The organism is Pseudoalteromonas sp. SWYJZ12 (assembly GCF_015864395.1).
Classification (GTDB): domain Bacteria; phylum Pseudomonadota; class Gammaproteobacteria; order Enterobacterales; family Alteromonadaceae; genus Pseudoalteromonas; species Pseudoalteromonas arctica.
In genome coordinates, this window is record NZ_JADYXH010000004.1 from 173014 (window position 1) to 230684 (window position 57671).

Consider the following 57671-nt stretch of genomic DNA (forward strand, 5'->3'; position numbering starts at 1 on the left):
AGATGGTAAAGTTCAGTTTGAACAAAAAGGTCCTTTAAACCGTAAATACGTAACTATCGTAACTGAGTAATCAGTAAGGTAGTTAAAAACCCCGCCTTTGCGGGGTTTTTTGTTTTGTAGTCAGTCAAAATATATACCCAAGCCTGCATTTGTGTTGGCTTGGGTATATAATAGAGTTATTAAACAAGCCAATCCCTAAAGTGAGTAATCATGAAGTTTGTAGATGAAGTAGAAATTCGCGCAGAAGCTGGAGACGGTGGCAGCGGCATCGTGTCTTTCCGTCGTGAAAAATATGTTCCAGATGGTGGACCAGACGGCGGTGACGGTGGAGACGGTGGTAGTGTTTATCTACAAGCTGATGAAAACTTAAATACCCTAATTGATTATCAGTTTGAGCGCTTTCATAGAGCTGAACGTGGTACTAACGGTCGTAGCCGTAACTGTACAGGCCGAAAAGCCGATGACTTATTTGTTATGGTGCCTGTAGGCACGCGCATCATGGATGTTGATACCCAAGAGGGACTTGGCGACTTAACTCAAGATGGTCAACGAATTTTGGTTGCAAAAGGTGGTTTCCACGGCTTGGGGAATGCACGTTTTAAATCAAGTACTAACCGAGCACCTCGTCAAAAAACATTGGGCACACCCGGTGAAGTACGTAACTTAAAGTTAGAGTTACTATTATTGGCTGATGTAGGCTTACTAGGATTACCAAATGCAGGTAAATCTACGTTTATCCGCAGTGTATCTGCAGCAAGACCAAAAGTAGCTGATTACCCATTCACGACGCTTATTCCTAATTTAGGTGTGGTACGTCCTGAAGCAAATAAATCATTTGTTATAGCCGATATTCCGGGTCTAATTGAAGGTGCATCTGATGGTGCAGGCCTAGGTATTCGCTTCTTGAAGCATTTAGAGCGTTGTCGTGTGTTATTGCACATTATTGATGTAATGCCGGTAGATGGTTCAAACCCTGTTGATAATGCATTCTCGATTATTAACGAGCTACACCAATACAGTCCTAAATTAGCTGAAAAACCACGCTGGTTAGTGTTTAATAAAATAGATTTATTACCAGCAGATGAAGCAAAAGCGCTATGCGAAGCGATTGCAGAAGAGCTGGGCGAAACTGAAAATATTTATCACATTTCAGCAATTAATAAACTTAATACTCAACCTTTAATCCACAACATAATGACACTACTTGATAGCATGCCTAAAGAGAAGTTTGTACAAGTTGAAGATGAAGAAGTTGAATTCAAGTGGGATACCTATCATGAAAAAGCCACTAAAGGTAAAGGCAATGATGATGATTGGGACGACTGGGATGAAGATGATTACGACGTAGAAGTTGTCTACGAGCGTTAATTAAATAGAATTTATTAAAAAGGAGCTTATGCTCCTTTTTCTTTGTTTAAGAATAAAGTACTAGGTGTTTATTATGATAATTTCAATGATTGCAGCAATGGCAAATAACCGTGTAATTGGCCTAGATAATAAAATGCCATGGCATTTACCTGCGGATCTTCAGCATTTTAAAAAAATAACTACGGGTAAACCTGTGATCATGGGTCGTAAAACTTTTGAGTCAATAGGCCGTCCTTTACCTGGGCGTCGTAATATTATTATTACTCGAAACAGCGAATATACTGCACAGGGTATTGAAGTGGTAACTACACCAGAGGCCGCACTAGCACTAGTTTGTGCTGTTGAAGAAGTAATGATTATTGGTGGCGGTAATATTTATGAGCGATTTTTACCAAAAGCAGAACGCCTGTATTTAACTTTTATTGATTTAGATGTTAAAGGCGATACACAGTTTCCTGATTATAATAAAGTTGCTAATTGGGACGTGAAAGAAGAGCAAGAAAACCTTCCTGATGAAAAGAACAAATCTAGTTATAAATTCGTAACCTTATATAAAGCACGTTAACATTATTGCGTAATTTTTAGTAGGTTGGTATAATATTAAACAGTCTATATAAGAATAAAGTACCATTAAGGGTTTGTCATGTTTAAAGTATCAAAGCTAGTTGTACTTACTGCTATTATCGCTGTAAGTTCGTTTTCGTACACAGCACCTGCAAGTGCTGAAGATCAATTAGCGGTATCTATTTGTGAGTATATTGCTGCAGACGATAAAAACCGATTACGCAGCAAGCTTAAAAGCTCTCGTGTAAAAATTCGTAATATTTATGATGCAGTACAATGTAATGGTAATAATTTATTACGCCATGCTGTTGCTAGCAATGCAGTGGATACTGGTGAGTATATAGTTAAAAACTTATCAAAAAGTGCGTTAACAGATGGTGCTGATATTGCTTGGGCTGAAGGCAATTTTGCCAGCTCACCACTTATTGCAGTAATTAAAGAGCGTGCTGGTCTTTAATTATAAAAGGTTTATACCTCTACCTTTAGTTAGAAATTTATTGGTCTGGGTTTGTTATTTATAGCAAACCCAGGTTTGTTTCATTTAGCTAATTTAATCTCACCCCCCAACAAAATCATTAATAAGTTCACTATTTACCTATCTATTTTATATTCCCAAAGTGTAGAGTCTTCACTTTAAAAGCAGCTTCAAATTTACTTCTTCAAAAGAGGTAACTTTATTCAGCTGGTATCTATTTTGTATCTGCTAGTTTATTTACAAACTTAATCACTAAGGATAGATATGAAAGCTGTAATTCCAGTAGCAGGCTTAGGGACGAGAATGCTCCCTATGACAAAAGCTATTCCAAAAGAAATGCTCCCAATAGTCGATAAACCACTTATTCAATATATTGTCAGTGAATGTGTGTCTGCTGGTATTAAAGATATTGTATTAGTTACACACAGCTCTAAAAATGCAATCGAAAACCATTTTGATACAAGTTACGAGCTAGAAGCCACGCTTGAAAAACGTGTTAAACGTGCTTTATTAGATGAGATTCGCTCTATTTGTCCGCCTGATGTAACTATTATGAGTGTACGCCAAGGTGAAGCTAAAGGGCTTGGACATGCTATTTTATGCGCTAAGCCGATAGTCGGCGATAATGATTTTGTCGTACTCCTGCCAGATGTGATACTTGATGCCTATACTGCGGATCAAGAGACTGAAAACTTAGCGGCCATGATTAAACGCTTTAAAGAAACTCAAGCAAGCCAAATAATGCTTGAGCCGGTAGCTAAAGAAGACGTGAGTAAATATGGTATTGCTGATATAAACGGTGTTGAGTTAATGCCAGGTAAAAGTGCTGCAATTAAAGCAATGGTTGAAAAACCTGATGCTGATTTAGCACCTTCAAATCTTGCTGTTGTAGGGCGATATGTACTGAGTAAGAATATTTGGCCTCTACTCGCAAAAACGTCTGTAGGTGCTGGCGGTGAAATACAACTTACAGATTCTATTGACGCGTTAATGGCACAAGAAACCGTTGAAGCATTCCATATGAGTGGTCGCTCTCACGATTGCGGAGATAAGTTAGGCTATTTAAAAGCAATTGTAGAGTACAGCATGCGGGATAAAAAGTTAGGTAATGACTTTTCTCGCTTTATAAATGATTTGAATTTACCTTAACTACAGAGCAATAAATTTTATGAAAACTATAGAAGCTAAAATAGTTTTCATAAAATGTAGTGAACGCGGTCTACAAACCTTTACTAGACTACTCTGAGTTACTAAGTTAGTTACACTTTACCTACACTGTAATAGGTTACGTAGTATGATTGTTACTTATTCTGTATTGATCTTTTAAAGGAACCACCATGATTGAGCAAGGCCAAGAATTACCATCGGTTACGTTAACGCAATTAACTGACGACGGTATGCAATCTCTTACAAATAAAGAGTTGTTTGAAGGTAAAAAAGTCGTGTTATTTGCAGTGCCAGGTGCATTTACACCAACGTGTTCAAATGCACATTTACCTGAATTTATTACTCTTGCTGATAAAATTAAAGCAAAAGGTGTTGATGCTATTTACTGTGTATCTGTTAATGACGCATTTGTTATGAAAGCATGGGGCGACTCGCAAAACGCGCAAGAAATTACCATGCTTGCTGATGGCGATGGAAGTTTCACTAAATCGTTAGGGCTTGATAAAGATACCGCTAGTTTTGGTGGTTTACGCTCAACGCGTTACGCTATGATTATTGAAAATGAAGTAGTAACTGGTTTATTTGTAGAGCAAGACAAAGAGTTTGTTGTAAGCCGTGCAGAATCAGTACTAGAGAAGCTATAACAGTAATAAAGTGTAGGTTTTAGCTTTAATTAATCAGCTACTTACTATTTAAAAACCGATGTTGGAAACAACATCGGTTTTTTATTTACGGCTCAAATTTTAAATTACGGTTGATATTGTCCGCTAAGTGTTAAACCAGAGAAAGTGCTATAGGCGTTAACACTTAAGTGCCAAGTACCTGCTTGTGGATTGGTAAATGTACATGTTTCTGCGTTGCCATTTTTATAAGGGCGACAATCGTACGTAGTAGTTGTTGGTTGGCTGCCATATTTTACAAATAAGTCTGCATCGCCACTTCCACCCGATATTGTTACTGTAAACGTACTCATTCCTGCAGGTACATCTAACGTGTAATGTTTCCACTGACCGGTATTGGCTGTCACATCACTTATAGTGCCGCCGCCAGCTTGTGGAGTGCCTGTACCGCCACCAGACGATGAACCACCAGTAATATTACCTACCAAGCTCACAGCTGAATACGCAGAGTAGCCGTTAAGCATTACGTGGTAAGTGCCTGCTGTAGGGTTATCAATAGAACACTCTTCGCTATTACCGCCTTTATAAGGGCGACAGTCATAGGTAGTAGTTGTAGGTTTACTGCCCGCACGTACGTATAAATCAGCATCACCAGTACCACCACTCATAGTGAATGTTACGTTAGTTGCACCGCTTGGTACGGTCATAGTGTAAAACGCTTGTGCATTTGCAGCCCCACTTAAACCTGTTTTAGCTTCACCATTAATAAGCTCGCTATCACCGCCTGTAGGCGGAGTAGTGTCGCCACTTGCTGCTGCAACAGCTGCGGCTGCATCAACAATACCCGTACCACAGCTAGTACATGTAGCAGGGAATGAACGGGTTGTTGATTTTAAAATACTTTCTATTTCGTCAGGCGTTGCATCTGGTTTTGCTTGCTTAATAAGTGCCGCAACACCTGCTACGTGAGGCGCAGCCATTGATGTACCTTGCGAATAACTGTAGCTGTCGCTTGAAGGTGTAGACGAACCTGAATTGTAAGTTGATAGAACACCTTCAGAGTCGTTTGCAAAACTTTGCGCGCCACCCGGTGCTGCAACATCAATATTGCTACCGTAGTTTGAGTAATAAGCTCGACCGCCATTACGACCTACTGATGCTACGTTTACTACACCATTACAGTTACCTGGGTTGTAGTTTGCTGAGTTATCGTTATCGTTACCTGCAGCAATAACTACCACAGTGCCGTTACTACGTGCTGTGTTAATTGCATTTTGAGTTGTAGAGCTACATGAACCGCTGCCGCCTAAACTCATGTTTATTACATCTGCAGGGTTTGAGTTGGCAGGAATGCCTGAAACACTTCCGCCAGATGCCCAAATAATACCATCTGCAATATCAGAGGTTAAACCACCACACTTACCAAGTACACGAACAGGCACTACTTTTGCGTTATAAGCTACGCCTGCAACACCTTCACCGTTATTGGTTACCGCAGCAACTGTGCCGGCTACGTGCGTGCCGTGCCAGCTAGAGTTTTGTGCACCGTTAGTGCCACATTCATTCGCAGCAACTGCATCACCAGGATCACGTGCATCGCTATCGCGACCACCGCCATCGTTAGCTACCGATAGGTTAGAGATCATATCGTAACCCGGTAAAATGTTAGCATTTAAATCGGCATGTGGGCGGTAACCCGTATCTAGTACTGCTACAACTACACCGCTACCCGTTGCGGTATCCCATGCAGTAGGTAAGTTTAAACCACCGGCTTGCTCGTAGTAGTGCCATTGGTCATCAAAGCGTGGATCGTTAGGAGTTGAAAACGGCTTTAACATTTGATCCACTTCAATGTATTCAACATTGCCTGAATCAACCATTTCTTGCATAAACTCTTGCGCTTCTGCTGTACTTAATTTTTTATCAGCACGCATTACGTGATGGTTATTAAGTGCCATTGCACGAATGTATTTTGCTTTTACTTTGCCTTTTTTAGAAGCGAAGTTTTTAACAAAGCTTTGTGCGCGCTTTTTCATGCTAGACGGGCTTGCGTCAGCAGTTGAAAAGCTCGCCATTTCGTTATTATTTTTATATTTAATAATGAACTGAGTTTCGAAACTGCCTTGGCTTTGTAGTTTAGCCGATGTTTCAGCCATTGAACTTGAAACTGATTGAGCCATGCCAGATGTTGCTGCAAAAAGCGTACTAACTGTAATTGCAATTGCGCATCTTTTAAAAGTTTTACTAGTTGTCATAATTATCCCTAGATTTTTATTTATTATTTCGTGATATAAGATCACGATGCGGGAACAAAAGTAAACGATCTGTTAACTAGGTTAAAATATCAATTTATTATGTACCTCTTTCATTTAGTTATAACCCAGGTTTTTAGCGGTTTACTCGTTGTTTAGTATTTGTCATATAAATTAAAAATAAGCATAAAGGGTTGTTTTATTGTGAGGGTAATTATTCCCTACTTATTACTGATGCGTTTTTGTTGTGTTATTACTAATAATTCAAATGCTGCGTTGTTAGCTATTAAACTTTGCTATAATCGAGCAAATTTTTTAATGAGATAAATAAATGACCCAAGTAGATGTAATTGTAATAGGTGCGGGAGCAGCAGGATTAATGTGTGCAGCGCAAGCTGGATACCGTGGCCGAAGCGTTACAGTACTTGATATGGGAAAAAAACCAGGTCGTAAAATTTTAATAAGTGGTGGTGGGCGTTGCAATTTTACAAATGAAAATGCAACCCCGGATAACTACTTATGCACAAACTCTCATTTTGTTAAATCATGCTTAAGTCGTTATACACAGCATGACTTTATTGAGCTGGTGGACAGACATGGCTTGGCGTATCACCATAAAACACTAGGCCAGCTTTTTTGCGATAACAATGCACAAGACATTGTTGATATTTTACTAACCGAATGTGAGTGGGCCGGAGTAAATATAAAGCTACGCAGTGAAGTGATCAGTGTATCAAAAACCGAAACCGGCTATAGCGTTACCACAGAGCAAGAAACATTAAGCTGTGAGTCGTTAGTTATTGCATCGGGTGGCTTAACCATGCCAAAACTAGGGGCTACACCAATAGGTTATAAAATTGCAGAGCAGTTTGGCTTAAGCGTGTTACCAACTATGGCTGCACTTGTGCCGTTTACTCTGCATCAGCATGATAAAGAGCGTTTTGAAGGGCTTTCGGGAATTAGTATTCCATGTGAAGTTTCAAGCGAAGACGGCACCGTATTTAAAGAAAATATCCTCTTTACTCACCGAGGGTTATCGGGCCCTGCAATATTGCAAATAAGCTCATTTTGGCGAGCAGGGCAGGTTGTCACTATAAACCTGCTACCTGAAATTGATTTAAGGCAACAACTTGCTGATTGGCGTGAAACACAAGCCCAAAAGTCGTTAAAAAACAGCCTTTCGACTATTTTACCTAAACGCTTTATAGAAATACTGCACGAAAGCAAAGCGATACCAGATTGTAATATTAATCAGCTTACACATGCCCAAATAGATGAGTTAGTAAATTACATTCATGCGTGGCAAATTAAACCCAATGGCACAGAAGGTTATAGAACAGCAGAAGTAACATTGGGCGGTGTAGATACCGACGAGTTGAGCTCAAAAACCTTTGAAGCTAAAAAAGCTAAAGGCCTATACTTTATAGGCGAAGTAACTGACGTAACGGGTTGGTTAGGGGGCTACAATTTTCAGTATGCTTGGAGCTGTGGATTTGCTTGTGGGCAGTATGCATAGGCGTTATGTGTAGAGACAATAAAGTTAAGGGGTGAAGCGTTCACCCCAAGGTTACAAACTTTATTATCGCTACAACAGACTAAATTACGGCCATTATTTTTAGCTTCGTATAGTGCTTTATCAGCCCGTTCTAATATATTTAGTACAGTATCACCCGTTTGAATAGGGGCTAAACCTATACTGATAGTAAGAGATATATTTGCAATTGGATGAGTGCCCACATACTCTTTTAGCTCATTGGCTTGTGCCATCGCATCGGTTATGGAGGTGCCTGATAAAATAACAGTAAACTCTACACCTCCCCATCGTGCAATTAGAGAGCTATTTGGCATTTAATTTTTTAGTATATTGGTAAATTCACTTAAAACGCTATTACCTACTAAACGACCATAGATATCGTTAATATTTTTAAAGTTATCTATATCGTAAATAAGTAAGTAGTTAGAGATTTTTGGAATTGTATTTTTAAAAATAGGCTAACACTTAAGAAAAAAACCGCCAAACTGGCGGTTAAAAGGTCTACACAATACTGTAAAAGTTATAACTACATAGTTACTTTAATAGTTCGAGCACATCAAAACAGGCACCCATTGTATGGTAATCAGTTTTACCTATTGGGCTTTTCATCGTGTCTATTTTTTTATTGTCAGCGGTTAAAATTCTAAACCAGGCTCCGTATTTATGATCAACTAAATGCTGCCACGAATACTGCCAAATTTTGTCATACCATTGCTGATATTTTTCATCCCCTGTTGCTTGATAAAGATACGCGGCACAACACAGAGTTTCGGCTTGAACCCAAAAGTATTTATCGTCATCGCAAATAGTTTTATCAGGGGCAAAGCCGTAGCAAATACCGCCGTGTTTTTTATCCCACGCTACATTTATTGAGTTATCAAATAAGGCTTGAGCGCGTTCAATAAGCCATTTTTGTGGCTTATGCTTATTTAAAAACATAAGCAGTTTTGACCACTCTGTTTGATGGCCAGGTTGAAAGCCCCACGGACGAAATAAATTTTTAGGATCGTCTTTGTTGTACTCTAAATCGACCTGCCAATTTATATCGTAATGCTCCCAGATTAATCCGCCCATTAAACTAGCTTGGCGGTTAACCATGTTGTCGGCAAGTGTGAGCGCACGGTTTAAAAACATTTCGTCTTTTGTGGCTTCATAAGCGGCAATAAGTGCTTCACAAGTATGCATATTGGCATTTTGGCCGCGGTATGAATCACATTTTGTGAAGTCGCTGTTATGCTGATCTTTATATAAACCGGCTTTTGCATCCCAAAAATGTGTTTCCATTGTTTGAAATGTATCGTTTAGGTATTCGCGCGCCTCTGTAACACCTGCGCGATATGCCCAGCTGTACGCTAAAATAACAAATGCAAAGCCATAGCAATGATTGGTGTTATCAAGCACGGTAGCTTGACCGTTTTCAACTTTTAATAACCAGTTGTAGCCACCAGTTTGCTCAACAAGGTGATGCTTACGAATAAACTCAATCCCCGATTTAACACGGTTTAGGTACTTTTCGTCATTAAAGGTTTGGTACGCACGCGCATAGTTAAATACAAAACGAGTAGAGCTTACTAAGTGGCGCGTGTGTTTATCAAATACCTCACCGTTATCAGAAAAGTTTTGGTAAAAACCACCGTGTTCATCGTCAATATTTGGCTCATAAAACGCTAACGTGTCGCTAATGTGCTGCGTTAAAAATTCACGGCTTTTAAAGTTGTCAGGTGTGCTTTTCATCGTTCGCTCCTAAAATCGTATAGAGACTTTTGGTTAGGTAGGGAGTTAAATGCCCCTTTGTAAGATGCGGCATGGGCACCACATAACGAAGCAAATTCAAAAATAGTATTTAGCTTTGCATTATTTTCACAAAGGGTACTAAAGCTCGCTGGTGTTAATGCGTGTAAACCAAGCTGGTATAGTAAACCACCAACAAACGCATCTCCTGCAGCAGTGGCATCAACCATAGTAACCTTTTTAGGGTGAAGCGTTTGCTTGGCATTTTTTGTATACCAATGCATAGGGTTGCATGCATCGGTAACTACAAATAGCTCGCAACCGTTATTAAGTGTTTGTGCAATAAACTCATCGCTCGATTGCTCACCCGCTAAGTATTCAAGCTCTTCTTTTGAGGCTTTAATAATTGAGCAGTCTTTTAATAACGGTAAAATATACTCGCGAGGGTTGGCATCGCTTGGCCATAAATTGAGGCGCAAGTTAATATCAAAGCTCACAATTGAGTTATTTTGTTTTGCAAATTTAACACCGTAAGCGGTGGTGTTTCTGATGTTTTTGTCGGTTAATGTGTTTGAGCAAATATGAAAAATATCGCATTGCTCAAACCATTCGCTACTAAAGTCATCGTTACTAAAGTGCAAATCGGCGGTGTTATCACGGTAAAACTCAAACGTGCGATCGCCATCGTTATCGAGTGATACAAACGCGAGGGCGGTTTTGGCTTGGTTGGTAAAACGCATAAAGTCGGTTTTTACACCTTGCTCTTTTAATGCATTATGTAAAAAGTCGCCAAAGCTATCAGTGCTTAGCATTCCTGCAAAGTAGGCATTACCGCCTAGCTTTGCAATGGCAACGCTTACGTTTGCAGGCGCACCGCCTGCAAACTTTGTAAACGCTTCGTGTTCGTTGCTGTTTTGGCTCAATTTATTTGAAAGTAAATCAACCAGTACTTCACCAAAGCATATTGTGTGTTTCATGATCTTGCCTTAGTTGTTAGTCAAGTAGCCAATGTAATGCTATTGCAGCTGTCCACGAGAAATCTTTACCACCACAGCCTGCACCTGTTTCTGGGTTAAAATATTCGTAGTAGCCTGACTTAACAACTAGGTTGCGCGTATCATCTTGAATTTTTTCGGCGGTTGTTACAAAGCCGGCTTCTTTAAGGCCTATGGCTATCATCCAGTTGATGTGTAACCAAATCGGGCCACGCCAGTAGCGTTGTGGCTCGTATTTTTCTTCTTTAGGGTGAGTAGAAGCCACACTAAATTGGCTCGACTCAATAAAGTCTTCGGTGGCTGTATTAATTATTTTAGTTTGCTCATCGCTTGTTAAACCTGCATATACAGTTAATAGCGCGGCTGATGTTTTAACTTTAGCCAAGCTGTTAGTTAAAACATCTCTGCAATAAAAGTACTGGCTTTGTTCACACCATAAAGTATTTATGGCTTGCTCTGTTATTTGTAAACGCTGTGCTAAGTAATCAGTGCGAGCATCGATTAAGCCAAGTTGTTCACCCATTTTGAGTAAATCTTTGGTTGCACGATGCAAAATAGCAATAATACCTAGGTCATTCATTTTGTACGGACAGGTTTCGTAAATTACTTTGCTGTCAAAGTTGTTACGTTTGAAAAAGTCTACAAGGTATAAAAAGCGGTCGTACTCACTTTTATGTGGACGCTGAGAAGAATCTACATGACTTGTATCACGGCGCGTATATTCCCAATCTACACATGGCACAGCATGAAGAGCATCATCCCACGATGGACTGTTATCCATGCCCGATTCCCACGGGTGGTAGGTTACTACTAAGCCTGTTTTTTCAGGATCTCGGTCGTTGTACCACCATAAATGATAATCAACTACTTGTGAAAATAACGCTTTAACTTTTTGTTCTGCAAGTGCTTTATCTTTAGCGCTGGCAAGCATTTCTTTCATTACGGTGGCGACTACTGGCGGCTGTGAAATAGACGTACTTTTAATTTTTTTATCCGAACCCCATACGTCAGGACCAGGAAAATAAGTATCAGAATCTTTATGAAACAAGATGTGCGGCACCATGCCATCATCCCATTGGCCTGAAAATAACACATCAATTTCTTGCCATGCGCGGCTTTCGTCTGATTTCATCCAGCCTAGTGCTGTAATGGCTGAATCCCAGTTCCACTGAAACGGGTATAGGCCATGTGTTGGTACTGTATAGCCACCTAAGTCATTTGCTATAAGTGTTTTAGTAGCAAGGTCTGCAAGCGATGAAGCCGTTGCTGAGTCAATTTTACCGCTGTTTATAGTAGTCATATTGGGTGCTCTTTGTGTGTTATTTCCGATTTGGATAATATTAAAGCACTCATTATGGGTTGTAAATGTTTTTTTTCTGTGCTTAAATCCTGTTCGAAGTAACAAAAAACTAACATGTTTACTTGATTATTTCGGCTTTGCTTAGCCACACTCTAAGTAAATACACACAGACAACTAGCACAATTGGAGAATACCCGTGAATAAAACAACGATCGCCTCTATTGTATCTTTATGCCTTGCACAGGGCGCTTATGCAGCAGAAGAAGCTGCACCAGATACAGCAAAAAAAGCTAACAACGTTGAGCGTATTATCGTCTCTGGTACCAGTAAAGGGCGTGTTATTTCAGACACTCCACAATCAGTAACATCTATTAGCGAAGACGAGCTGGTAAAGCTGTCTTCAAGTAGCCAAGCGGATGTGCTTCGCTATATTCCGGGTATTAAAGTAGAAGGCGGTGGCGGTGAAGTCGCTACTAACCTACAAGTAAGAGGCTTACCTTCATCGGGTCAGTTTCAATTTACGCCGCTATCTTATGATGGTTCACCTACGCTGAGTGTTTTTGGTTTAAACTCATCGGCGTTTGATGTGTATTACCGTAATGATTTGGGTATTGAGCGCGTAGAGTTTGTGCGTGGTGGTGTATCTAATTTATTTGGCCAAGGTTCTGTGGCCGGCATTATTAACTATATTTCTAAAACGGGCAGTGATGATCCGCAAAGTACCGTACAAATGGAGCTTTCTGACCAAGGGCGTACTCGCTTAGATTTTGCAACGAGCGGTCCACTTAACGAAGACGGCTTATATTATGCGCTTTCTGGTTTTTACCGTTACGACGAGGGCCCTTTAGATACAGGCCTTGAGACTAAAGGTACACAGTTGCGTGGTAATATTCGTAAAGAATTTGATGATGGCTCTGGCTCATTTACTGTTTACGGACAGTACATTGACGATCAAGCTCAGTTTTACTTACCTATTCCACTTGATGGCGACAGCCGCGAGCGCTTAATTGGTAACGATGGTCGTGAAGTCGAATCACTGCAAACGGCGCAAGTATCTAACTTAACGTACGATACAGCAAATGGTCGTTATGAATCGCCAATCAGCGATGGTGTAGTTACTAAAGGTGGTTCTATTTCAGTGGTGTTCGAAAAAGAACTCGCTAACGATTTTGCCATTAATATGCGCAGTAAATACGCTAAATACCAACACGAATTTAATTTATTTTTAGACGGCGACGGTATTATTAATGTACCTGAAAGCCAAGACGACTTTTTAGCTAACAGAGGGCTAGGTGATGCAAGCGGTGCTGAGTTTTCTTATGTTAATTCAGGTGTCGCACTTGCAAGTGATGACTTACTATTTGCTAACCGTATTTTAGACCGCGACCGCCCAGCTGAAGATTTTTCTGCAGAGTTTAATATCATCAAAAGTATTTTTGTAGGTGATTTTAGCCATGATATTACAGTCGGTACATTTTTCTCTCACAGTGAAGCCGACGACGACAACGTTATTACAACTTACTTAGGTGAGTTTAATAACAATCCTCGCTTAATCGACTTAACGTATACAGATGTTAATGGCGACGAGGTTCAGTACACTCAAAATGGTATTAGTGGCCCAGGTATTTCTTATACTAACCAAACCATTAGCGCTACCCGCCGAGCATTGTACGTAGCGGATCAAATGGAAAGTGACGACTGGATTTTTGACTTTGGTGTTCGCTACGAAGAAATTGAAGGAAAAATTAGTCGCGAAGGCAGCCAAGTAGTTCAGATTTCAGATGATCCAACGCTTGCACCTAACTTACAAGTTAACACTACGGGCAGTGGTGTAATGACTTACGGCGAAGTCGACACGTCTGAATTTGCTGTATCAGGGGCGGCGTTATATCGCTTAACTGATAATTTAAATGTATATGCCAATGCATCTCGCGGGTTTTTCTTCCCAGAAATTAGAGGTATTCAGTTTAATGATTTAGGCGAGCCTGCCAGCTACGAAGCCGAAATTGTTGAGCAAGGCGAGCTGGGTGTTAAGTTTTTTGATAACGACTTTAGCGGTAGCATTGCGTTATTTAGAACTGACTTAAAAGACAGACGCAGCGTAGACTTTGTAAATGATGGTAATGGGGGGGTATTAGAGCTGCCAGTTATGCAATCAACTAAAGCAACGGGTGTTGAGCTTACCGGTCGTTACGATATTACCGATGAGTGGGCTGTTGATGCCAATATGACCTATACCGATCACGAATTTACTGAATTTGACTCAGACCCTTCTATTATTGGTAACGAATTACGTCGCAAACCAAAAATATTATTTAACTCATCTATTAGCTACACCGCAGATAACTGGGATGCTTCTATTTATCATAACTTTACAGGTAAAAACTTTGCTAACGATGCAAACTCTGTAGAACTTGATTCATTCCACTTATTTAGATTTGATGCAGGCTATAACTGGCAAGTTGCACCAGAGCAAACAGTACGCTTAAGCGTTGGGGTATTTAACCTGTTTGATTCTGACGGTGTTACTGAAGGTTCACCTCGTCTAGGTAATAGCCAAACGGCAGATAACCCATACTTTGTCGGTCGCCCAATTCTCCCACGACGCGTTACTTTAAGAGTTAAATACGACTTTTAAATAAATGCTTTATGCCTATTAACTCACTTTGGGGTTAATAGGTTTTTTGCATTGTGATGCATTTTTCAGCTAAGTTAGCTACAGGTTTATCTTTTTGACTAGGCTCGTTTATTAAAAAGATAAGGGCAGGTAGCCATTTGGTATTTTATTTTTGAAAAGGCGCAGTGTTTTCATATTGTGAATACGCGAATTAATTATGAATATATTAGATTTTTCAATAGTTGCTCTTTATCTTGGTGCCTTATTGGTAATGGGATTTATGCTACGCGAACAAACCAATAAAAATGATTACTTTTTAGGGGGTAAAAGCTTAGGTTGGAAACCTTTGGCTTTGTCGGTAATGGCCACTCAGCTTTCGGCTATTAGCTTTATTTCAGCTCCTGCATTTGTTGGTTTGCGTGAAGGTGGTGGTATGCAATGGCTCTCGTATGAGCTGGGTGTTCCGCTGGCGATGATTTTAATTTTAGCGACTATTTTACCCAAGCTTTATAAAAGCGGCATTGTCAGTATTTACGACTATCTAGAAATGCGCTTTGGGCGCTCAACCCGTGTACTTATTAGTGTGGTTTTTCAATTTAGCCGTGCGTTTGCGACCGGCATTATGATTTACGCGGTATCGCTTATTTTACAAGGCACCATGGGAATAGAAGCATGGCAAGCTATTGTACTAACGGGTGTTATAACCGTTTTATATTCACTGCAAGGCGGGATGAAAGCTGTAGTGTACGGTGATGCAATTCAAATGATCATCATTGTACTGGGTACTATTGCTTGTATTGGCTTTGGACTTTATCACTTAGGTGGCGTTGATACCTTTATTGCTAATGTTGATTCGAGCCGATTAGAAGCCATAAAATTTGATTCGTTTGGTTTTAGTGGAGATGGCTTTGGCTTTTTGCCTATGATTTTTGGTGGTGTGGTACTTTACGCTTCTTACTATGGGTGTGACCAAACGCAAGCGCAACGTGCGCTCAGTGCAAAAGATCCTACAAACCTACGCTACATGATTTTAGCAAATGGTGTAGTGCGCTTTCCTATTACTATTTTATATTGCGTGTCGGGTTTAATTGTTGGCACTCTGGCAATGAGTAACCCTGAATTTTTAGCAAAAATTCCAGCAGATAACCCTGATTGGATGATGCCTATATTTATTTTAGATTACCTACCGCATGGCTTAATTGGTTTATTGGTTGTCGCTATTTTGTCGGCAGCGATGTCGTCACTTAGCTCTGCAATTAATTCACTTTCGGCGGTAAGTATTGAAGATTACAGCCGTATATCTAATAAAGAGCTAGACCAACCATCTTACTTAAAGTTAGCTAAATACTTAGGTTTAGCATGGGGCGCAATTACCTTAGTACTATCACTTTTTGCCGGTGACATTGCACCGACTATTATTGAAGCTATTAACAAAGTCGGCTCGTTATTTTATGGCCCAATACTGGCGGTATTTTTAGTTGCTGTACTAAGTAAACGCAGTGCTGCATTGCATGCCAATATTGGCTTAATTAGTGGTGTATTAATTAACTTGTTGGTGTCGGTATTTGCGCCTGATATTTTCTGGTTTTGGTGGAATTTTATCGGTTTTGTAAGCGCTGCTGTGATTATTTATGTTACGAGTCGTTTAATTCCAAGAGAGGTAAACGAAGTAACAAAAGTACAAAATGCCGAGACAGTATCAAACTCAATTTTAACTGGCAAAGATATCGTTATGCTACTTAGCATGTTTATTGTGATGATATTAATTTGTTTAGCTATTCCTTCAATTTTTTCGTGAGCTGTGACTAATGGATTCTAAAAAGTCGTTTTTAATTGATTTATTTACCACTGCGGTAAATGCCTGTAAACCAAGTGCTTGCATGAGTAAGTATTTAGAAAATATAGATGCAAGCAAAGGTTTGTGTGTAGTGGGGGCGGGTAAAGCCGCCGCTGAAATGGCCGCCGAAGTTAATCGCTTTTATGGTGATAAATGTTTTGGCGCAGTGGTAACGCGTTATGGCTACGAAAGTAGCGGTGATACTGGGCGAATTAAAGTGCTTAGTGCAAACCACCCAACACCAGACGATAACAGCTTAGCTGCTGGCAAAGAGTTATTGGAGCTTGTAAGAAATAATCCGGCTGATATTCCTATTTTGTTTATTATTTCGGGGGGCGGTTCGTCGTTGATGTGCCTACCTGTTGATGATGTGCCTTTTTCACAAAAGCAAAAGCTTAATCAGTTTTTACTTAGAAGTGGTGCAAGCGTTGATGAAATAAATGTAGTGCGTAAGCAGTTGTCACTTGTTAAAGGCGGTAAGTTAGCGCAGGCCGCTAAGTCGGATTACGTTACGCTCATTATTTCAGATGTAGTAGGGGACAAACCAAGTGATATAGCATCGGGCCCTACTATTAGCGATGGCAGTACTAAAGCCGATGCACTGGCTATTTTACAAAAGTACAATTGGCCGGTAATTGCAGAGGTTGAAGCGCATTTATTAAAACCAGAGCAAGAACGAGTTGCTGATACCGTTGGTGAGTACTTTATTGTTGCAAATGCGCAGCATGCTATTGATAGCGCTATAAGTGTTGCACAGCATGAAGGCTGGGAAATCCAGGTACTAGGGTATGATATTCAAGGCGAGGCTAAAGAAGTTGCAAAGCAACATGCGGCTATCGCTCTTGAGCAAAAAGCCCAAGGCAAGCGCGTTATGTTGTTCTCAGGTGGCGAGCTTACAGTAACCGTTGCTGATGTTTATGGCGATGGCGGGCCCAATCAAGAATACTTAATGGCGTTGGCTGAGGCACTTAATGGCGAAGCGGGTATTTACGCACTTGCTTGTGATACAGATGGTGTAGATGGTAGTAAAGATGTAGCGGGTGCTTACATAAATAGCACAACGATTATACGGGCACAAAGCGCAGGAGAGAGCCTTCAAGCGCAATTAGAAGGGCATAATAGCCATCAGTTTTTTAAAGCAATTGATGATTTAATTATTACTGGGCCAACTAACACAAATGTGAACGATTTTAGAGTGATAGTGATTGAGTAGGCGCAGTTTGCCCACTTGTTCTTTATAATGGTTTCACGTAATCTTGTGCTCCAATTTTGTTAGGGTTAATACCTATGTTTTCGTTAAACAACAGTAACTTATTACGCTCTGGTTTTGAGCTTGGAAAAGGCGAAAAGCTATTTCAAGATATTGAGCGCGATATTATAAAAGTGGTGTTTTGGGAAAAGTGCGTAACTCAAAGTCATATTGTGAGCGCAACTCGTATTCCACAGCAAACTGTGTCGCGTTTACTTAAGTCGTTAACCCAGCACGGTGTAATTGTACAAAGCGATACGCTTATTCCTAATAAAAAAGGTAAGCCGGGGTTTGGCATTGCCCTTAACCCCGATTACGGATTTACCTTTGGCTTAGCTATTTTACTTGATGCTATTTCGCTTGCTGTAATGGATTTTACGGGAAAGGTGGTTTACACCCATATGCAGCTAATGTCGGATATGAGCATTAATAATGTGCTTAAATGTGCACAAAAGCTGGTGGAAGAAATAAGCGCTGAGCGTGACATTCCAAGTGAAAAAGTACTGGGAATGGGCGTGGGTATCTCTGGCTTTTTTAGCTCAATGGATGGGAAAATGAATACCCACCATATGCTAGAAGAGTGGTCGCAGGTTGATATTATCGATATTGTGTCGCAGCATTTTCAGCTCCCAACTTGGGTTGTTAACGATGCTACAGGCGCAGCCGCAGGTGAAGGTGTTGCTGGTATTGGTCGTGAATATAAAAACTTTGTTTATATGTTTGTGTCGGCTGCATTTGGTGGTGGTATTGTAAATAATGGCGACGTACTGCGCGGTACATACGGAAACGCAGGTGAGCTTGGCGACATGCTACCGCCTAAATTATATGCGCACCCTAATCTTGAATTACTAAAACGTATTTTGAAAAAAAATGGCGTAGCGGTTACTTCTATTTACGACCTGCATGACAACTTTGACCCCGATTGGCCTGGCGTTGAAGAGTGGTTGTTTAAAGTTCAAGACTCATTTGATTTAGTGGCAACCTGTTGCTCTGCATTATTAGATGCTGAGGCGATTATTATTGGTGGCCATATTCCAAAAGAGTTGGCTGAAAAAGTTATTGCACGAACTGAGGTTTATGCACAATTTAGACGTGGCGCTAAACGCCCTATGCCAAAGCTGGTGGTATCTAATATTGATAATTTTCCGGTATCAATTGGCGCAGCCACATTGCCATTTAGAGAGTTGTGTTTGTAGCTTAATACCAATCCGCAATAATACTTAATCATTTTGCGGTGCTAAACGTGTCGCTACCTGCGTTAAAAAATTCTCATTTACGACTGCATGGATGCAGAAGGTAGAGCAATGCAGGAGCAATTGCCGAGAACAACTAAATATCGAATTTTTTGCCTAGCTATCAACACGTTTTTCCAGCCTCAAAATAGCTTATTTAATTAAGCGAATTGGTATAAGAAATACAAATTTTAAAACAAAAAAGCCGATATTGTTTTATGCAATATCGGCTTTTGTGTGTGGGTTATTTACTCTTCAACGAATGCCTCGCCTTGTGTCATCCATTTTGCAGCTGGCTTGCCTTTTAAGTAATGATCAAAGTACTGCATCATACGTACTGAAAAATCGACCTGATTAGGAAACTTTTTCAAGTGGTGTGGTTCACCTTCGTATTGTAAAAATGTAGCATCTTTTCCTGCACGGCGCAGAGCTAAGTAGTACTGCACGCTCTCATGCCAAGGCACTGCATCATCTTTGTCGCCAGACATTATTAAGATAGGCGTATTAACTTTGTCTGCAAAAAATACTGGTGAGTTTTCTATGTAAAGCTCTGGTGCTTCAAATAAGTTTTTGCCAATACGGCTTTGCCCTGTTTCGTATTGAAATTGACGAGCAAGGCCCGATTTTAAACGTATGCCACTGTAAGCACTTGTCATGTTTGATACTGGTGCGCCAGATACAACCGCTTTAAACATATCTGTTTGGGTTATCATAAACGCACTTTGATAACCTGCCCAAGAGTGACCTTGTAAGCCTATTTTATCTGGGTCGGCTATGCCTAAATCTATTAATTTTTGGGTGGCGTTTATCATGGTTTGCGTTGACGATTTACCCGGGTGACCTATTTCAAAACGAATATCAGGTAAAAATACCGCATAACCGTTCGAGGTAAACATAGGGAAGTTAGGGCGATGGTTTAATTCCATTTTAGGAAAATCAAACATGCGCTGACTCATGTAACGATAAAAATACACAACCACAGGTACTTTATCGCCTTTTTTATAGCCCGCTGGTTTTATTAATACACCTTGTAAATCTTCACCGTCAAAGCCTTTATAGCTTATTAGTTCTGGCTTTTCGCCCCAGGCAAAATTACTAATTTGTGGGTTTAGGGTGGTCACTTGTTTTGGTGAACTAAAGCTAAAATCTGTTTGGTAGTAATCAGGAAATTGGCTATAAGTTTGCGAGGTAAATAAGTACTTGTCAGCCTTTTTGGCTTTTTTAACCATATCAAAGCGTTTATTACCGCTAAGCACCTTAGTTATTGTGTTAGTGGTTAAGTCGAGCTTTGCAACTTCGCTTTGTTTAGTTTGTAAGTTAATAGCAGAGACAAGTAATGTATCGCCTTTTTTAAAGCCCACTTGGGTTTTATCAAGCTTAATAACACGGTACTGCGTATTGCTTTGCTTACCATTAGTTAGGCGTTTAGCTTGCTGCGTTTTTACGTCAAATGCCCAAATATCGTATTTACTATAAGCAAGCACTTGGCTGCTATCGGTCATCCAACCAGCAAAACCATAACCAGGTTGGGTAGAAGGGTAGTCGTGTTTATCATCAGCAAAGGTTGCCTGAATCGCTTTTGTAAGCGGTGTTACTTTATTATTTTTTAAATCTTTTAACTGTATTTGGCTATCATTAAAATAAGCTGCAAATTCACCATTAGGTGCAAGGTTCGGTTTAAACGGGTAGTTACTAATAATGGGAGTTTGTTTACCGGTGTTTATATTTACTGCAAAGTAATCAGCAAAAAAACCGCCGTACATTATTTTTTCTAAGTAGGGAATGTTAGATGAGCCAAGTAAAGACACATCTCGCTCAGGGTTTAGTGCAACCTCAGGCATGTTTGGTGTACTAAGTTGCGCAACTTTTTGCGAGTTAACGTGATACACCGCGCTGTAATGGCGATTTTTATTAACTTCGTTCCATTGTTGTTCTTCACGTGGTTTTATTTGCGCATCGTTGTTGTGCCATACATCTAAACCTTTTTGTTCACGAATGGTGTCAAAATCGTATAGTGAGGCTTCGTCGGTATATTCTTTAGTTTTTACTTTGGCTGCCAATTTAGGATGGTTTTCAAAATATAAACGCTCGCCATTTTCTGACCATTCAAGGGTAGCTGTTTTCCCTAACGTCCATGCTTTATTAGGTGAATCTATAGTTGTAAGCTTCTCGCTTTTATATAGCTGTAAAGTGTAGCTTCGACGGCGCGTGTCATCATTTACATAGTTACCCAATGTAAACGCTGCAATATTGTCAGTTGGGTGCCACGCTATTTTATTTGCGATTACGCCTGGTTCATCAATTAATACGCTGCTATTAAAGTCACTTAGCTCGATTAACGCTATTTGGTTGTTATTACCGTCGCTGTAACTTTGACTTACTAATAGCTGGCTGTTGGCTGAGTTAATAGCGTAGCTAAATACGTTTTCTATTGTATGGGTGCGTTTATCAGATAAATTTACTATAACAAGCGCATAGCTCTTATCTTTTTTATCGGGCGTGATAGCGTTATCGTCTTCGTTTTTAGTGCTATCGGTTTTATCTTCTACTTTTGCGTCATCGTCTTTTTTATTTAAACGATAAGCAAGCCACATACCGTCATCAGATAACGTGTAATCTTTTACATCAGCAAAGCTTTGTTGAGCACCTGATTGTGTGTTTACGAGTACCAGATTTTTTTTAAGTGTGTCTTTTTTTTTGGTTGTTTCTTTTTCAAGTAAGGTAGGTACTTGTGTAAAAGCGACCCAGTTAGCGGCTTTATTAATATGAGGTTTAGTGCCGCGCTCTACTTCTGCGATGAGTGTATTGCTTTGTAGTGAGTAAACTTGACCAGTTGCATTTCCACGATACGGCGTTGCACTAAAAGTGAGTACTTGACCATTGTCAGATAGTTGTGTGCTTTTAGCTGATTTAAAACTAAATACGTCTTTAAATTGTAGCGATTCTTTGGCGTGTATGCCGGTGCTAGTTAAGCTGGCAACGAGTGCCGTGCTTAATAAGGTGAGTTTTGTTTTCATTATTGATTCTCGTATTATGACATTGTTTCATTGTAACGAGTTTGGTTCATAATTCGAGCGGATCAGATAAATGGCAGCTACATACGACAAAACGACCCGCAGGTCGTTTTTTGGTATTTAATTTATTAATTTAGCAAACATTACAGCCAAATTTTTTGTAGCTCAAGCCATTGTTTTTCAAATTGAACACTTGGTTTTGCTTTAAAGTCGCTACGTACAAACTGATTCATTTTGCCTTCAACGTAGGCAAGTAAAAAGTTTGCAAGTGTAAGCTCATCACTTTGAAAGTTTTTACCTTCACGTAATTTGCGCTCACGAAGCACTTGTTTAAACTGAGTTTCTAGTTTTTCAAACAAGGTTTGTACACGTTCGCGTAAACGTTCCTGCTCACCTTGCAGAGCATCGCCCGTTAAAATACGAGTAATACCTGGGTTTTTTTCAGCAAAGGTTAAAAGTAATAATAGAATGTTATAAATGCGCGTTTGGCTTTCTTTTTCGTTTTCAATAATAATATTTATACGAGATAAAAGGGTATCTTCAATAAACTCAATTAAGCCCTCAAACATACGCGCTTTGCTCGGAAAATGACGGTATAGCGCGGCTTCAGACACACCCACCTCAGCAGCTAGTTTTGCTGTGGTGATGCGTTGTCCTAAATTAGTTTCTAACATTTGTGCGAGTGCTTGCAGTATTTGCTCTTTGCGATTACTTCTTTTTGTCGCAGGCATGAACATTCCTTTTTATTAGTTATTCTTAGTGGCGCAGTTAAGAACCCTAGTCATTTTTTGTTCAAATGATTGGCGTATGTTAATGTTTTATTCAGTTTGTTTCCAGCCTTTTTATAGATGTTTAGCCAGCTGTTCGATCACCTTGCGAGCTATTTCTATTTTACTTGTTGTTGGTAATTCTAGTTGTTCATTGTGCCAGTACAGTGTTAAAGCATTATGATCGGAATTAAACCCTAAGCCACTTTTTGATACGTCATTAGCGCAAATCATATCTAGATTTTTATTTTGTAGTTTACCTTTAGCATAGCTTTCTACATTTTGAGTTTCGGCGGCAAATCCAACCGTATAGGGGCGGTTTTGTGTAAGGTTTGCAATAACTGCAATTACGTCAGGGTTTTTAGTTAAAGTAAGAGTGAGTTCGTCGCCTTGCTTTTTCATTTTTTGAGTCGCAATTTCTGCAGCTCGATAATCCGCAACCGCAGCGCAACCTATAAAAGCATCTGATTGTGGTGCATAGGTAAGTGACTCAGTTAATAGCTCCTCAGCGCTTTCTATATTTATTAAATTTACGCCAAGAGGCGCTTTAATCGTAACAGGACCCGAAATTAAATTAACCTTAGCACCGAGTTGTAAAGCGGCTTCTGCCAGTGCATAACCCATTTTTCCAGAGCTGTGATTTGATATAAAACGTACCGGATCGAGAGGCTCACGCGTTGGGCCTGCTGTTATTGTAATTGTTTTTCCTGCAAGTAATTGCGGTTGCTCTTTTGCTGTACATAGTGCAACTAGCTCATGTGGCTCTAACATGCGCCCAGCGCCTATATCGCCACACGCTTGCTCACCTTTACCTGGGCCCCAAATAAGTACGTTACGTGCTTTTAATGTGGCTAAATTAGCTTGTGTTGCTGCGTGTGCATACATTTGCTGGTTCATGGCTGGCGCAACTGCGACTTTTGCAGGCGTTGCTAGCAGTAACGTCGTTAGTAGGTCGTCAGCAATGCCGGCTGCCATTTTAGCAATAATATTACAGGTAGCAGGAGCAACTAAAATTAAGTCAGCCCATTTTGCAAATTCAATATGCCCCATTGAAGCTTCAGCAGAAGGGTCTAGTAATGAGTCAGAGACTGTTTCTCCACTAACGGCTTGCATGGTCAGTGGTGTAATAAAGTGTTTAGCTGATTCAGTCATAACTACTTTTACTTCACAACCAGAGTCTTTTAATCGCCTAACGAGTTCTGCACATTTATAAGCTGCAATACCGCCGGTAATACCTAGTACAATTTTTTTGTTTGTTAAGTTAGTCATGGATGTTCATCAGTTTTTATTAAATATTGGGCTTAAAATAACAAATCTTTACCCATACAGCGAAGTTTTTTAATTCGAAATAACAGGCTAAATTTCAAATTTGCATTACATTTATAAGACACTTTCGCCTCTCAAGGATGAATAATGCAACTTACTTCACTACCAAACTCACTTCGACCTCGTGAAAAGCTCATAGCAAAGGGGGCTAAGGCGCTGACTGACGCAGAGCTTCTTGCCATATTTTTACGAACAGGGTTACCGGGAATGAATGTAATTGAGTTGGCTCAGCATTTATTAAACGAGAATAAAACACTTCATAATTTGTTTAATGCCAGCATTGAGGAGTTTTGCTCTCAAAAGGGGTTAGGGACCGCTAAGTATGTTCAGCTACAAGCTGTGTTAGAGCTAAGCCAACGTTATATGCAGGAGCGTTGCCAACGAGACGCCGTGTTTAATTCGCCAAACTCAGTTTACGATTACCTAACAATTCAAATGCGAGGCTTACAACAGGAAGTATTTATGGTGTTATACCTAGATAGCCAAAATAGATTAGTAAAAGATGAAATACTTTTTTATGGCACAATTAATTCTGCCAGTGTTTATCCGCGTGAAGTGGTAAAGGCTGCGCTTAAAAATAATGCAGCCGCTGTTATTTTTGCGCATAATCATCCAAGTGGTATTGCAGAACCGAGCCAAGCAGACAAACTTATTACTAATAAATTGCAGCAAGCACTGCAATTGGTCGACATAAGTGTGCTCGATCACATCATTGTTGGTGGAGAAACGTGTGTTTCGTTTGCCGAGCGAGGCCTGATTTAGCTTTGTTAGATACAGAAGTGTGTTAAAAATGAGCTGTTTAACGTGTTTTGGCAAATTAGTTTAATTTAAATGCAGTTTTTACTTTCCCTAAGGGCATTCGATCTTTATAATTAGCCGCTATCAAATTTACATATATGAGCTGATTGGATAGATCAGTGTTTGATCTTTGCCTGTAAAAGCTGTATAAAGAGCGCCCTTCGATTTATCTCTAGGGCGGAAATACACGGCCTTAGATTAAATTAAGCTCGAGCGAAGTTATTGGAGATATATAGACATGTCTAAAGTATGTCAAGTTACAGGTAAGCGTCCTGCGGTTGGTAATCACCGTTCACACGCGAGAAACGCGACTAGACGTCGTTTCCTACCTAACCTACAAACACACCGTTTTTGGGTTGAAAGTGAAAAACGTTTTGTAACATTACGCACTACTACTAAAGGTATGCGTATTATCGATAAAAAAGGCATCGACACGGTTCTTACAGAAATCCGTGCTCGCGGCGTTAAAGTTTAAGGATCTGAATCATGCGCGATAAAATCCGTTTAGTTTCAACTGCCGGTACTGGTTTTTTCTACACTACTGACAAAAACAAACGTAACATGCCTGAGAAGATGGAAATCAAAAAGTTTGATCCAAAGATTCGTAAACATGTTCTTTTTAAAGAAGCTAAAATTAAGTAATTTTAGTTCTTTTAGAATTTAAAAACCCAGCTTAGGCTGGGTTTTTTGTTTTTAAAAATATGATTAGTGAATTGATATAAAAAAACCTCGTTGGCATAACCAACAAGGCTTTTAAATCAATAAATGAAAACACAATTAGATTTTTGTGAATGCATCTTGTAGTGGTGGTACTACTTGCTTTTTACGGCTTAGTACGCCATCTAACCATACTTTATCATTCTCTGGTTTTACACCGTAAGCCTGCTCAACTAAGTTTGCATCGTCAGATACAATTAGCATTTCTGAGCCTTCTTTCATTATATCGGTAAGCAGTAAAAATACAGAGTGGCGATTACCCTCAACTTTTAGCTTAGCAATATCGGCTGCAAGGTCTGCTTTAATGTCGTCAAAAACAGCAAGGTCGATTACTTCTAGTTGGCCAATGCCTACTAGGTTACCGTTCATGTTGAAATCTTTAAAGTCACGCATTACTAAATCACGTGCTGGTGTGTCTTCTACCGCAGATTTAACACGGAACATATCCATACCCAGTTCTTTAAAATCTTCTACGCCTGCAATTTCAGCTAGCGCTTCAACACATTTAATATCGGCAGTGGTACATGTTGGTGATTTAAATATGACTGTGTCGCTTAAAATTGCACACATCATAATGCCCGCGATGTCTTTAGGGATTTCTACGCTGTAGAAGTCGTACATCATTTTAATAATGGTGTTTGAACAACCAACAGGACGAATCCAACATTCAAGCGGAGTAGATGATGTTAAGTCACCTAATTTGTGGTGATCTACCACGCCAACAACGCGAGCTTGGTCGATATCATCGGGTGCTTGTGTTTTTTCTGTGTGATCTACAATATACACATCTTCACCCGCGTAGCTTAATTTAAGCTCTGGTGCTTCGAAGCCAAATTTATCAAGGATAAATTGAGTTTCAGGTGAAATTTCACCAAGACGAGTTGGAATTGCAGGCTCATCGATTTGGTTTTTTAAATAAGCCAGTGCAATTGCACCACAAATAGAATCTGAATCTGGGATTTTATGGCCCACTACATACATAGACATTGACGGAACTCCTTTAAATTTGCAGATATTCTAACAAAGTCTGCGGCCTTTAACATATAGACAGCGCAATTAAGTTTTAGTTACACTTTAAAATCTTGAATTTACTAGGTGTATTAATATGCGACTGGGCCGTAAAGGTTGGAACAACGTTATAATATTTTCGATGTTGATTATGATCTTCTTCTTAAATGGCTGGCATAAGCAACTTTTGGGAGGGGAGGATAAACCAACATTACAAGCCGTACTCCCCCAGCAAAGTTTTGTACTGACACTGCAATTTGTTGATCAAAAAATTGAGCGAATAGGAACAAGCTGGCGTACAACCCCACTACAAAAAGACATACCGCTTGTGTGGCAAGCATCTGAGCAGCAACTTAGTGATTTAATTAACCAATGGCAAAGCGCGCAGTTAATGGGTGTTAACGAATCTGTTGTTTTTAATCCTAATGCACCTTTATATGTTGCTACATTTGAGTTGGCTGGCGAGAGTTTACCTTGGGTTTATTTGCTTTATAAAGGCGATGGGCAATATTACTTACTCGAAAAGAGTAGCCAACGAATACTCGCACTCGATTTAAAAACTGCACAGCAGTTATTTCCTAGTTTTGATTTTTCACAAAGTGAGTCTAATTAATGCCTGAATTACCAGAGGTAGAAGTGAGCCGAATGGGCATCACTCCCCACGTACAAAACCAAGTTGTTACAAAGGTAAATATTTACAATGCCAGTATGCGCTGGCCAGTGCCAGATGACGTGTATCAACTTGAAGGGCTAATTGTTACTAGTATTGAACGACGAGCTAAATACTTACTTTTACACTGTGAACTTGGGAGCACTATTTTACATTTGGGTATGTCAGGTAATTTACGTGTTGTAGATAAAAGTGAGCCGCTTAAAAAGCATGACCACGTAGAGTTTATTTTTGGTAACGGTAAAGCACTGCGCTTAAACGATCCTCGTCGCTTTGGTTGCTGCTTATGGCAAGAGCCAGGTGAAGTGCATAAGCTACTCTCTAAGCTTGGTCCTGAGCCGCTTACCGATGATTTTTTTGCTAAACGCGTGTACGAACAGTCGCGTAATAAAAAAGTACCCGTAAAGCAATTTATTATGGATAACGCAGTGGTGGTTGGTGTTGGTAATATTTACGCGAATGAATCGTTATTTAAAGCGGGTATACATCCAAAGCGAGAAGCGGGAAAAGTATCGCTCAAACGTTATCAAGCACTTATTCCTATTATAAAAGACACGCTTGCTGCGGCCATTATGCAAGGTGGTACAACGCTTAAAGACTTTGCACAAAGTGATGGTAAGCCCGGGTATTTTTCTCAAGAGTTATTAGTATATGGGCGCAAAGGCAAGCCATGTATGACGTGTGAAAACGAATTGGAAGAAATTAGATTGGGGCAGCGCAGTACTATTTTTTGCTCAAATTGCCAAAAGTAGTTATCTAGGGCGTGTTGACCTTTCGTGATTAATTTTGCAGCAGACTGTTTGGTATTTAGGCAAGGCAGAGCCTATGTAGTGTGGTTATTCCCCATAAATTGGCGATAACGCAGCATAAATGCCAAACATGCGCTGCCCTTTGGGTTCTTTCTAGGGGCGATTAACTCTTTGTTGCTCGATTTTTACTTAGCCCGCTAGGTTACAAACCTCGCGCCGCGATTAAATCGCCCCTAGATTGAACAAATTTCAATCCACAAAGATCAACACGCCCTAGTTATTTGAATATTCAGTTATTTAAATTTTATCGATTCTAAATTTAATGATATTTAAGGGCCAGCTTTAAAAGCGGGCCCTTTATTTTAAAGCTCGAACGGTGCTACACCGACCGCTTTCATTTTATATCCTACCTGCGCTATTTCGCCCGACCATGTTTCAGTACTTATTATTCCAGTTACAACAATTGCGTCGTATAGGCTATCTATTGGTACTCCACCTTTAATTGTTACATGGACTATTTGATTTGGCGGTGGTGGTGGTACGTGTATACAGGCGCCAAAATAAGGAACGAGTAAAAACTCGGTAATTACTTCGCTATCGCCCTCAAGTGGCACAACAAAACCAGGCAAACTCACCGATTGGCCATCAAGTGCCTTTACCACTGGAGCATCTAAATCGGGTTGCACCCAGTTTTGATCACTACCTTCGTGATTAGCTTGTGCTTGAGTGTCTATTTGCACGTGGTTTTTAGGGATTAAGTCTTCCCAAAAAATTTCTTTTGGTGGATTAGCATAACTCGCTACGCTTATAAATAATAAGCCAATAGCAGCAATGTACTGAAAAGCTGTTTTAAAAAATGTCATAAAATCCCTAAAAATTATGCTTTTATACTCATACCATCGCTGAGTGAATAAAAATAAGCGCGAGTAGCGGGTATTAAGCCAATAATAAAACCTGCGGCCATAATAACCCCGATTAAGCCCAGTTCATAGTAAGAGAGCATTGTGATATTTACGCTTATACCGGCATGACTTTGTAAGTAACCGCCGGCTGAAAAAATAACTAAATAATAAAGCACACTACCTGCTAGGCAACCAAGTAAAGTGGTCAGTAGTGACTCAATACTTATAAGTGTAAATAAATGCCAAGGGCGAGCGCCCACCGAACGTAATATAGCAAGTTCGCGACGACGCTGACTTAAATTTGCAAGCAATGTCGTTAGCATGCCAAGTAGGCTTACTAACACGACAACAGCTGAGAATAGCAAAAGTATTTTTTCTACTATGGCGAGCATTTCCCATAACTCTTTAAGTGTTACGGTTGGCATAATCCCAAGCAGGGCTTCTGGCTTATATTGATTTATATTGCGCCTAATTTGTAGCGTGTATAAAGGCGATTTGAATCCCATTAAAAATGCCGTAATTTGTTTTGGATGTCCAACTAGGTTGTTATGTTCGTCATGCTCATGCTCATGCTCATGCTCATGCTCAAGGCTAGCTTTACCGCCGTGAATTAAATCGATAGCAGCCAAAGGAATATGCAGCGTTTTATCAACAGGCGTGCCAGTAGGGTTTAAAATACCGACGACTTTAAATGGGTTGTCGTCATGATGATGAAAACTGGTGTTACCCATACCGTGCGATATAACAATAGAGTCGTTAAGTTTATAACCTAATTTATTTGCAACTTCACTACCTAGCACCACTTCGTTAATTGCAGCAAAAGGGTGGCCTTTGTTAAAGGTTAAGTTTTGTTTTTTTGCAAAGCGATAATGGCTAAAGTAATCAAGTGTTGTGCCTAGTACCGCTTGGCCTTTATGGCTGTCGCCTAGGCTTATAGGTATGCTCCATTTTACGCCTCGCTGACTTGTTATGTATTCATAACTTTTCCAACTTACGCCGTTATTAGTATGGCCAATTCTAAATACTGACGAAAGTAGCAACTGTATATCGCCGGTACGCGCACCAACAATTAAATCAGTGCCCGAAATAGTATTACTAAAACTACTTTTAGCATCAATTCGTACACCTTCAATACTCAAAAGTAGCATTACACTAATTGCGATAGTAAATAATGTAAGCAGTACACTTGCGCGGCGATTTAATAAGCTTTTGTAAGCAAGTTTAGTGATGATCATACCTGCTCCTGCAAATTTATAAGGTCAATGGAGCGGTTAAATAAAGGCTTTAGTGTTTCATCGTGGCTCACAAATACCAACGTACTATTAGATAGCTTTGCCTGCTCAAACAGTAGCTTTATAAAGCTACCACGATTATTTGTATCGAGTGCAGATGTGGGCTCATCAGCAATTATTAATTCAGGGCTGCCTATAAATGCGCGAGCGGCAGCAACGCGCTGTTGCTGTCCAATACTCAATGTCGCTACATCTTTATGGTGATACTGGGCAGTAAGGCCTAAAGCATTTAATAACCGTATCGCTTCTTTTTGTAAGGCAGAGTTTTTATTTGATGATTTCTTTAATATTTTTTGTTTTCGGCTTTTTGAAAACTCACACCCAAGCGTTATATTTTCAATAGGGGTTAAATAAGGAAGCAGGTTAAAGTTTTGAAAAATGTAGCCAATGTGATCCGCTCTAAAAATATCACGGGTAGTATTGCTTAATGTAGTTAGGTTTTTGTCTAAAATTGATACCTCACCGCTGGTGGCTGTATTAATACCAGCAAGAATCGCTAACAATGTCGATTTACCTGAGCCACTAGGACCGTGTAAAAAAATATGCTCACCTTTTTCTATAACCAACTCTTTTATGTTGAGCGTGGGTGAGCTATCGCTTTTATGCCACTTAAAAGTTACGTTTTTTAGGTTGATCATTACTTTATTTTACCATTTCCAATAATTGAGGTTTCTGCGCGTTTTAAATTGCCTAATAATATTAAATGGCTTAGGTTTTAGTTTATCTTCACTTAATAAAAACTCATTTGTTGCAGCAACTACGCGTTCACTCGACTGCCCATCAGTATATGGATGAAGCTCTTGGCAATAGTTTTCAATGTTTTTCATAAGTGTTTTAGGGTACGTGAAAGCCTGCTCTAAGGCTTCTTCAACTTTATTAGGGTCTGTTACATTAAGTAGGTGTTCCTCAGGAGCATTATTACAAAAGGTGACCACAGGTTTTCGTTGGACTAAAAACATTAAAAGTACTGATGATGTATCGCATAACATAACATCGGCTGATTTTAATAAAGGGACTACGTCGTCGGTCTCAATAAACGTTAAATTTTGATTGCTTAATGCCTTATATTTGCTCACCAATTCAGTTGGCATTTTTGGATGAAATTGCATTAAAATTCGCCATTTTCCGGTTTCACTAAAATGTTTTATTTGCTCATATAGCTTTGGTGCAAGCGATAGTCGCTTTGAAAATGTAGAGCAGATTAATAAGGTTGGTCGGGTGTCTGATTTATTTGTATAAGGCGTTTCGGTGATGCCATCAAATAATCGGTCAAGAGGAGGCCAGCCAGTTTCTGTTACCTTGAAATAGCCTAGTTTTCTTTGTAAGGCTTTAAATGGGATTGTTGTATTTGGGCCTTGTGTACAATACAGGTCGAAACAACCTCTAGCTTTAAGATGATCGTTATTCCCTTTTTTATCTAGCTTACCTGCATCAAAGCCATGAAACACACCTACTTTGATACCAGGGAAAAAAGTGGGTATTAAATTAGCCGGTGCAAACGTTGCATCGGGTTTCCATTCGTGAATATCTTCTATTGTATTAAGCCGTTTTTCTTCTTTTTTTAAAAAATTAGGATTGACTGCCAAACCTTGTAAAAACCAGCGCACTTCGCCACCATTAGCTAGTACTGCAGCCTGAATAGGTCTCAAAATAGCGTACGAGTAATTTTGAGAAATATACATCAAGTATTTTTTATTTTTAGTGGCAGTTAAGTAGTTCAAGCTATCTCCTCAGGCTAGTTAGCATAGTAAGTTTACCCCATTGCGACTCGCTTATAAATATATGCCTTTATTTGTTTTAAGCATCCGATTGAGCTTTGAGGTTGGCTAGATTATTATACAATCCATATAACCCCATACCATACTTTGCTCAAAGAGCATCCCTAACCCCGGAGATAGCATGACTAGCTATAAAGTTTTAGACGTAAACGATGATTTACCCATTCGTACCAAAGGTGAAGTACACAGCGGTAAAGTTCGTTCAGTTTATTGGTTAACTGATGAAGACAGCGCACGATTAATTAAAGACAAAGGCTACCAAGTACCGACAGGTACTGAGCTTGCGATTATGGTTATTTCAGACCGAATTTCTGCATTTGATTGCATTTGGCAAGGCGAAAATGGTTTAAATGGCGTACCAGGTAAAGGTATAGCGTTAAACTCAGTGGCAGCCCATTGGTTTAAGTTATTTGATAAAGCGGGTCTTGCGGGTAATCATATTGTTGATATTCCGCATCCGTATGTGTGGATTGTACGCAAAGCCAGTACAGTAAAAGTAGAGGCAATTGCTCGCCAATATATTACGGGTAGCATGTGGCGTGACTACGCTAAAGGCATACGTAACTTTTGTGGTATTGACTTGCCAGAAGGTTTAAAAGCGAACCAAAAGCTTGATAACGTTTTAATTACGCCATCAACAAAAGGTATTATTGAAGGCGTTGCTGATATTCCGCCAGTTGATGATGTAAATATTACTCGCGCTAACATTACTAATAACTTAGATGTATTTAACTTTAAATCGGCAGATGACGTAACCAAATACGAAAAACTGTTAGTTGAAGGTTTTAAATTAATTAGTGATGAGCTAGCGAAGCTTAACCAAATTTTTGTAGATACAAAATTTGAGTTTGGTTATGTAGAGGATTTAAATGGCGCGCAACAGCTTATATATATTGATGAAGTAGGCACGCCTGATTCGTCACGTATTTGGGATGAAGCTGCATACAAAAATGGTAAAATTGTTGAAAATTCTAAAGAAGGTTTTCGCCAATTACTTATTAATAATGTGCCAGAGAGCGACGTATTATTAAATAAAGATCGCATGAGTGAGCGTGAGCAATTAGCAAAAGATTATATTTTACCAGAATCAGTAATGCTTGAAGTGTCAAATACCTATGTTGGCATAGCGAGCAAAATTGTAGGTAAAGATATTGTGATCCCCGAAGATCCTCGCCAAGAAGTAATTACTATTTTAGATAACGATTACGGATTAATTGTTAAATAGCAGCACTTAAGTGCTAACAAAGCCAGTAACTAAGTCTTTATTTTTAGTTACTGGGCTATAATTCTTGCAATTAGTGCTCGTCTCTAATTAACTTAACCTAACATTAATATTTAGGTGTTGTTATGTTTGAACGGGCATTGCAAAAATTTGTAAAAAGCAGTTACTTTTTAGCTATAGGTTTGTTTTTTAGTCAGTTTGCTTTAAGTGCTAATATTGATTTAGTAATACAAAATCAACATGGCCAAAAGTTATCAGGTGCAGTGATTGAGCTTAATATTGCTAACAAACAGGCCACACCATCAAATTTGCCCATTGCTATAATGGATCAAGTCCATAAGCAGTTTTTACCCGAATTATTAGTTGTACAACAGGGTCAAAAAGTTAACTTTCCTAACAGCGATAATATTCGCCATCATGTTTATTCTTTTTCACAAGCTAAGCCTTTTCAACTAAGATTATATTCAGGGCAACCAAAAGAGCCCATTACGTTTGAGCAGCAAGGTGTTGTTGTTTTAGGGTGTAATATTCATGATTCTATGGTGGGCTATATTTATGTATCGAGTAGTGAATCCGTATATAAAACAGATAAAAAAGGCTATGTTAGTTTGCCTATTAATACGCTGCCTGCACAAATGAGTGTGTGGCATCCTTTACAAACAGCACCATTGGAGAATAAAAAAATGATAATAATCAATTCTCAAAAACAGTTACAGATAACAGTGAACACATCAACCCCAGCACCTAGAAATACTTTTGGTAGTAAGTTTAAGGCTGGTAATGACTAATAGTTTACGAAATCGAATAACCATTTTATGTGTTGGCTTAGTGTTATTAACCACTATGGTCAGCTTGTTTAGTTTTTGGTGGTCTACGAGTAAATTTCAAGAAGAAAAAGTAAATCAAGACATTACCGTAGCGCAAAATGTTTATAAGCAATATTTAAAATCAAAAGAAAGCCTACTACTAACCGCAGCAAAAGTACTCACCTCCGACTTTGGTTTTAAGCAAGCTGTAGCAACGCGAGATGCTGGGACAATAAGCAGTGTGTTGTTTAATCATAGTCAGCGTATTGATGCCGAATTAATGCTGCTACTTGATTTGTCGGGTAGGCTAATTTCCGCCAATACTGAAGAAGACGCTTTTGCACATAACTTAAAGCCGTTAATGGAAGAGCTTTTAAATGCGCCAGAAGAGTCTAGTTTTGTGGTGCTTAATAACGAGCTGTATCAAATTATTTTATTACCTGTAAAAGCGCCACGTACAGTGGCCTATAGTTTGGTGGGCTTTAAAATTGATGACAATGTAGCCCATGAACTAAAAAGCTTAACAGGCATGGATGTAAGTTTTATAGGTAGCGCTGACGATATTGTTATTAGTTCATTAGCTAATCGCCCTGAGCAATTTGAACCTGTTAACTATTTTAGCACTGTAACCACGTCACGTTTTTTTGGTGAGTACTTGGTGTATCGTAACCGCGATATAGACCTACCATCGTTGTTGACCCATCCTATAATTATTTTACTGAGTGCCGATTTAACACAAAGTTATAGTGACTTCGAAAAACTTCTTTTTACACTTATTATTTTAGCTATTTTAACTATGTTTGTAGGTGTTATTACGAGCAGCATATTTGCAAATAACTTAACTACGCCACTTACTCAACTAGCTGTAATAGCAAGGCAATTTGCACAAGGTAATTATGCATTTGAATTTAAAGGGCGAAGGCAAAGTACCGAAATAGACACGCTAGTCGCAGCGTTTGATAGCATGGGTAATGATATTAATCAGCGCGAGCAACAAATTAGCTTTCAAGCCAGACACGACTCCCTAACAGGCTTTTATAACCGCTCAGCCATGCTTGAGGTGCTTGATGAAGAGTTAGATTCATCAGCCGAGTACACGCTCGTTGCAATAGACATAAAAGGTCTTCGTCATATTAACGACAAGTTAGGCCCGCGCATCGGCGATGACTGTTTAAAAGCAGTAGCTTGCAGAATAAGCGAGTTTTCGGACGAGTTAGGGGGCTTTCATGCACGTATTGGTGGCGATGAGTTTTTAACGGTATTTCCGACTGCTGCAGTACGTGAGAAAAAAAGCGGTATTGTTGGCTTAATGGCGCAATTACAAGCGTGCTATACAATTCAAACACTTAAAATTAATTTACGCTTCAGTGCGGGCATTGTGCAGTATCCTACGCAAGGTATTGCGAGTGATGACTTAATGCGCCGTGTACTAATTGCAGTAGAAAGTGCAGCCAATAATCAAGAAAGCATACATCACTATCAAAATGGTGAGGACGAAGCGCATTTAGAACGCTTAATAATGCTTGATGAATTAAAGCAGGCAATTAGTGATGACGATGGCCAGTTATTTATGACCTATCAGCCAAAATTACATATGAAAACGCAAAAAATAGATAAAGTTGAGTCACTTATTCGCTGGCAGCGAAAAGATGGTAGTTGGGTTAATCCTGAACTGTTTATTGATTTAGCTGAGCAGTCGGGGCTTATAGTTGAGCTAACCGCGTGGGTAGTTAATACGGTTATTGCACAAGTCGCTGATTGGCAATCTAAAAATATAAACTTACAGGCTGCAATAAATGTATCTGCGCAAGATATAGCATTTCCAGGTTTTCATTCCGCATTAGTACGCACACTTAAAAAGTATAAAGTAGATCCTAAATTGATCACTATTGAGCTTACTGAGCGCGATATGATCGAAAACGAAGAGAAAGGCATTAAAGCGCTCGAAAATCTTAAGGCAATTGGCGTTAAAATATCATTAGATGATTATGGTGTAGGGCAAACATCACTTGGCCGATTAAAAATGTTACCGATTGATGAGCTTAAACTAGATAAGTGCTTTATTTTAAAACTTGATGAGTCACAAAAAGATCAATTTATAGTGCAATCATCAATCACGTTAGGGCACCAGCTAGGCTTTTCTGTTGTAGCGGAAGGTGTTGAAACATTGGGTTCGCTAAACCTACTTAAAAGTATGCATTGCGACCATGCACAAGGATATTACCTAAGTAGGCCTCTAAAAGCAGAACTATTAGAAGAATGGCTGGAGGAATACTATGAAAAAAATTAAATACTTATTAGCAAGTTTGTTCTTAATAATTAGTGTACCGAGCATTGCAAGCAATGGAAAACTGCTAGCTACGCCGGGAGTCTCTCAAATAGAGGGCAGCGGTGGCGGCGGGATTGTGCCATGGGCACAACTTGCGGGATACGCAAGTGATGATGAGTTTTCGGTAAATGGCTTTTGTAGCCGCGCAGATGTAACCGACTACACACTTGATGTATGTGGTGCACAGCTTAATTTATTTAATCGTGTAGAACTGAGCTATGCACAGCAACGCTTTGATGTGCCTGGACTTGATACTGAAATAGAGCAATCAATCACGGGTGCTAAAATACGTTTATACGGCGATATTGTTTACAGTGATTGGCCACAACTGAGCTTGGGTATTCAACATAAATCATTGGATGATGGCAGTGTTGCAAAACTTGTAGGCGCAGAAGATACCAGCGGTACAGACTATTACCTCGCTGCGAGTAAATTACATTTAGGGGCTATTGCTGGCTATAACTGGTTTTGGAACGTAACTACACGATACAGCGAAGCTAATCAACTTGGTTTGCTTGGCTTCGGTGGAGAAAATGGTAGTGGTAAAGTGCTATTTGAAGGCAGCACAGCACTATTTTTTAGTCGTGAAGTAGCCGTAGGTGTTGAGTATCGTCAAAAATCAAATAACTTAAACTTAGGCGAACAAGATTGGAAAGACTTATTTGTAGCATGGATGCCTAATAAGCACGTAAGTGTGACAGCGGCTTACCTTGATTTAGGAAGCATTGCAGGAGCTGACGATCAAACAGGTTGGTATTTATCGGTAACAGGGTATTGGTAATGAAAAGCGTTGGTATTTTTATAGTCTGCGTAGGATTGCTTTGTAGTTGTGCTAGCTCAACGCAATTATCGCTTTATCAAAAGCTGGATGGTAAAGCGGGGATAGGCAGAATTGTTGATAGCTTTATCTATCAAATAGGTAATGACGAGCAGATAATTCATTACTTTGAACACAGTAATATAGCGTACTTTCGCCAAGGGTTTATTACTCATATGTGCATGTTAGTAGAAGGCCCATGTACATACGATGGCGACTCTATGGTGGCTATTCATACTGGTATGCATATTACAGAGAAAGATTTTAATCATGTTGTTGATTTGCTTATAAATGCAATGAATGAGCAAAATGTTAGCCATAGTTTACAAAACGATATTCTTTCTAGAATGGCGCCACTTCGTGATGAAATCATAAAAATGTAATTTTATTTTTTAGTAAAGAAAATGCAGCTTCAACTATTTTTTCTGGTGAAATTTCTTTAATTATTTCAGCATCATTTAAACTACTGCCATTGGCAACTAGAGATATTTTGTTCTCGCACTTAGGTTCTACAATACTCCAGGGTGAAGTTCCTAAACCAACTACAGCAACGAATGCTGTTTTTGTTGCAGCAGCTATATGCATTGCACCGGAATCGATCGTAATTAATAAATCTACACTGGCAATTATATCGACAAGTTCGGTCAGTGTTGTTTTACCAGTTAGGTCTTGGAAATCAATACTATTCTCTATTAAATCTGTAGATATTTTTGCATTGTCTGTTATCTCTTGGTTGTCCCCAACCAGTACAAAATGAGACGGTAATGTTTGGTTTATAAGAGCTAACGATTGAAACGCTTGAGATGATGGATAGTGTCTATACTTTTTTACTAAACCACCATAATAAACTGCAATCGTAGGTTTATTACGATCAGCTTTAATTAATTTACTTCTTTTACTAAAAACGTAAGTTGAAGGGGATGTAGTAAATGGTTGGTTATGTGGTTCATTTACTAAGCGGCAATATCTATTTATGTAGTGGTGATTATTATTAATCTTGTATTTGTGGCTTAGCAGCCAAGAACGTCCATTCTTTTTATAACCTATTTTATATTTTATATTTGCTAGAGTGCAGAGTAAAGCGTCAGAAAAGGCACTTTTCATAATTATGGCTAGTTGAACATTGTGCTCTTTTATTTTTTTTGCTTGATAAAAAATAGATTTTTTTTGCTTTTTATCATGACGCTCGTCAATCATAACCGTCAAATTAAAGCGGTCATCACGTTTAAATATGGGGGCTAAAAGAGGGTTAACTAGGACAATTATTTTATTGTTAGGGTAGAGTTCTCTTAAAAGCGATATTGCGGTCGTATTATTAACTGCATCACCAATAAACTTTGGATGAATGACTAAAATTGTACCTGTTATTTTTTTATTTATCGGTAAGGTCATAATTAATATACTGTCTTAATTAAATTATTCATAATTCTAACTCAATTTTTTAAGTAATATGTATTTATTTATTTATTGGATATAAACCATGAAAAACCTTATCACCTACCAACAACTGCAGGCACAACTCCACAACCCTGCATTAGTGATATTTGATGCAGGTATGCTGCGCCCAGGTGTTTTGGGTACTTATTCGCCGCAAGCAATGCTGCCCAACGCTAAACGTTTTGACATAAAAAACGAGTTGGCCGATAGATCTAACCCCTTACCAAGTACGGTATGCAGCGAGCAGCAGTTTACCCACGTGATGCAAAATGCAGGTGTAAATAACGACTCGTTTATAGTTGTATACGAAGATGGCGGTTTATTTAGCGCGGCAAGGGCGTGGTGGATGTTTAAAGCTATGGGGCACCACAACGTAAAAGTACTCAGTGGTGGCCTTAAAAAGTGGTTAGAGAGCGGTTACGCCACACAGCAAGGTTATAGCAAATCGTTAGGTAAAGGTGATTTTACGGCAAGCTATAATTCTGAGTATTTTATCAATAGCCAACAAGTGGTTGATGCAATTGATGAGCCCAGCACTGTATTGTTAGATGCACGTGCTTATAAACGTTTTACAGGCGAAGAAAGTGAACCCCGAAAAGGCATGCGTAGCGGGCATATCCCAAATAGTCGCCCGTTACCTTTTATGGATTTACTTAATAAAGGTGAAGCCAAACCACTTGCCGAAATTAAAGCGATATTTAATGACGTAATCGGTGATGTGCAGCAGCTACAATTTAGCTGTGGCTCAGGTATTACAGCGTGTGTTTTAGCGTTATTTGCTACCGAATGTGGTTACAGTAATTTAAGTGTTTATGATGGCTCGTGGAGTGAGTGGGGCGCAAGTGATTCATTGCCCATCGCCTCTAAACCTCTTTGTGAATAACAGTATTTAAAAATATTACTCACAAGGAGAAGTGAAAGAGAAGAAAATGAGAAGATAAAAACCAGTGCTTACTCGTATTTGAATACTATTTTTATACAATCGCTTACTCTAAAAGCGCAGCGCCTTTAAACCTTTTTGTGAATAATTGCATTTAAAAATATTACTCACAAGGAGAAGTGAAAGAGAAGAAAATGAGAAGGTAAAAACCAATGTTTGCTCGTATTTGTATTAAATGGTTTTTATTTTCTAAAACCATAAGGGCAATTTTTACAACCATTTTTGCAGCACGAACCACGCTTTAAAAAAAACCACTTACTAAATATCATGTAACCACTTTGCATGGTGTAGTCGAGCCCTTCAATTAAATTGTCGTTACCTCTAAATTGTTTTGCAAAGTCTATTTGGGTTTTAATAGGTTGTGTATAAACACCCTCTAAAAAAGTATTTATTTTATTAAGCGTGCACTTGCGGCATAAACAACTTGTTGCTGTGATATCAAGCGGTAAAATAGCCGGCAGCTCATTGCACCAACACGCTGATATATCGTCTACATTACACGTTAGAGTACTGTGGCATTGAGTGCAGTTAAGTTCAGTCATTATAATTCTTTTTAGTAACAGTGAGCCAAGAATAACAAATATTATGAATACACAAAAAGCATTAGCTGAATTTATTACATTTGGTGAGCAAAGGGATGAAGCTATATCGGTTATCGTTTCAAGCCCTGCTGATAGCAATAAAACTCATTATACTCTCTCAACCGAGGTTTTAATTGATGTGCTTAAACGCTGTTTAAGTAACGAAATAGACTTAGATGATTTAGAGCTTTGGGCAAACGTAATTGAATCGCGAGATGACATTGATTGTGCTGAGCACGAAGGTTTTATTTATGCTCTCAGTAATAGCGAGCAAATGGGAGAGCTTAATCATCAAAAGCTTGCTCAAATAGTTGCGTTAGTAAAAGTTTGATTTGTTTAAGAAGCGAGATATAAAACCTCACCTACAACATACACTAAACCGTAGGTGCGAATTTACTTCGCGCTCATGTAACGTAGCTTTGGTGTTTAAAAAGTGAGGTATAAAACCTCACCTACAACATACACTAACTCTGTAGGTGCGAATTTATTTCGCGCTCATGTAACGTGGCTTTGGTGTTAAAAAAGCGAGGTGTAAAACCTCACCTACAAAAAAACCGCATTTCAATTGAATGCGGTTTTTTAAATTGAAGACAATCGTTTTAAGCGATTATTTATGATATCCCAAGCACGTTTCGACTTCGTTTTTAGAACCTAAAATAACGGCTACACGCTGGTGGATTGCATCAGGCTGAATATCCATAATACGCTCGGTACCGGTTGATGCGATACCGCCAGCTTGCTCTACTAACATAGCCATTGGATTTGCTTCGTAAAGTAGGCGTAATTTATTTGGCTTTTTAGGATCTTTAGTGTCAGTAGGGTAAGTAAATAAACCACCACGGCTAAGTACACGATGCACATCGCCCACCATTGCTGCAATCCAGCGCATATTAAAGTTTTTAGCGCGCGGGCCTGTATCACCTGCTAGCAAATCATCGATGTAGTTTTGCATAGCTGGTTGCCAATGGCGTTGGTTAGACGTATTAATGGCAAATTCGTTTGTATCAGCAGGAATATCAGCAAAATCTTGTGTAAGTAAAAAGCTGCCTTGTGTTTTATCAAGGGTAAACATACGCGTGCCTTTACCTGTAGTCAGCGCAAGCATTGTTGACGGGCCGTAAAGTACGTAACCTGCTGCAACTTGCTTATGACCGGGCTGCATAAAAATGCTTTCGTCAGCGGTGTCAGAGCCTTCAGGCGCTTCCATAATGGAAAATATAGTACCGACAAGCGAGTTAATATCGGTATTTGACGAGCCATCCAATGGGTCAAATGCCACTATAAATTTAGCGTCTGGGTTACCTGCTACTGTGTAGTCTTCTTCTTCAGAAGCGATTGCTTTAACCGTACCTGATTCCAGTAAAATATCTTTTAACAGCTGATTAGATAATACATCGAGCTTTTTTTGAGTTTCACCTTGAATGTTTTCATCAAGGGTTGAGCCCAATACGCCAGAAAGCGCGCCTTGACCAACGCGAAACGAAATTTCTTTACATGCCGCTAAAATTGTTCGAATTAATGATAAAAGTTCTCTTGAACAACCATCTTCAAGTAATACTGGAGGGAGTCTACGCATTCTATTTTCCTGATAACGTGTTAAAACCAATCATAATGTGAGAGAGATTAGCTTAGAGCGCTGAAATTCGTCTTAAATAACTGTATTGTTTAAATAGCACCCTATAATGGGACCACCTAATCGTACTTAAAACACAAATAACAAAGATAAGATTATGAAAAAAATACCACTACTAAGTTACATATTCTTTACTGTGCTGTGCTCTATCATAACTCAAGCGCACGCAGCAATTAAGTCAATTGATGAATTTACTACGCAAATGAATCATTTTCCGGGCTATTATTCGTTTTTTTACGATACCCAAAACGGAAAAGTATATTTAAAAGTTGATAAGTTTGAACAGCAATTTTTACTGCAGCAAAGCTTGCCTTACGGTATTGGCTCTAACGACATAGGCCTTGATAGAGGTCAGCTTGGTAATACTCACCTTGTGCAGTTTGAGCGTTTTGGCGACAAAGTAATGCTACGTGCTGTAAATACTTACTATCGTGCTAATACAAGTAATAAGGCTGAGCAGCAAAGCATTAAAGAAGCGTTTGCATCAAGTATACTCGCTGGTTTTAAAGTGGTCGCAGAAGATAAAGCCACAGCACTTATTGATTACACACCTTATTTGTTAAGTGATGTACACGGCGTAAGCCGCACACTTGCTGCACGTAAGCAAGGGAACTTTAGCCTTGATGAATCACGTAGCGCCGTTTATATGAATCGCTCAAAAGCATTTGTAAAAAACACCGAGCTTGAAGCCGTACTTACATTTAAAGGCACAAAACCAAGTGAATTTGTTCGCCAAGTAAGTGCCGACCCTTATGCGCTTACTGTTCATATGCATCATTCACTTATTCAATTACCAGATGATAACTACACGCCCCGTAAGTTTAATCCGCAATCAGGTTTTTGGAGTATAGAACATAAAGATTACGCAGCGCCGCTTGGTGACTCTATGTACGTGCGTTATATACCGCGCCATCGTTTAACTAAAAAGGATTCAAGCTTACCTATTAGTGAGCCTGTTAAACCAATTGTTTATTACCTTGATCCTGGCGTTCCAGAGCCCGTTAAAAGCGCTTTGCTTGAAGGTGGAAAGTGGTGGAACGACGCATTTACGGCGGCAGGATATAAAAATGCATTTATAGTAAAAGTGCTGCCAAGTAGCGCCGACCCTATGGATATTCGTTACAACGTCATTCAATGGGTACACCGTGCAACGCGTGGTTGGTCATACGGTAGTTCGGTAATCGACCCACGTACAGGTGAAATACTTAAAGGGCATGTAACACTTGGCTCATTGCGTGTTCGCCAAGATATTTTAATAGCCGAAGCACTCGCTGCTCCTTATTTAAAAGGCAATGAAGTTGCTAAAAACTTGCAAGCAATGGCGCTTGATCGTATTCGCCAATTAAGCGCACATGAAATTGGCCACACGTTAGGTATTTCTCATAACTTTGCAGCATCGGTAGGGGATAGAGCCTCAGTAATGGATTACCCACATCCGCTACTTAGTTTTAATGAACAAGGTAAGCTCGATGTAACGCTCGGCTATGCAACAGGCATGGGCGTGTGGGATACCCAAGTAATTAAATATGGCTATAGCGATTTTACTAACCAAGATGAAAGCGCAGAACTTGCTGCTATTTTAAAAGAGAACAAAGCCAAAGGCCTTGAGTTTATATCTGACAGTGATGCTCGTGCTAAAGGTGGCGCGCATCCAACAGCTCACTTATGGGATAACGGCACTAATCCTTCGCAGGAGCTTTTAAGAGTACTCGACGTACGTAAAAAAGCACTTTCGCAGTTTGGTATTAATAATATTAAAACGGGTGATTCATTATCGCAATTAGAGGAAAAACTAGTCCCGCTTTATCTGTTTCACCGTTTTCAGGTTGAGGCTGCGGTTAAGCTTATAGCCGGTGTTGATTATGAATACGAAACACGCGGTGACTCAGCCGTAAAAGGCGCACAAGTCGTTAATAAAAAAACACAGCAAGAAGCAGTAAACGCTATTTTTGCAACACTTAAGCCAAGTAATTTATTACTTCCTGAATCTGTGTTATCGCTAATTCCGCCAAAAGCATATGGCGAGTCTAAATCGCGCGAGAGCATAGTTGGGCGCACAGGGTTAACGCTCGATGCAATGGCATTACCCGAGGTTGCAGTGCAGCACAGCTTATCGCTTTTATTAAATGCACAGCGTTTAAATCGCTTAGCTCAGCAACAAGCGCGTAGTAATGACTTTTATAGTTTAGATGAGTTACTTGAGGAGCTATATAGCCAAGTGTTTAACGTGTCGTCGCCTAATACAATGACAGGTAAAATAACTCAGCGCGTGCAATTTTTAACAGCAAAAGCTATGGCTGATTTAGTAGCAAGCGATAGTGCAAGCCCTGAAGTGCAAGCGCAGTTACGTTACTACCTAGTTAAGTTGAGTGAAGACTTTAACCAAAACTCAATGCTGAGCCATACAAGTACTGGCGAGAGTGCGTTTAAGCAATATTTAGCTGAGCAAGTAAATCAGTTTTTAATTAAAGGGCAATGGCCAAACAACTTTAAAGTGCTGCCAATCCCACCGGGCTCACCAATTTAGAATAAAAAGTAGAAGCGCTTATTTTTAATCAATCATAAAGCAAAACACCGAGTATATTTATACTCGGTGTTATTTTATTCTAAAAACGAATACGTACACTAAGACTTTATTTGCACTAAATCGTAATCGACCATACCAGGGACTATTGCTTGTAAGCGAGACTCGGTTACATCGAGTGCATTTAAACATTCGCAATACTCAGAAGCTTTAAGCTCTAATTGATGCGCCTTTTTTTGTAGCGACTTATCAATTTCTCTTGAGATAATATCCATGCGTTGGCCCATGTCGTTAATACGATCTTCTATATTACCTTCACGCGATTTGAACGCATCTCCAAGTGATACCAAAATAGCACCTAACGATCCATGAACAGCAGAGTGAATTTGCTGGCTGATCTCTTTAGTAAAAAAATCATCTATTTGCGAAAGTGACTGAGGGGCTATAAAAAAGAAGTCATCGCCGCGCTTAAACTTATCCATTAGCGCGCGCTCTACATACTTTAGTTGTGTTTTTAGTACTTCAGGTTCTTTGTCTGACATACCTTCAACTACGTGTTCAATAGCGCTTAAACCTAAGTTAACACCATCTGTAGCCAGATTTACTAATTCTGGGACTGTGTGGCGAATACCATTACTAAACTGTTCGAGTACTTTGCTTTCGTCATCGCTTAAATCAACCCAATAACCGCGAATAAACAGTTGGTTATTGTTATTAATTTGTACACGAGTCTGGCCTTTATCTAATATGCGAATTGCATCGTCAGTGATAATTAAACCATGACGTAATTCAACATCGCATTGGGCTTGAGCAAAGACACTGCTGCTTGAGAGCGCTATGGACAACGCCAATATCGAACGAGATAGAAACGCCATAAACACCTCAAAAAGACTAAAATGGAAGGCGAGTAGGTTAACAAAAAAACAACTTTATGCAAGGGAAAATAAACCTATCAACTATCTCACACAATAGCTGTATAGAGCGCAGCTTGAGTTTTTAGATACGGCTATGTTGAGAAAAATAGATAGCACAACAAAGGACTTAGTATAAAGCTAAATAGGTAGGGTTAGCTTACATTTAAATAAGAACACGTGGTTTTAAAAATGAAGTTTAAAAAGATACAGCTATTTAGTTAATTAAGCTTTTAATAGCTGACTCCAAATTTACTCTGGAGTCAGCTTAAAAGGCTAGCGGTTAAAAGCCAAAATCTCTAGTGTGAAACTACTATTAATCGAATTGCATCAAGTTGTAACTGCGTTTTTTCAATATACGTAGTTAGGTCGTTGCGTTGCTTATCATAGAAGGTAATTTCTTCTTGGCGAATATTCGGGTTAATTTGCTTAAGGGCAACAAGTCGCTCTTGCTCTTCACTGAGTGACGTTTGCATTTTAACAAGCGACGCTGCACGAATAACTTCAAGTTTTTCTTGTGCCATATCTTTAGCGGTAGTAATCATAGGGTGAACAGCGCTTTGCAGTGCACCTGCAAGTTTACTTGCTGTTTGGCGGCCAACGGCAGATAACTGCTGATTAAAGCCTTCAAATGCCACATTCTCACCTAAATTATTACCTGCTTTATCAAGCAATATACGAATTGGTGTAGGCGGTAAAAAGCGACCAACTTGTAATACTTTTGGTGCCATTGCTTCTGCAACAAAAATAAGCTCAACAAAAAAGGTACCAGGCGGTAACTTTTTGTTTTTAAGCAATGCAACCGATGCGCTACCAAAGTCGTCGTCACAAATCATATCCATGGTGCCTTGCACCATTGGGTGATCCCAGCTAACAAAGTGCACGTCTTCTTGCGAAAGTGCCGTATCGCGATCAAAGGTAACGGTCATACCGTCTTCTTTAAGCGATGGGAATGATGGGTTTAACATATGCTCAGTTGGCTTTAAGATAATGGTATTTTCGCCTTTATCTTCTTGGCTTACGCCAAATGTGTCGAACACGTTGATCATGTAGCTTGGTAATTCAAACTGATTATCGAGTTTTTCGATTTCAGCTACAAGTGAATCTGCAGCACCTTGACCCGATGAATGTAGCTCTAGTAAACGATCTCGTCCGCTTTCCATTTTTTTACGCAGTACTGCATTTTGCTGTGCTACTTGCTCAAGTAATGGATCGAGTTCGTCTTCATCGCAGTTATGCGCAGAAATATATTCAAGTAGATCATCACGGAACTCTTTATAAAGCATTTGGCCTGTTGACGAGGTAGATTCGAATGCGTCTAGACCTTCGTTGTACCAACGTAGCAATACTTCTTGAGCGGTGTTTTCAAAATATGGCACATGAATGTTCACATCTTGTGTTTGACCTATACGGTCTAATCGACCAATACGCTGCTCTAGTAAATCTGGGTTCAGTGGTAAATCAAACAGTACTAAGTGATGCGAGAACTGGAAATTACGACCTTCTGAGCCAATTTCTGAACACAGTAATATTTGTGCATTATCGTACTCGTCTGCAAAAAATGCAGCAGCGCGGTCACGCTCAATAATAGACATACCTTCGTGGAATACCGACGCTTTAATTGCTTCGCGCTCACGCAGTATTTGCTCAAGGCTGATAGCTGTTTCAGCTTTAGCACATATAAGTAGTACTTTTTCGCGCTTAAGCGTTTTAAGTGTCTCGATTAACCAATCTACACGTGGATCGAATAAACCCCAGCTTGCGCTTTCGCCTTCAAATTCTTGAAATATTTTTTCAGGAAACAGAGCACGGTGTGCACTTAGTTCAGGGTTTTGAATGCCGCCCATATTACCGAGAACCGACATAGCCGTTTTATACTGCTTTGGCAGTGCCATAGGGTAGGCGTGTAATTTACGACTTGGGTAGCCATCAATGCCGCTGCGGCTATTTCTGAATAATATACGACCCGTGCCGTGGCGATCGAGCAGCATGTTAAGTATTTCTTTACGTGCTGGTAAATCACCTTGCTGTGCTTTTTCAAGAATATCAGTAATATCGGTTTCTTTTAATAGCTCAATTAGCGTGGCTTTGGCTGTGTCGTCTAGCCCTTGCTCTTGCAGTAATTGATTTGCAGCTTCAGCAACGTCTTTATAATTTGCTTCTTCTTCTTTAAACACGTCGTAGTCGTAAAAACGGTCAGGATCGAGTAACTGTAAACGTGCAAAGTGACTGCTGTGACCAAGTTGATCAGGCGTTGCTGTAAGTAAAATAAGGCCCGGAATATCTTGGCTAAGCTCTGCCATACGTTGGTATTCTGAGCTTGGCTTGCCGTTATTTATACTTAGGTGATGGGCTTCATCTATAACTAGTAAATCCCAATCAGCAAGTGTTGCTTGTTCAAACCAGCGTTTTTTCTTGGTTAAAAACTCAAGACTGGTAAGTACTAGTTGCTCTGTATCAAACACGTTTGGTGAATCTGCAAACGCTTCGTCGCAGCGTTCTTCATCAAAAATAGAAAAATGTAAGTTAAAGCGGCGTAGCATTTCTACTAACCATTGGTGCTGTAGATTTTCTGGTACAACAATAAGTACGCGGCTCGCACGACCACTAATAATTTGTTGGTGTAAAATCATGCCTGCTTCAATTGTTTTACCAAGGCCTACTTCATCTGATAAAAGTACGCGTGGTGCAAAACGTTTACCCACTTCTTGGGCAATATAAAGCTGGTGAGGAATAAGATTAGCACGTTGACCAATTAAGCCTTTAATAGGCGATTGTTCACGTTCAAATTTATGTAACCACGTTTGGTAGCGAAGTGTATAGCGATCAAAACGATCGACTTGGCCCGCAAATAAACGATCTTGTGGTTTATTAAACTTAATAAAATGATCTAAAAAGGTTTCTTTAAGTTTGGCAGTTTCGCCGTTATCAACACGGGTGCCGTGATAACACAGTAACTCACCTTGTACTTCAATAGACTCTACTTCTAATTCCCATTCTTCAACGCTTTTGATCACATCGCCAGGATTAAATGCCACACGGGTAACCGGTGCTTCTGCCGAAGAATAAACACGGCTCTCACCACTGGCAGGAAATAATATGCTGACCTGACGGCCTTCAATGGCAACAACGGTGCCTAATCCTAAATCTGACTCTGTATCACTGATCCAACGCTGACCTAAGGAAAAATTCATGTATGTCTCGTCTATGATGAAAAAGGCGGCTATGTTACCTGTAAGCTAACACCACTGCAAGGCGCTATTTGGCTCACTTTTAATTAATTTTGTAAGTGTTAATTATTACTATTAAAACAACTTGTTTATGACTCTTTTTTAGGTAAATCAAAACTAATTACAGTTTGTAATAAAACGGACTTTTATGACAAATAGACTAAACTTACATTATGCCTTGGCAATTAAGTATTGCAGGTTTAAGTTTTGCCCGTTTTACTTAGTTATTTTGGTATAGCATAAAAATCATAAAACGTAAGGAAAGTGCTATGGAAAAAGCTTCGAACCTTGAAAGTAAAATGTATGTGCTAGATACCAACGTACTACTTCACGAACCCCTCGCTTATTTGTCTTTTCAAGAACATGACGTTGTAATTCCGATGACAGTGCTTGAAGAGCTTGACCACATAAAAGACAGAAAACACGACGTAAGCCGCGATGCGCGCGTCGCTATTCGTGGATTAGATGAAGTACTTAAAAATGCAACGCCTGAACAAATGCTACAAGGCGTGGCGCTGCCGAGTAACAAAAAGGCAAAAGCGAGCTCTGCAGGTACCCTCATTATTGTAAACGACCATTTATTTGCCGACTCCATTTCTGGTTTGCCTGGTAACGAAAACGACCATCGTATTATTAATTGCGCCGTGTATTTACAAAAGCAGCACAGTGATTCAAAAGTTATATTAGTAACAAAAGACATAAACATGCGTTTAAAGGCCAAAGGCGCAGGGCTTAAATATGTTGAGGATTACCGTACCGACCAACTTATTGACGATATAAGCTTACTCACTAGTGGTTATAAAAAAATTGAAGGTGATTTTTGGGACCATGTAGGGGAATGTAATACGCAGCAACACGGACGCGATACGTTTCATCATGTACCTAAAAACTTAATACCTGATGTATTTTGTAATGAATATTTACTTGATGGAGGGGATCAGTTTGCGGCGCGTGTTAAATCGTACGATAACGAGCACATAACGCTAAAAGATATTGGTGTTGAGCGTTTAATGCATCAACAAGCATGGGGCGTTAAGCCCAAAAATATTTATCAGGGAATGGCGCTTGATGCGCTGCTAGATACAAGTATTGAACTTGTTATTTTAACAGGACCAGCAGGGTGTGGTAAAACCTTGTTAGCACTTGCCAGCGCCCTTGAGATGGTCATCGAAAAAGGTATTTACGATAAAGTAATAGTAACTCGTAATACCCCAGAAATAGCAGAGTCCATTGGCTTTTTACCAGGCACCGAAGAGGAAAAAATGGCGCCATGGCTCGCAGCCATTACCGATACGCTGGAGGTATTGCACAAAGGCGACGAAAATCCGATATCAAGCCGAAACTACATTATGGAGAAGGCTAATGTTCAGTTTAAATCGGTTAACTTTATGCGTGGGCGTAGTATTCAAAATGCGGTGGTAATTTTAGATGAGAGCCAAAATTTAACGGCATCTCAACTTAAAACGATTATTACTCGCTGCGGCGAAGGTACTAAATTAATTTGTACGGGTAACTTGGCGCAAATAGATAGTAACTATTTAACGCCAGTAACATCGGGCTTAACGTACATAGTAGAGCGCTTTAAAAACTTTGAAGGCAGCGCAACTATAAACCTCAACGGTGTTGTACGTAGTCGCTTAGCGTCATTTGCAGAAGAAAATTTATAACTTGCGCTTAACAAATTGGCTCGATAGTCTATCGATTGATTTTCGAGCCAAATGGCAGGCAGTACATTGAATTTTTTACCTCTGAAGCATTATTATCGTTCATTATTTATTGCGCTTTTAGTGCCATTGATTGTCGCTTTTTTACTGTGCTTGCACTTATATAATATAAAGCTTGAGCGGGCGGTTGAAAAACGCGAAGCCGATTTTACGAATGTTTCAGCACAGGTTACTCACGGGATGGAGTCGGTGAGTAATCTACTCATCACCATGTTTAGCTTATACGAACAAACGACCTATCCAAAAGTAAACCAAAGCTTACTTGAGGGCATAAATCAATATGATGGTTACTATTACCGTCACTTTAGTGAGCAAGGCACTGAAATTGTAGGTAAGGGGGAGTTTGCGTTATCTGCTAAGGCATTAATGCAGTGGCAGCAGGCTATTACATTAGGGCCTTCGTTTAATACAACGCTTGCATTAATGCAGTCGTTGTCTGCTGTAGCATATGTTGATAATAATGGCTTTGCTTATGTAAGCAGGCGCAACAAAAGCCAAAGTTTAATGCTTACTGAAATTCTAAATGGAAAATTCAAGCCAAAATTTTCACCAAACAAACTTACTTCAAGTCCCATTGTTAAAGTGAATGATAAATCGTATTTTGCTATTGGCCGACAACGAAGCACTGGCTCAGCCGATTACATTATTTTGATTTATGATGTTCAGGCAATTTCTGGGTGGTTAAAAAAGGTTTCACCGAACAGTGGTGAATACGTTTTTATGAACCAATCACATCAAGTTATCGCCAGCTCTAAACAGTTAATAGAGCAAGCAACAGCATTAAAAAATTATTGGCCTGATTTGGCCCAGCACCATAGTAAAAAAACAGTATTAACTAGTGATAGTAATTACTTTATGCAGCCTATGGATGAGTTACCTATTCATGCAGCATTTTACGAGCACAAACCCCAACTAATAAGCCCAATTAAGTATGAAATACTATTAGAGTTTGCATTTTTAACGCTATTTTTAAGTATTATGTTTGGCGTGTTTTTTTGGTTAAGTCAGCGCATTTTTATTAAGCCAATGACTCACTTAATGTCGTACCTAGAGAGTAACGGTACACAGCAAGAAGTGCAGCTCGATTATAAAGTACCGCTGAGCTGGCAGCCTTGGTTTTCTAAAGTGAAGCGTGTATTTACTAAAAACAAACAGTTAGTTGATTCATTACAAAGTGCAAACAAAGCTCTGGACGACCAGGTTCAGTTGCAATCAGAAAAACTAAGCCGCAGTTACGAAGCAAAAGAGCGCCACTTGGCTTTGCTCAACACTATGCTAAACAGTGTGCCAGATCTTATTTATTTTAAAAATATTGATGGATCATTCTTAGGATGCAATAAAGCATTTGAGGCGTACATCGGTAAAGATCAAACTGCATTAGTCGGTAAATATGTAGATGATTTAGGTGATAACGATCAACAAATAAATGCGCTTGAAAAACAAGTATTACAAAATAGAAACAGTGTTGAACAGCGAATAGAAACCGATAAAAAAACGTACCAACTGACTATTGCACCTTTTTATAACGAGCACCAACATCTGTTGGGGACTATGGGTATTGGTCGCGATATTACCGAGCAGCAACAAGCATTATTGGCCTTAAAAGCATCAGAATCTAAATTTAGAAGTGCGATTGAATTTGCGGCTAACTGCGTGGTTTTACTCTCGCTTGAGCACACAATATTACAAGTAAATAAAGCGGCAAGAAAGCAGTTTTCTGAACAGCCAGTACTGGTTGGTGAGCAGTTAAAAGCATTGTTTGACGATACTCAATGGCAGCAAATAAAAAGCACTTTAGCGCAATTGCTAGATGACAAAAAACGCGTATACCACCTAACGCTTGCTCAAGGGCGCTTAACAAGTTGGTTGCAACTGAGTGTATCGCTTGTATGGGATGAAAACCGGGACCCAGCTTATTATGTTATTCACATTCAGGATGTGAGCGCATTAACTAAATCGAAACTAGATGCCGAACGAGCAACCCTTGCTAAAAGTCGCTTTATAGCCAATTTAAGTCATGAAATACGCACTCCTCTTAATGCTGTTTTAGGGCTGCTTGATATGCTTATTGAGCAAGGATTAACGCAAAAGCAATTACAACAAACGGATCAAGCTAAGCATGCAGCACAAAGCTTGTTGCTAATGCTCAATAGAATGCTTGATTTTGCACGCATAGAAAGTTCGCAAACCGATTTAAAACAAGCATCTTTTAGTATGGTTGAGCTGGTGGATATTTGTGAAAGTTTAACGGCTCCATTGTGCGAAGGAAAAGGTATTGAATTTGTTATTGATATTGACCCGTTAATAGCGCCTGATTTGATATGCGACAGTATTCGCTTACAGCAAATATTAGGTAATTTATTAACAAATGCTGTTAAGTTTACAAAAACAGGTTCTATCACTTTAAAAATGGAACTTATTGAAAGCGATAGCCTAGAGCAACAGCATATTTGCTTTAAAGTAATTGATACCGGTATGGGCATAGATGAAGCCGATCAGAGGCGTTTATTTGACGCCTTTACGCAAGGTGATGAGTCTTCAACACGTATACATCATGGTGTTGGGTTAGGTTTAGCGATTGTTAAACATGCGGTGTCATTAATGGGAGGGGAGATTGCTTTAAAGAGTAAAAAAGGTCATGGCTGTGAGTTTTACTTCAGCGTTAGTTTTTTGGTTGATACCACTAAAAATACGATGTTACCGACTAATACATTGGCTATTTTATCGGATCAAAGTAAAGAGCTTAAGCAAGTAACAAATGCTTATACAGAGCTTGCTAATATTAATTTAGATGAAGTACTCAAATACCCAATTAAGCTCTCTAATACTCAGCAAATAATAATCGATGCGGCCGATTTACCTGCACTTTTAAATGTTGAAGCAATTAATGATTCGTTATCAGCTAAAGAAACATCGGTAATTATTATTAATCATCAGCACACACTTAATTTACCAACAAGTGAGCATTTAGCTGCGCATCACGTTAAAGCCTCTGCATTGGGACAAAGGCTATTTAGCTTGAACTCTCAGCAACAGCCTAAAGCTAGTACCAATGCCGTAATATATAATACTGCTGAAACTAAAGTTGATATATCGGGTCTACTTGTATTAGCCATTGATGATAATCAACTTAATTTAGAAATAATTAGCAGTGTATTACGCCAAGCAAACGTAAGTGTTGTTACCGCTTTAAGCGCATCTATCGGCATGGAATTATTGCAAGTTTTAAAGCCTGACTTAATATTAATGGATGTGCAAATGCCGCAAATAGATGGCTGCCAAGCTACGGCTTTAATTCGTCAACAGTTTGACGCAAAGCAACTGCCTATTTTTGCTTTAACGGCTCATTGTGAACCCGCTGATATTGAACGTTCTTTAAAGTGCGGTATGAATAAGCATTTAACTAAACCAGTTGTTGCTAAGGTACTTATTGATGCAATTGCCGATTTAAACTTAGTTAAACCAAGCTTTTTTGAAAAATCATTCGCATTAACGCAGTTTAGTATGGATGAAAAGCTCCTCAATACAATGATTGGTAAATTTGCTAATTTATGCGAAACCCAGCTATTGCAAATAGAAGAAACAACCAATAAGGATGATTTGGTACGCTTAGTGCATAGTATAAAAGGTGTAGCAGGTAATTTAGGTTTTAGACGATTGTCTCACTGCGCTTTATTGTGTGAAAGAACACTTAAAACAACTAACAAGCCTGTTGAAATAACACTGAAAGAGCTTATTATGCAGTTAGAACAGGTAATTGTTTTTATAAAAGGGGTAGGGGCTAGGGATGTCGAAAAGAGCTAAAGTACTTATTGTAGATGATGATCCAATCAACAGATTAGTACTTGAAAAAACACTTAAAGTAGAACACGACGTATTCTTAGTTGAAAGTGGTGAAAAAGCACTGACCTTTGTAAAAACTGCGCAAGTTGATTTAATTATCCTTGATGTGATTATGCCAGGAATTGACGGCTATGAAGTGCTTGTGCAACTTAAAGAAAATCCGATAACTCAATCGATCCCCGTTATATTTATATCAGCTAATCGTAGCCATGATGACGAAGCTAAGGGCCTAGAGCTCGGTGCTATGGATTATATCACCAAGCCATTTAGCCCTTCTATTGTGCGTGTTAGGGTTCGTAACCAATTACTTATAAAGCAAAAAAATGATCTGCTAGAAATGTTAGCCTCAATCGACGGCTTAACTGAAATCCCAAATAGACGCTACTTAGACGAAAACTTAGCTCGTGAATGGCGCCGAAGTAAACGCAGTGGAACCCCGCTATCAGTGTTACTTATGGACATAGACCACTTTAAGCGTTACAACGATTGCTACGGACATCGTGCTGGCGATGAATGTTTAAAGGATGTTGCACAAGCACTCGCAGCTCAATGTGAACGTGGTAGTGACTTTATAGCTCGTTATGGTGGTGAAGAATTTGCAGCTGTATTACCTGGAATGAATAGGCATGAGGCTATGGAGTTTGCTAACAAATTACGCAATGCTGTAAATGCTTTGAATATAGAACATAAAGGCTCATTAAATGCAGACCACATCACTATTAGTATAGGTATCGCCACTACTCAAAGTGGTAAAGTGTATGCTGAGCAAGCGTTATTAGAAGAGGCCGATTTAGGCCTATATGCCGCTAAAGATGCAGGGCGAGATAGAATAGTTGCACTCTAAAAACTTAATATACAAAAACGCCAATATTCATATATTGGCGTTTTTGTATCAAACATTTTTTATTGGTTACTGCGTGATCATACCTAAAGCGGTTTCACCAATGCCCACTAACTTATCATTTTTGAATACAAGTGGCGTACATTCATCTTTCGTTGTTTTAGAATCTGAATGCTTGCTATGAGTTACATAAAAAAGTACTTGGTATACATCGTCATCTTTTTTTAATAGCTCTGTGAAATTAGGCGTTTTTAATTGCGTCAAAACAGATTGGTAACTGCTATCCATTTTTAGCTCTGATATAACTTCACGATTATTTTTATGTTGTGCTTGCCAGCTAGATGAATTCTTACCAGCCCAATGAGTCTCAGCTTCACCATCTGATACGGCAATAACACAGCCTGTTAAAAATGGAGCGATTAAAGCGGCTGCTAAAAGTGATTTTTTCATTTTTATTTACCTTAATAAGATTTTTAATTGGTTATTAGCTGTATTAAAGCAAAGAGTAGACCATATTTATAAGTTGTTATTAATCAGTTTGTTAAGGTGGTTAAGCTGTTTTTATCTAATAAAATATTAAATGTATTAGTAAAAACAGCCATTTTTTAGCTTATTTGATTACTACAATAAAATCACTACACCAAGCGGTTACGTGATTCGCCTTTATTAAATGCAGCAATATTTAAACTTACTTCATTAATTAAACGCACAATAGATTCGGTGCTTGCCCATGCTATATGTGGAGTAAGTAAAAGGTTATTACCTTTGTAATTAGCAAGTGGGTTTGAAAGCTCAGCAGGTTCTTTAGTTAGTACATCAACACCGGCTCCAGCAATTAGGTTTTGCTCAAGTGCTGTAGCTAAGTCGGATTCGTTAATAATTCCACCACGTGCTGTATTAATAATTATAGCGCTTGGCTTCATCATTTTAAGCTCATTAAGTGCAATTAAATCACGTGTTTCATCTGTTAGCGGGCAGTGTACGCTGATTATATCGGCTGTTTTAATGACGTCTTCAAAAGGCGTACGACCGTCGCGACATTTAACACCTTTGCGCTCTGCAACAATAACATTTGCGCCAAATGCCTCAGCCACTTTAGCAACGCCTTTACCTAGCGTACCACCGCCTATAATGGCAAATGTTTTACCTTGTAAGTCGTTAAAGCTGTAATCGAGTATGCAAAACATTTCACTTTTTTGCCACGCGCCTTGCTGGCAATCCGCCTGATAGCGGTGTGTGTTACCCAGTAAGTTAGTAATTAAAGAAAACGTATGTTGAACAACAGAAGGTGTTGAATAGCCAGCTACATTAGTTACGGCAATACCAAATTCTTTAGCGGCTTCTAGATCAACATTATTAGTACCAGTTGCACTTACGCAAATTAATTTAAGCTGTGTAAGTTTGCTAATAGTGTCGCGATTTAAAACTGCTTTATTAGTGATTAATACATCAGCGCCTTGGCAATGTTCAATAACTTGCTCTGGGCTAGTAAGTTCATAAGTCGTTAATTTACCAAGTTGTTCAATACCAGTAAGAGACGTTTTAGCTAACGTTGCGTTATCAAGAATAGTAATATTCATTATGAGCCCTAAAATAAGTGGATCTGAAAGAGTTAAAATCGTAAAAAGATGCCTACGATCCATCAAAAATCTAAAATACGAGCTTAAGGTACTACGAAAGAAAGGCTTTGTTAATGGTATTACTACCAAATGATTAGAGGGCTTTGTATTAGTGGTCTGCCCACTAGCAGATTGAGAACATGGTATTTTGCTAGACTGATCAGATTTTTGCACTTTTAAGCAAGCTCATGGTCATAGAAGGTAATTAAACTCGGCTTTAAAGCAAGTTGCTAAAAATAAAATCGCTTTTTTGGTTATTTCGCATTTTAGATTGGCTGAGTTATAATCGGATATAGACATAAACGGTGCGCTTTGGCGTACCGTTTTTTAACATTGTAGATGTAGTAATGAGTGAATTAGAAGATAAATACGCAGATATACGCCCATACAACGACGACGAAGTTGCGGCGTCGCTTACACGTTTAACTAACGATGATGCGTTTATTGATGTAATAGCAAAGTATAATTTACCGCGCTTTTTATCGGCAGTGCCTTTTATTGCGCGTCCAATGGTAAGAAGTCAGTTACGTAAAAAATGGGGCAAAGTAAGCACCGTTGAAGATGTGCAAAATGAAGTGGCACAATACTTAGATAAACTAGTGAAACGCACCACATCAAAAGTTACCTTTTCTGGGTTAGAACAGTTAGATGCTAACCAGGCCTATTTATTTATTTCAAACCACAGAGACATAGTGCTTGATCCTGCATTAGTTAACTGGGGTTTATACCAACATAAAATGAAAACAGTGCGTATTGCTATTGGCGATAATTTATTGCAAATACCTTACATTACTGAGCTTATGCGTCTAAATAAAAGCTTTATAGTTAAGCGCTCTGCTAAAGCACCAAAAGAGATGTTAAAAGCACTGACTCAATTATCGTCATACATTTACGATTCTGTGGTCGGTGGAAATTCTATTTGGATTGCGCAAAAAGAAGGGCGTGCAAAAGACGGTTTTGATCAAACTGATCCTGCGCTTTTAAAGATGCTGCAATTAAATGGGCGTAAACAAAAGAAAGAGTTTGGCGATTATATTAAAGAGTTAAAAATAGTGCCTGTTTCTATTTCTTATCAATATGAGCCGTGTGCAATTGCTAAAGCCAAAGAGCTTTACCACAAGCAACATCATGGTGAGTACGTTAAATCGGCTGGTGAAGATATTGCGAGCATTGTTGAAGGCTTTAGTACTGCTAAAGGGCACGTGCATTTAGCATTTGGGCAACCAATTGAATCTAAATGTGATAGTGCTGA

At 39.3% G+C, this 57671-nt stretch carries 47 protein-coding genes and 1 pseudogene (2 of these 48 only partly in view); 28 read left to right on the forward strand and 20 right to left on the reverse strand.

From position 1 onward, the window contains the following. From rpmA to I6F42_RS07275, 6 genes are all read left to right on the forward strand, one after another. On the forward strand, positions 1 to 70 hold the 3' end of the coding sequence (gene rpmA, locus I6F42_RS07250; RefSeq protein WP_002957747.1) for a 50S ribosomal protein L27. 188 nt of this gene lie to the left of the window's left edge; the window shows 70 of its 258 coding nt (coding positions 189–258); its start codon lies beyond the left edge, outside the window; the stop codon is at positions 68 to 70. 140 nt (positions 71 to 210) lie between these two features. Continuing rightward, entirely contained in the window at positions 211 to 1368 is a 1158-nt protein-coding gene (gene cgtA, locus I6F42_RS07255; protein ID WP_010553337.1) for an Obg family GTPase CgtA, read from the forward strand. Between the two features lie 73 nt (positions 1369 to 1441). Beyond that, a complete protein-coding gene (folA, locus tag I6F42_RS07260) occupies positions 1442 to 1933 on the forward strand; it encodes a type 3 dihydrofolate reductase (RefSeq protein ID WP_010553336.1) in 492 nt (163 codons plus the stop codon). Between the two features lie 78 nt (positions 1934 to 2011). Beyond that, positions 2012 to 2389 (forward strand): DUF3718 domain-containing protein, encoded by a 378-nt coding sequence (locus I6F42_RS07265; protein ID WP_010553335.1) that lies wholly within the window; start codon positions 2012 to 2014, stop codon positions 2387 to 2389. Positions 2390 to 2671: 282 nt separating this feature from the next. Beyond that, on the forward strand, positions 2672 to 3556 hold the full coding sequence (gene galU / locus I6F42_RS07270; protein WP_010553334.1) for a UTP--glucose-1-phosphate uridylyltransferase GalU: 885 nt from the start codon (positions 2672 to 2674) through the stop codon (positions 3554 to 3556). Between the two features lie 188 nt (positions 3557 to 3744). Then, a complete protein-coding gene (locus I6F42_RS07275; protein WP_165735471.1) occupies positions 3745 to 4218 on the forward strand; it encodes a peroxiredoxin in 474 nt (157 codons plus the stop codon). 104 nt (positions 4219 to 4322) lie between these two features. Here the strand turns inward: I6F42_RS07275 and I6F42_RS07280 are convergent, their stop codons facing one another. Beyond that, a complete protein-coding gene (locus I6F42_RS07280) occupies positions 4323 to 6449 on the reverse strand; it encodes a S8 family peptidase (protein WP_197151618.1) in 2127 nt (708 codons plus the stop codon). Between the two features lie 328 nt (positions 6450 to 6777). Here I6F42_RS07280 and I6F42_RS07285 point away from each other — a divergent pair, with 328 nt between their 5' ends. Continuing rightward, complete coding sequence (locus I6F42_RS07285) at positions 6778 to 7962, forward strand: NAD(P)/FAD-dependent oxidoreductase (RefSeq protein WP_010553332.1); 1185 nt, start codon at positions 6778 to 6780, stop codon at positions 7960 to 7962. On the opposite strand, the pseudogene I6F42_RS07290 reads toward I6F42_RS07285, so the two are convergent. From I6F42_RS07290 to I6F42_RS07310, 4 genes and pseudogenes are all read right to left on the reverse strand, one after another. After that, a pseudogene (locus tag I6F42_RS07290) lies at positions 7917 to 8435 on the reverse strand (GGDEF domain-containing protein). The gene I6F42_RS07285 and the pseudogene I6F42_RS07290 sit on opposite strands and share 46 nt — an antisense overlap. A 79-nt stretch (positions 8436 to 8514) precedes the next feature. Beyond that, the gene (locus I6F42_RS07300; protein WP_197151620.1) at positions 8515 to 9714 is read right to left on the reverse strand and encodes an AGE family epimerase/isomerase; all 1200 of its coding nucleotides are present in this window, start codon (positions 9712 to 9714) and stop codon (positions 8515 to 8517) included. Then, on the reverse strand, positions 9711 to 10688 hold the full coding sequence (locus I6F42_RS07305) for a carbohydrate kinase (protein ID WP_197151622.1): 978 nt from the start codon (positions 10686 to 10688) through the stop codon (positions 9711 to 9713). The genes I6F42_RS07300 and I6F42_RS07305 overlap by 4 nt, the downstream gene beginning before the upstream one ends. Before the next feature lie 16 nt (positions 10689 to 10704). Then, a complete protein-coding gene (locus tag I6F42_RS07310; protein ID WP_007586071.1) occupies positions 10705 to 12006 on the reverse strand; it encodes a trehalase family glycosidase in 1302 nt (433 codons plus the stop codon). 196 nt (positions 12007 to 12202) lie between these two features. On the opposite strand from I6F42_RS07310, the gene I6F42_RS20365 reads away from it, so the two are divergent. From I6F42_RS20365 to I6F42_RS07330, 4 genes are all read left to right on the forward strand, one after another. Further along, positions 12203 to 14644, forward strand: a complete 2442-nt coding sequence (locus I6F42_RS20365) for a TonB-dependent siderophore receptor (protein ID WP_169060649.1) — start codon at positions 12203 to 12205, stop codon at positions 14642 to 14644. A 196-nt stretch (positions 14645 to 14840) separates the two neighbouring features. Next, positions 14841 to 16421, forward strand: coding sequence for a sodium:solute symporter (locus tag I6F42_RS07320; protein ID WP_033027098.1), 1581 nt, complete (start codon positions 14841 to 14843; stop codon positions 16419 to 16421). Between the two features lie 10 nt (positions 16422 to 16431). Beyond that, positions 16432 to 17673, forward strand: coding sequence for a glycerate kinase (locus I6F42_RS07325; RefSeq protein ID WP_197151623.1), 1242 nt, complete (start codon positions 16432 to 16434; stop codon positions 17671 to 17673). A gap of 74 nt (positions 17674 to 17747) precedes the next feature. Beyond that, entirely contained in the window at positions 17748 to 18905 is a 1158-nt protein-coding gene (locus I6F42_RS07330; protein ID WP_007586058.1) for an ROK family transcriptional regulator, read from the forward strand. A gap of 284 nt (positions 18906 to 19189) precedes the next feature. On the opposite strand, the gene I6F42_RS07335 is transcribed toward I6F42_RS07330, so the two are convergent. The 3 genes from I6F42_RS07335 to coaBC all read right to left on the reverse strand — a co-directional run bounded on the left by I6F42_RS07335 (position 19190) and on the right by coaBC (position 23991). Further along, entirely contained in the window at positions 19190 to 21958 is a 2769-nt protein-coding gene (locus I6F42_RS07335) for a S9 family peptidase (RefSeq protein WP_197151624.1), read from the reverse strand. 140 nt (positions 21959 to 22098) lie between these two features. Continuing rightward, positions 22099 to 22686, reverse strand: coding sequence for a nucleoid occlusion factor SlmA (gene slmA / locus I6F42_RS07340; protein WP_004335558.1), 588 nt, complete (start codon positions 22684 to 22686; stop codon positions 22099 to 22101). Between the two features lie 111 nt (positions 22687 to 22797). Next, positions 22798 to 23991, reverse strand: a complete 1194-nt coding sequence (coaBC, locus tag I6F42_RS07345) for a bifunctional phosphopantothenoylcysteine decarboxylase/phosphopantothenate--cysteine ligase CoaBC (RefSeq protein WP_197151625.1) — start codon at positions 23989 to 23991, stop codon at positions 22798 to 22800. Positions 23992 to 24135: 144 nt separating this feature from the next. Here coaBC and radC point away from each other — a divergent pair, with 144 nt between their 5' ends. From radC to rpmG, 3 genes are all read left to right on the forward strand, one after another. Further along, on the forward strand, positions 24136 to 24810 hold the full coding sequence (radC, locus tag I6F42_RS07350) for a DNA repair protein RadC (RefSeq protein WP_007581936.1): 675 nt from the start codon (positions 24136 to 24138) through the stop codon (positions 24808 to 24810). Between the two features lie 274 nt (positions 24811 to 25084). Beyond that, positions 25085 to 25321, forward strand: a complete 237-nt coding sequence (rpmB, locus tag I6F42_RS07355; protein ID WP_004335549.1) for a 50S ribosomal protein L28 — start codon at positions 25085 to 25087, stop codon at positions 25319 to 25321. 11 nt (positions 25322 to 25332) lie between these two features. Then, positions 25333 to 25488: a 50S ribosomal protein L33 gene (gene rpmG, locus I6F42_RS07360; RefSeq protein ID WP_004335545.1), complete on the forward strand. Its 156-nt coding sequence runs from the start codon at positions 25333 to 25335 to the stop codon at positions 25486 to 25488. A gap of 135 nt (positions 25489 to 25623) precedes the next feature. Here the strand turns inward: rpmG and I6F42_RS07365 are convergent, their stop codons facing one another. Next, positions 25624 to 26550, reverse strand: coding sequence for a manganese-dependent inorganic pyrophosphatase (locus I6F42_RS07365; protein ID WP_007581938.1), 927 nt, complete (start codon positions 26548 to 26550; stop codon positions 25624 to 25626). 118 nt (positions 26551 to 26668) lie between these two features. On the opposite strand from I6F42_RS07365, the gene I6F42_RS07370 reads away from it, so the two are divergent. Both I6F42_RS07370 and mutM read left to right on the forward strand, forming a co-directional pair. After that, positions 26669 to 27184: a hypothetical protein gene (locus tag I6F42_RS07370; protein ID WP_007581940.1), complete on the forward strand. Its 516-nt coding sequence runs from the start codon at positions 26669 to 26671 to the stop codon at positions 27182 to 27184. After that, a complete protein-coding gene (gene mutM / locus I6F42_RS07375) occupies positions 27184 to 27993 on the forward strand; it encodes a bifunctional DNA-formamidopyrimidine glycosylase/DNA-(apurinic or apyrimidinic site) lyase (RefSeq protein ID WP_197151626.1) in 810 nt (269 codons plus the stop codon). Before I6F42_RS07370 ends, mutM begins: the two co-directional genes overlap by 1 nt. A 359-nt stretch (positions 27994 to 28352) precedes the next feature. On the opposite strand, the gene I6F42_RS07380 is transcribed toward mutM, so the two are convergent. From I6F42_RS07380 to I6F42_RS07395, 4 genes are read right to left on the reverse strand one after another with little or no spacing between them, the layout of a single operon-like run. Then, positions 28353 to 28853 (reverse strand): DUF3299 domain-containing protein, encoded by a 501-nt coding sequence (locus I6F42_RS07380; RefSeq protein ID WP_007581943.1) that lies wholly within the window; start codon positions 28851 to 28853, stop codon positions 28353 to 28355. Positions 28854 to 28867: 14 nt separating this feature from the next. Next, on the reverse strand, positions 28868 to 30127 hold the full coding sequence (locus I6F42_RS07385; RefSeq protein WP_197151628.1) for an ABC transporter permease: 1260 nt from the start codon (positions 30125 to 30127) through the stop codon (positions 28868 to 28870). Continuing rightward, positions 30124 to 30822 (reverse strand): ABC transporter ATP-binding protein, encoded by a 699-nt coding sequence (locus I6F42_RS07390; protein WP_010553319.1) that lies wholly within the window; start codon positions 30820 to 30822, stop codon positions 30124 to 30126. Before I6F42_RS07390 ends, I6F42_RS07385 begins: the two co-directional genes overlap by 4 nt. 9 nt (positions 30823 to 30831) lie before the next feature. Beyond that, on the reverse strand, positions 30832 to 31905 hold the full coding sequence (locus tag I6F42_RS07395) for a CDP-glycerol glycerophosphotransferase family protein (RefSeq protein WP_197151630.1): 1074 nt from the start codon (positions 31903 to 31905) through the stop codon (positions 30832 to 30834). Between the two features lie 178 nt (positions 31906 to 32083). On the opposite strand from I6F42_RS07395, the gene I6F42_RS07400 reads away from it, so the two are divergent. The 5 genes from I6F42_RS07400 to I6F42_RS07420 all read left to right on the forward strand — a co-directional run bounded on the left by I6F42_RS07400 (position 32084) and on the right by I6F42_RS07420 (position 37519). Beyond that, positions 32084 to 33187: a phosphoribosylaminoimidazolesuccinocarboxamide synthase gene (locus tag I6F42_RS07400; RefSeq protein ID WP_024606992.1), complete on the forward strand. Its 1104-nt coding sequence runs from the start codon at positions 32084 to 32086 to the stop codon at positions 33185 to 33187. A 122-nt stretch (positions 33188 to 33309) separates the two neighbouring features. Further along, positions 33310 to 33972, forward strand: coding sequence for a methylamine utilization protein (locus I6F42_RS07405; RefSeq protein WP_197151632.1), 663 nt, complete (start codon positions 33310 to 33312; stop codon positions 33970 to 33972). Beyond that, a complete protein-coding gene (locus tag I6F42_RS07410; protein WP_197151634.1) occupies positions 33965 to 36280 on the forward strand; it encodes an EAL domain-containing protein in 2316 nt (771 codons plus the stop codon). The genes I6F42_RS07405 and I6F42_RS07410 overlap by 8 nt, the downstream gene beginning before the upstream one ends. Next, the gene (locus I6F42_RS07415) at positions 36267 to 37100 is read left to right on the forward strand and encodes a DUF3034 family protein (protein WP_197151636.1); all 834 of its coding nucleotides are present in this window, start codon (positions 36267 to 36269) and stop codon (positions 37098 to 37100) included. The genes I6F42_RS07410 and I6F42_RS07415 overlap by 14 nt, the downstream gene beginning before the upstream one ends. Further along, positions 37100 to 37519: a group 1 truncated hemoglobin gene (locus I6F42_RS07420; RefSeq protein WP_010553315.1), complete on the forward strand. Its 420-nt coding sequence runs from the start codon at positions 37100 to 37102 to the stop codon at positions 37517 to 37519. Before I6F42_RS07415 ends, I6F42_RS07420 begins: the two co-directional genes overlap by 1 nt. On the opposite strand, the gene I6F42_RS07425 is transcribed toward I6F42_RS07420, so the two are convergent. After that, positions 37506 to 38528: a glycosyltransferase family 9 protein gene (locus tag I6F42_RS07425; RefSeq protein ID WP_010553314.1), complete on the reverse strand. Its 1023-nt coding sequence runs from the start codon at positions 38526 to 38528 to the stop codon at positions 37506 to 37508. The genes I6F42_RS07420 and I6F42_RS07425 overlap by 14 nt on opposite strands. 88 nt (positions 38529 to 38616) lie before the next feature. Here I6F42_RS07425 and I6F42_RS07430 point away from each other — a divergent pair, with 88 nt between their 5' ends. Next, the gene (locus I6F42_RS07430) at positions 38617 to 39456 is read left to right on the forward strand and encodes a sulfurtransferase (protein WP_197151638.1); all 840 of its coding nucleotides are present in this window, start codon (positions 38617 to 38619) and stop codon (positions 39454 to 39456) included. Between the two features lie 239 nt (positions 39457 to 39695). Here the strand turns inward: I6F42_RS07430 and I6F42_RS07435 are convergent, their stop codons facing one another. After that, positions 39696 to 40055, reverse strand: coding sequence for a DUF5522 domain-containing protein (locus I6F42_RS07435; RefSeq protein WP_182682849.1), 360 nt, complete (start codon positions 40053 to 40055; stop codon positions 39696 to 39698). A 43-nt stretch (positions 40056 to 40098) separates the two neighbouring features. Here I6F42_RS07435 and I6F42_RS07440 point away from each other — a divergent pair, with 43 nt between their 5' ends. Next, on the forward strand, positions 40099 to 40425 hold the full coding sequence (locus tag I6F42_RS07440; RefSeq protein ID WP_039488300.1) for a hypothetical protein: 327 nt from the start codon (positions 40099 to 40101) through the stop codon (positions 40423 to 40425). A gap of 276 nt (positions 40426 to 40701) precedes the next feature. Here the strand turns inward: I6F42_RS07440 and I6F42_RS07445 are convergent, their stop codons facing one another. After that, positions 40702 to 41670, reverse strand: a complete 969-nt coding sequence (locus tag I6F42_RS07445; RefSeq protein WP_197151640.1) for a class 1 fructose-bisphosphatase — start codon at positions 41668 to 41670, stop codon at positions 40702 to 40704. A gap of 154 nt (positions 41671 to 41824) precedes the next feature. Between I6F42_RS07445 and I6F42_RS07450 the strand changes: the two genes are divergently transcribed. Beyond that, the gene (locus I6F42_RS07450) at positions 41825 to 44254 is read left to right on the forward strand and encodes a zinc-dependent metalloprotease (RefSeq protein WP_197151642.1); all 2430 of its coding nucleotides are present in this window, start codon (positions 41825 to 41827) and stop codon (positions 44252 to 44254) included. Between the two features lie 98 nt (positions 44255 to 44352). Here I6F42_RS07450 and I6F42_RS07455 read toward each other — a convergent pair whose 3' ends face one another. Together I6F42_RS07455 and rapA are read right to left on the reverse strand one after the other, a co-directional pair. Continuing rightward, positions 44353 to 45126 carry a YggN family protein gene (locus I6F42_RS07455; RefSeq protein ID WP_197151645.1) on the reverse strand — a complete coding sequence of 258 codons (774 nt, stop codon included), beginning with the start codon at positions 45124 to 45126 and terminating at the stop codon, positions 44353 to 44355. 335 nt (positions 45127 to 45461) lie between these two features. Next, complete coding sequence (gene rapA / locus I6F42_RS07460) at positions 45462 to 48356, reverse strand: RNA polymerase-associated protein RapA (RefSeq protein WP_121954782.1); 2895 nt, start codon at positions 48354 to 48356, stop codon at positions 45462 to 45464. A 305-nt stretch (positions 48357 to 48661) separates the two neighbouring features. On the opposite strand from rapA, the gene I6F42_RS07465 reads away from it, so the two are divergent. From I6F42_RS07465 to I6F42_RS07475, 3 genes are read left to right on the forward strand one after another with little or no spacing between them, the layout of a single operon-like run. After that, a complete protein-coding gene (locus tag I6F42_RS07465) occupies positions 48662 to 50059 on the forward strand; it encodes a PhoH family protein (RefSeq protein WP_024609043.1) in 1398 nt (465 codons plus the stop codon). A 51-nt stretch (positions 50060 to 50110) separates the two neighbouring features. Further along, positions 50111 to 53920, forward strand: coding sequence for a PAS domain-containing hybrid sensor histidine kinase/response regulator (locus tag I6F42_RS07470; RefSeq protein ID WP_197151647.1), 3810 nt, complete (start codon positions 50111 to 50113; stop codon positions 53918 to 53920). Beyond that, positions 53904 to 54803, forward strand: a complete 900-nt coding sequence (locus I6F42_RS07475) for a diguanylate cyclase (RefSeq protein WP_007581985.1) — start codon at positions 53904 to 53906, stop codon at positions 54801 to 54803. Before I6F42_RS07470 ends, I6F42_RS07475 begins: the two co-directional genes overlap by 17 nt. Positions 54804 to 54869: 66 nt before the next feature. Here the strand turns inward: I6F42_RS07475 and I6F42_RS07480 are convergent, their stop codons facing one another. Further along, a complete protein-coding gene (locus I6F42_RS07480) occupies positions 54870 to 55250 on the reverse strand; it encodes a DUF3192 domain-containing protein (RefSeq protein ID WP_007586943.1) in 381 nt (126 codons plus the stop codon). 185 nt (positions 55251 to 55435) lie between these two features. Then, the gene (locus I6F42_RS07485; RefSeq protein WP_007586942.1) at positions 55436 to 56380 is read right to left on the reverse strand and encodes a D-2-hydroxyacid dehydrogenase; all 945 of its coding nucleotides are present in this window, start codon (positions 56378 to 56380) and stop codon (positions 55436 to 55438) included. Positions 56381 to 56766: 386 nt separating this feature from the next. Between I6F42_RS07485 and I6F42_RS07490 the strand changes: the two genes are divergently transcribed. Continuing rightward, a protein-coding gene (locus I6F42_RS07490) for a 1-acyl-sn-glycerol-3-phosphate acyltransferase (protein ID WP_197151649.1) crosses the window boundary here: on the forward strand, positions 56767 to 57671 show its 5' portion. The gene runs 229 nt beyond the window's last position; the window shows 905 of its 1134 coding nt (coding positions 1–905); the start codon lies at positions 56767 to 56769; its stop codon lies off the right edge, out of view.

Coding starts and splice junctions, on each gene's coding strand:
- I6F42_RS07445 (WP_197151640.1), bottom strand. CDS start 41,670: ATGCGTAGACTCCCTCCAGTATTACTTGAAGATGGTTGTTCAAGAGAA.
- I6F42_RS07310 (WP_007586071.1), bottom strand. CDS start 12,006: ATGACTACTATAAACAGCGGTAAAATTGACTCAGCAACGGCTTCATCG.
- I6F42_RS07380 (WP_007581943.1), bottom strand. CDS start 28,853: ATGACATTTTTTAAAACAGCTTTTCAGTACATTGCTGCTATTGGCTTA.
- coaBC (WP_197151625.1), bottom strand. CDS start 23,991: ATGACTAACTTAACAAACAAAAAAATTGTACTAGGTATTACCGGCGGT.
- I6F42_RS07320 (WP_033027098.1), top strand. CDS start 14,841: ATGAATATATTAGATTTTTCAATAGTTGCTCTTTATCTTGGTGCCTTA.
- rpmB (WP_004335549.1), top strand. CDS start 25,085: ATGTCTAAAGTATGTCAAGTTACAGGTAAGCGTCCTGCGGTTGGTAAT.
- I6F42_RS07430 (WP_197151638.1), top strand. CDS start 38,617: ATGAAAAACCTTATCACCTACCAACAACTGCAGGCACAACTCCACAAC.
- cgtA (WP_010553337.1), top strand. CDS start 211: ATGAAGTTTGTAGATGAAGTAGAAATTCGCGCAGAAGCTGGAGACGGT.
- rpmG (WP_004335545.1), top strand. CDS start 25,333: ATGCGCGATAAAATCCGTTTAGTTTCAACTGCCGGTACTGGTTTTTTC.
- I6F42_RS07470 (WP_197151647.1), top strand. CDS start 50,111: ATGGCAGGCAGTACATTGAATTTTTTACCTCTGAAGCATTATTATCGT.
- I6F42_RS07480 (WP_007586943.1), bottom strand. CDS start 55,250: ATGAAAAAATCACTTTTAGCAGCCGCTTTAATCGCTCCATTTTTAACA.
- I6F42_RS07440 (WP_039488300.1), top strand. CDS start 40,099: ATGAATACACAAAAAGCATTAGCTGAATTTATTACATTTGGTGAGCAA.
- I6F42_RS07390 (WP_010553319.1), bottom strand. CDS start 30,822: ATGATCAACCTAAAAAACGTAACTTTTAAGTGGCATAAAAGCGATAGC.
- rapA (WP_121954782.1), bottom strand. CDS start 48,356: ATGAATTTTTCCTTAGGTCAGCGTTGGATCAGTGATACAGAGTCAGAT.
- I6F42_RS07425 (WP_010553314.1), bottom strand. CDS start 38,528: ATGACCTTACCGATAAATAAAAAAATAACAGGTACAATTTTAGTCATT.
- I6F42_RS07335 (WP_197151624.1), bottom strand. CDS start 21,958: ATGAAAACAAAACTCACCTTATTAAGCACGGCACTCGTTGCCAGCTTA.
- I6F42_RS07300 (WP_197151620.1), bottom strand. CDS start 9,714: ATGAAAAGCACACCTGACAACTTTAAAAGCCGTGAATTTTTAACGCAG.
- I6F42_RS07405 (WP_197151632.1), top strand. CDS start 33,310: ATGTTTGAACGGGCATTGCAAAAATTTGTAAAAAGCAGTTACTTTTTA.
- I6F42_RS07365 (WP_007581938.1), bottom strand. CDS start 26,550: ATGTCTATGTATGTAGTGGGCCATAAAATCCCAGATTCAGATTCTATT.
- I6F42_RS07420 (WP_010553315.1), top strand. CDS start 37,100: ATGAAAAGCGTTGGTATTTTTATAGTCTGCGTAGGATTGCTTTGTAGT.
- I6F42_RS07285 (WP_010553332.1), top strand. CDS start 6,778: ATGACCCAAGTAGATGTAATTGTAATAGGTGCGGGAGCAGCAGGATTA.
- I6F42_RS07455 (WP_197151645.1), bottom strand. CDS start 45,126: ATGGCGTTTCTATCTCGTTCGATATTGGCGTTGTCCATAGCGCTCTCA.
- I6F42_RS07415 (WP_197151636.1), top strand. CDS start 36,267: ATGAAAAAAATTAAATACTTATTAGCAAGTTTGTTCTTAATAATTAGT.
- I6F42_RS07370 (WP_007581940.1), top strand. CDS start 26,669: ATGCGACTGGGCCGTAAAGGTTGGAACAACGTTATAATATTTTCGATG.
- I6F42_RS07325 (WP_197151623.1), top strand. CDS start 16,432: ATGGATTCTAAAAAGTCGTTTTTAATTGATTTATTTACCACTGCGGTA.
- slmA (WP_004335558.1), bottom strand. CDS start 22,686: ATGCCTGCGACAAAAAGAAGTAATCGCAAAGAGCAAATACTGCAAGCA.
- radC (WP_007581936.1), top strand. CDS start 24,136: ATGCAACTTACTTCACTACCAAACTCACTTCGACCTCGTGAAAAGCTC.
- I6F42_RS07385 (WP_197151628.1), bottom strand. CDS start 30,127: ATGATCATCACTAAACTTGCTTACAAAAGCTTATTAAATCGCCGCGCA.
- I6F42_RS07280 (WP_197151618.1), bottom strand. CDS start 6,449: ATGACAACTAGTAAAACTTTTAAAAGATGCGCAATTGCAATTACAGTT.
- I6F42_RS07475 (WP_007581985.1), top strand. CDS start 53,904: ATGTCGAAAAGAGCTAAAGTACTTATTGTAGATGATGATCCAATCAAC.
- I6F42_RS07305 (WP_197151622.1), bottom strand. CDS start 10,688: ATGAAACACACAATATGCTTTGGTGAAGTACTGGTTGATTTACTTTCA.
- galU (WP_010553334.1), top strand. CDS start 2,672: ATGAAAGCTGTAATTCCAGTAGCAGGCTTAGGGACGAGAATGCTCCCT.
- I6F42_RS07450 (WP_197151642.1), top strand. CDS start 41,825: ATGAAAAAAATACCACTACTAAGTTACATATTCTTTACTGTGCTGTGC.
- mutM (WP_197151626.1), top strand. CDS start 27,184: ATGCCTGAATTACCAGAGGTAGAAGTGAGCCGAATGGGCATCACTCCC.
- I6F42_RS07465 (WP_024609043.1), top strand. CDS start 48,662: ATGGAAAAAGCTTCGAACCTTGAAAGTAAAATGTATGTGCTAGATACC.
- I6F42_RS07330 (WP_007586058.1), top strand. CDS start 17,748: ATGTTTTCGTTAAACAACAGTAACTTATTACGCTCTGGTTTTGAGCTT.
- I6F42_RS07435 (WP_182682849.1), bottom strand. CDS start 40,055: ATGACTGAACTTAACTGCACTCAATGCCACAGTACTCTAACGTGTAAT.
- I6F42_RS07400 (WP_024606992.1), top strand. CDS start 32,084: ATGACTAGCTATAAAGTTTTAGACGTAAACGATGATTTACCCATTCGT.
- I6F42_RS07265 (WP_010553335.1), top strand. CDS start 2,012: ATGTTTAAAGTATCAAAGCTAGTTGTACTTACTGCTATTATCGCTGTA.
- I6F42_RS07410 (WP_197151634.1), top strand. CDS start 33,965: ATGACTAATAGTTTACGAAATCGAATAACCATTTTATGTGTTGGCTTA.
- I6F42_RS07485 (WP_007586942.1), bottom strand. CDS start 56,380: ATGAATATTACTATTCTTGATAACGCAACGTTAGCTAAAACGTCTCTT.
- folA (WP_010553336.1), top strand. CDS start 1,442: ATGATAATTTCAATGATTGCAGCAATGGCAAATAACCGTGTAATTGGC.
- I6F42_RS07275 (WP_165735471.1), top strand. CDS start 3,745: ATGATTGAGCAAGGCCAAGAATTACCATCGGTTACGTTAACGCAATTA.